Genomic DNA, 56698 nt, shown 5'->3' on the forward strand with positions numbered 1-56698 from the left:
TTCGTAGATGTACTGCGCGATCGGCGTGGAGCCGACGAAGCTGAGCGCCTTCACGTCGGGGTGCGACAGCAGCGTGTCCACCGCCAGCTTGTCGCCCTGCACCACGTTGAACACGCCGTCGGGCAGGCCGGCCTGCTTGAGCAGCTCGGCCATGAAGAGGCTGGGCGACGGGTCGCGCTCGCTGGGCTTCAGCACGAAGCTGTTGCCGCAGGCGATGGCCACCGGGAACATCCAGCACGGCACCATGCACGGGAAGTTGAACGGCGTGATGCCGGCGACCACACCCAGCGGCTGGCGCATCGTCCAGTTGTCGATGCCGGTGGACACCTGCTCGGTGTAGTCGCCCTTGAGCAGCTGCGGAATGCCGCAGGCGAACTCGACGATGTCGATGCCGCGGGTGACCTCGCCCTGCGCGTCGGTGAACACCTTGCCGTGTTCGCTGGTGATCATGGCCGCCAGCGTGTCGCGATGCTGGTTGAGCAGCTCGAGGAACTTGAACAGCACCCGCGCGCGCCGGATCGGCGGCGTGTCGGCCCAGGCCGGGAAGGCCGCCTGCGCGGCGGCCACCGCCGCGTTCACCTCGTCGGCGCTCGCCAGCGCCACCTCGCGCGCCACCGCACCGGTGGCCGGGTTGTACACCGCCTGTGCGCGGCCGCCGGCAGGCGGCACATGGCGACCGCCGATCCAGTGGCCGACGGTGGCTCGCAGATGCTGTTGCAGGTTCGGCAGGTCGGGTGCACCCATGGCGGTCTCCTCTTGTGAATGCGACGAGTCTAGGCGCCGGCCCGCCGCCCCGCCAGAGCACCGGCTTGATCTCATTGTTCACATTGCCGAACAATGCATCTCATGATCGACACACGAAGCACCCATGCGCTGTGGGCGCACCTGCATGCGCTGGGCGTGCTGGCCGAATGCGGCAGCTACACCGCCGCGGCGCAGCGCCTGGGCATCAGCAAGGCGGCGATGAGCCAGCGCATCAGCGAGCTCGAGCGCGCCGCCGGCCTGCCGCTGGTGCGGCGCACCACGCGCAGCGTCCGCCTCACCGAAGCCGGCCAGCAGCTGGTGGACGCCACTCGCGACGCCTACCAGCAGATCGAGCGCAGCTTCGTCGGCGTGAAGGACATGGCCGGCGCGCCGCGCGGCCTGCTGCGCGTGACGGCGCCGGTGGCGCTAGGCCGGCAGCAGGTGGTTCCGCGGCTGGCGGCCTTCCTGCGCGAGTACACCGACATCCGCATCGAGCTCGAACTGAGCGACCGCCTCGTGCCGCTGGCGCAGGAAGGTTTCGACCTGGCGATACGCCATACCGCCACACCGCCCGACACGCATGTGGCCTGGGCGCTGTGCGAAACGCGCAGTGTGCTGGTGGCCAGCCGAGCCTACCTGCGCCGGCGCGGAACGCCCGGGCACCCGTCGGACCTGGCCATGCACGAGTGCCTGCACTACCTGCGCCCTGGTGAGTCACCGGTGTGGCGCTTCGAGCCCGAGCGCACGAGCCGCGAGCGGCCCGAGCCGGTGAGCGTGGCCATCCGCGGCTGCTTCGGCGCCAACAATTCGGAAGTGCTGCGCGAGGCGGTGATGGACGGGCTGGGCCTGGCGATCCTGCCGGACTTCAGTGCACAGGCGGCGCTCAAGGCCGGCCGTGTGGTGCGCGTGCTGCAGGGCTGGCGGCCGGTGGGCCTGTTCGGCGGGCACATCTATGCGCTGCGCCCCTACACGCCCCAGGTGCCTCGCGCGGTGCAGGCCTTCGTGCACTACCTGCGCGACGCCCTGCGTGACGGCTTCCCGGCCTGAGGCGGCGAAAAAAAAGCCCACCCGAATGAATCGGGTGGGCGTCTGGAAGTCCTCAAAAAAAGGACGTCGTTGGGAGCCTGTGAGCCTTGCGATCTTGAGTGTCGTTCGGGCCCTGTCTTTTCGTCGATCTGAGCAGACCCGTGTGACAGCAAACGGGGGCCAGTTTATGAGTCGGGCTGCTGCAGCGACCATCCCTCGAACGAGGGAAGCCCGTGACCATCGACCGTCCGTCAGGCTGCAGCGACCGTCCAAGGCCGCCTGGTTTTCATTTGCTTACCAATGCGTGGCGCCGATGAAGAACTGCTCGGCTTCGGCCAGCGCCTGCGCGTCTGCATCCACCGCACCGGGCGGTCCACCCTTGCCCCACAGTGCCCCGGCAAAGTGCATGGCCATGAAGCCCGCACACAGGCGATAGCTCTCGAGCATGGGCTCTGCCTTGGCGCGGTCGCCGCTGGTGGCCACCACCCACAGCCGCTTGCCGGCCATGCGCGCCTTGAAGTCGACACCGGGCACGCGCATCCAAGCGCTCCAGTGGTCGAAGTAGAGCTTCAGCGAGGCAGGCACCGAGTACCAGTACACCGGCGACACGAGCACGAGATCGGTGGCCTCGAGCGTCGCATCGAGCAGCCTGCGAGCGGCGCCTTCGGGCATGGGATACACGCCCGCCGAATGGCGCAGGTCCACGAAGGGCGGCAGGGGCCAGTCGGCCAGGCGCAGCCAGGACTGGGTCGTGCCTGTGGACAGCCGGGCCGCGGCGCGGCGCGCGAGCGCTTCGGTGTTGCCCGTGATGCCCGGCTCGCGCGTGGCGGCGTTCAGGAAGAGGAAATGGCGGTTCGTCGTCATGCCGCCATTATGGAAACTCAGGCCAGGTGAGGCCGCAGCCGCGAACCCACCGGCTGCGGCAGGTCTCCGTAGAACTCGAAGTTCAGTGCCGGCTGCTTGCCGCTGATGAGCTCGGCCAGAGCCCGGCCGGAGCCTGCGCCGTGGGTCCAGCCGAGCGTGCCGTGGCCCGCGTTCACCCACAGCCGCCCGAGCTTCGTGCGGCCGATGTAGGGGATGTTGGTCGGCGTGCTGGGGCGCAGCCCGGTCCAGAAGTTGGCCTCGGTCGTGTCGGCCACGCCGGGGAACAGCTCTTCATAGCGTCGCACCAGCGCCTCGCAGCGCACCCGCGAGGTGCTGCTGTCGAGCGAGGTGTCGTAGCCGGCCAGCTCCGCCGTGCCGGCGATGCGGATGAAGTCGCCCAGGCGCGAGATCGCGATCTTGCGGGCGTCGTCGATCATGCTGACCACGCTGGCGCGGTCGGGCTGCTTGAGGCGCAGCGTGGCCGAGTAGCCCTTGGCCGGGTAGATGTTGAGCGACACGCCGAGCGGCCGCAGCAGCGGCGCGGTGTACGAGCCCAGCGCTGCGACGTAGGCATCGGCCTTCAGCACCGTCTTCTTGCCGCTGGCCTGTTCGGCCACCGTGACCTGGCTCACTTCGCCGCCGGCCTTTTCGATGGCAACGACGTCGTGCTGGTAGAGGAAGCGCGCGCCCCGGGCGATGCAGCGCCTGGCCAGCTCCTGTGTGAAGACACGCGCATCGCCGGATTCGTCGCTCGGCGTGTAGGTGCCGCCGGCGATGCGAGGCCCCCAGGCGGCCAGCGCCGGCTCGATCTTCAGCACCTCGTCGCGGCTGAGCACGCGCCGGTCGACGCCATGGGTGCGCATGAGTTCGGCACCGGCCGCGCCGGCGTCGAAGTCCTTCTGCGAGCTGAAGAAGTGCAGGATGCCCCGCTCGAGCCGGTTGTATTCGATGCCGGTGGCAGCCACCAGCGACTTGAGCGACTCATGGCTGTAGCGGCCCAGCGCAACGAGCTGTTCGACATTGCGCTCGAAGGCGCCGTCGGTGCACTGGGTGAGGAACGAAAGGCCCCAGCGCCACTGGGCGGGGTCGAGCCGCGGGCGGAACAGCAGCGGCGAGTCGTCGCGCAGGAGCCACTTCAGCACCTTCAGCGGCGCCTCGGCATTGGCCCAGGGCTCGCAGAAGCTCACCGAGATCTGTGCGCCGTTGGCAAAGCTGGTCTCCAGCGCCGCGTCGGCCTGCCGGTCGACCACGGTCACCTCATGCCCTTCTTCGAGCAGGTACCAGGCGGTGGACACGCCGATGATGCCGGCGCCGAGGATGACGACTTTCATGCCCGCTCCTTGTGGGTGCGTTGTGCTCACATCAACGGCCTGGCGAGCAATTGCCAGGCCACGAAAAACATCACGGCTGCCACGACCGCGTCGATGGCACGCCACACCTGCGGGCGCTGCAGCCAGGGCGCGGCGGCGGCCGCGCCATAGCCCAGCGCGGCAAACCAGGCGAGCGACGCCAGCCCGGCGCCGGCCGCGAACGCGGCACGCGCATCGCCGCGGTGCTGTGCGCCCACGCTGCCCAGCAGCACCACGGTGTCGAGGTACACGTGCGGGTTCAGGTAGGTCATCGCGGCGGCGGCCATCAGGGTGTCGCGCAGGCTGGACACCGCACCTGCCGCCTGCAGGCTGCCGTGCACCGGCGCGATCGCGCGCCGGAGCGCCACCACGCCATACCAGGCGAGAAAGGCTGCCCCGCCCCAGCGCAGCCATTCCAGCGCGGTCGGCGAGCCCGAGATCAGCGAGCCCAGGCCGTAGACACCGGCCATGATGAGGAGCCAGTCCGACAGCACGCACAGGAGGACCGTCGGCCCCACGTGCGCACGCGCGAGCCCTTGCCGCAGTACCAGCGCGTTCTGCGCCCCGATCGCCATGATGAGCCCGGCGCCCATGAAGAAGCCCTGCCCCAAGGCAGCACCTGCAGCGGACGCGTCGATGGGAAAGGCGGGCACAGACATGGCCCGGATTGTCGGCAGCCCGGCATCGAACATGAACACTCATTCATATTCTTCCGATTACATTAGCGGCGCTTATGAAGTCACTGGACCCTGCTGCCCTCGACTGCTTGGCCGCGCTGGCCGATGACGGCAGCTTCGAACGGGCGGCCGTGCGCCTGGCCATCACGCAATCGGCCGTGTCGCAGCGCCTGCGTGCGCTTGAGGCCCAGGTCGGCCAGCTGCTGGTGGTTCGCTCTCGCCCCTTGCGGCTCACCGAGCCGGGCAAGGTGCTGCTGCGCCTGGCGAGACAGTGGCACGCCCTGCGCGCCGACGTCTCGCGCGAACTGGGCGCCTCGGGCGGCGACGAGCGCGTCGCGGTGGCGGTCAACGCGGACAGCCTGGCCACCTGGGTGCTGCCTGCACTCGACGCCCTCGTGCAGGAAGGCCACCGCGCCGGATTCGGACTCGAGCTGGTGGTCGACGACCAGGACTTCACCCACGACTGGCTGCGCCAGGGTGCCGTGCTCGGCTGCGTGACCACGGTGAGCCAGGCGCTGCGCGGCTGCAGCGTCACGCCGCTCGGGGTGATGCGCTACGTCGCGGTGGCGAGCCCCGCCTACGTGCACCAGCAGTTGGGTGGCGACGCGAAGCGGGGCTTGCACGAAGGCAACTTCGCCCACGTGCCGTTCCTGGTGTTCAACCGCAAGGACGACATGCAGGCGCAGTGGGTCTCACGCGCCTTCAGGGTGCGCGGCCCGCGGCTGACCGAACGTTTCGTGCCGTCGTCGGAGGCCTATGTGCGAGCCGCCACCATGGGCTGGGGCGTGGGTGTGGTCCCCGAACTGCAGGTGAGGGAGGCACTCGATCGGGGCGAGCTGCTCGCGTTGCGCGATGACACGTCGGTCGACGTGGCCTTGTACTGGCATCAGTGGAAGTTGCTGCCGGACACCACTTCCGCGGGCTTGGCCCCTGCTCGGATGCGTCCCGCCTTGCTCGACCGCATCGGCCAGGCCCTCGCCGAAGGTGCACGCGCCGCGCTGGTGCCCGAAAAGCCTTTGCAACCAGCCAGGAAGGCCTCAGCGACTCGCGGCGGAAGACGCCGCCTGTGATGGGGCGCGGCCCGCGCGGGGCGGCTCGCGTACCAGTTCTGAGCGCAGGTTCTGCAGACGTTGCTCGGCCCGCTGGCCCAGCGTGGGCGGTTCGAGATCGAAGTTGAACGACTCGCCCACCCCCTCGTCGCTCGCAGCAAGCAGCACGGCGCTGGCCACAGCACCAGCGATGGTTCCCCATGTGAGCATTTGCAGCGACAAGTGACTCATGGCCGTTTCCTATCCCTGAGGGAGCTTAGTGTGCGATGTTGCGCAATCCCATCCACCTGTTGGGGGACTCGGCGCGCTGCATCGATCCGGATGTCACGGCGCGTGGGCAGAATGCGTGCCCGATGTCCCACGATGCCGCTGTCGCTGCCCGCCGACACCTGCTGCTGCGCCTTGGCTCCGGCACGGCAGCGCTGGCCTTCGCTGCGCTGTTTTCGCCGCGGTTGAGCGGCGACACGCGCCGCACCGCTGCGGTGGGGTTCGACGAATACCCGTTCAAGCTCGGCGTGGCCAGCGGTCAGCCGCGCCCCGTGAGCATCGTGATCTGGACGCGCCTGGCGCCCGCACCGATGCAACCGCTGGGGGGTCTGCCGCCATCGCCCATTGCAGTGCGCTGGGAAGTGGCGGAGGACCTGGCCTTCGCGAAGCCCGTGCGGCACGGCGTCGTCGAAGCGCTGCCCGAGCATGCCCACAGCGTGCACGTCCACGTCAGCGGCCTGTCTCCGAGCCGCGAATACTTCTATCGCTTCATGAGCGGCGACGCGGTGAGCCCGATCGGACGCACCCGCACTGCGCCGGCCGTCGATGCCGGAGTGGCGCGCGTGCGCCTGGCGCTGGCCTCGTGCCAGCACTACGAATACGGCCACTACGCGGTGCACCGCGAGATCGCAACGCGCGATCTCGACTGCGTGCTGTTCGTCGGCGACTACATCTACGAGAACAACCTCTCGCCGCTGCTGGCCATGCGCCCCCACGAAGGTCCGCCACCGCGGTCGCTCGAGGACTACCGCCGCCGCCACGCACACTACAAGCTCGACGCCGACCTTCGTGCTGCGCATGCCGCACACCCATGGATCCTGACGTGGGACGACCACGAAGTACTGAACGATTACGCGGCCGACCATGGGAGCGAACTCGACCACCCCGGGTTCATCGAGCGGCGCATCGCAGCCTACAAGGCCTACTTCGAGCATCTGCCGTTTTCACCGCTGCAGTTGCCCGAGGGGCAGCACATGCGCCTGCACGATCGCTACAGCTTCGGCAGGTTGATCGACCTGTGGGTCCTCGATGGCCGCCAGTACCGCAGCAACCAGGCCTGCAACGACGCCGCGCACAGTGGCGGCCGCATCCTCTCATCGCAGCAGTGTGCGCAGTTGGGCGACACCGCCCGCTCGGTCTTCGGGGCAGGGCAGGAGCGCTGGCTGACGCAGGGGCTCGCCGCCAGCACGCGGCGCTGGAAGCTGCTGGGCCAGGGCTCTCAGATGAGCCCCAGCGGCCTCGACACGCCGATGGGCCGCACCATCTACACCGACAGCTGGGACGGCTATCCGCAGGCGCGCGAACGCCTGCTGCGTTCGCTTGCCGACGCGCGTCTGGGCAACGTCACCTGCCTGGGCGGCGACGTGCATCGCCATGTGGCCGCGCCGTTGCGCGTGGTGCCCAATGACGAGAGGTCGCCTGCCGTGGCGAGCGAGTTCGTCACCAGTTCGATCACCAGCCGAGGTCTGTCGGAGGCTGCGAACCTGGCCCTGCGCTGGTCCAACCCGGACCTGCTGCACGCGCGCAGCGACGAACGCGGTTATGCGCTGATCGACGTCACGCCCGAGCGCCTGCACTGCGAGTTCCGCGCTGCAGCATTCCCGGTGGCCCACGCGGCCCGCCTTCACTCCCAGGCCAGCTTCGTGGTCGAGTCCGGACACGCCGGCCCCCTGCGTGCGTAAGACTTCACGCGGGCCGCAGATGTGCGGCGTTTGCCCCCTTATTTGTCCCCTCGCCGAGCCGACATCTGTACACACTGGGTAACACATCGCTACCCGTACCCGCTGTTGGAGGTCGACATGAAGCACGCACCGTCTACCGTCTGGTCCCATTGGCTGCAACGCCTGGGTTGGGCGCAGCGTCCGATGCTCGTGGCAGACGACCCCGCGTCACTCGGCACCGCGTTCGGCCTGGAGATGAGCATGCTGCCCGACACCGGCTGCGGCTACGACGAGCTGAGCCATCAGGCAGCGGGCGCGCCTCACACGGCCCCGCTGTTCAAGCGCCGCCACAGCTGAGGTTCGCGAGCCGGGGGCCGCGGCGACACGGCACCTAGAATCCGCGGATCATGGCTCGCGTGTCGTTTCGGGAACAGGTGTTGCGCGTCCGCGAAGACGCGATCGTTGCTTCGGTGAACCGCCTGCTCGCGGAGAAGGGCTTCGAGAGCATGACGGTGGACGAGGTGGCGGCCGACGTGGGCATCGCCAAGGCGAGCCTGTACAAGCACTTCGCCTCCAAGGAAGACCTGGCCGCGGCGGCCATGATCCGCGTGCTCGACCATGCGCTCGCGTTCATTGCGCGCTGCGAGGCCGATGGGGCCCAGTCGCCGCTCGAACGCCTGCGGGCGGTGACGCGCTGGACCATGCAGCAGCAGCTGGCCGGCGAGATGCCGTCGCTGCCTGCGCAGAACTCCACCCTGCGCGCGGCTCTCACCGCCAACAAGATCTATCTCGACCGCCTTTTCGAAGTGAGCGACAAGCTCGGCGCCTGGATCACCGAGGCGCAGCGGCTGGGCCAGATCGACGCCAGGCTGCCGCCGGAGGTGGTGCTCTACACGCTGTTCGCGCGGGCCTGCGATCCGGTCCCGGGCTTTCTCAAGTCTGGCGGGCAGTACAGCGACGAGCAGATCGTCGAGTGGGTGCTGGCCACCTGCTTCGATGGCCTGAGGGGCGGTTAGCCAGCCCCGCTGGGTCAGCGCGTCACCAGCACCGGCACCTTGCATTCGGCCAGCACGCGGCTGCTCACCGAACCCATCACCAGCCCGCCCAGCGCCGAATGGCCGTGCGAGCCAAGCACCACGAGGTCGTATTTGCCGCGGGTGGCCGCCCGGGCGATGTGCTCGGGCGCATGCCCGGTCTCGAACACGAATTCGCCGGTCATGCCGCGTTCGGCGAAGAAGTTGCGCACCGGCTTCAGCACCTTTTCGGCCTCTTCGGTGTAGTAGTCCTTGAGGAGGTCGCGGTCGAGCGCGGAGGCGGCACGCGGCGGCACCGCCGGCACAACCGTCAGCACCGTGTACTGGTGCGGTGGCCCCAGGCTCTGCTTGTGCACGGCCAGGAAATCGAGCGTGCGCTGGGTGAATTCACTGCCATCGACGGCGACGAGGATCTTCATGCTCGGCTCCCATGGTGTGAGGGAGCCGCAGTGTGGCACGCGTGGCGGAGCCTGTCGCCGCGCTCAGACTTCGACCATGAAGGCGCCGTCGTATCCGTCGGTCTCGCCCTTGTGCGTGTGGCCGCGGGCGTTGCTCACCACGCGGGTGCTGCCGCCGCCGGGGTGCTCGACGCGGTAGTCGTGGCGGCAGTGCAGGTGCCCATGGATCCACAGGTCTGCAAGCGGCAGCAGGTCGTCGTCGGCATTGCAGAAGCTCGCGGTGCCCGGCTGGCCGCCATAGCGCGGATCGGCGCTGCGCAGGCTGGGACCGTAGTGCGTGATGGCGACCGTGGCATCCCACGCGCCTTCGGCGGGCCGGGCCAGTTCGTCCTTGAGCCAGCGGCGGCAGGCCAGCGACTCCTCGCGCACGGCAGCCGCGTCGAACAACGCCCCATGACGAGTGGAACGCATCACGTCGACGAAATAGCGCGCCGCACGCATCACGCGGTCGCGCCTCGCTTCGCCGAACAGGTCGAAGTCGCTCCAGCGGATGGTCGCGACAAAGCGGATGCGTCGGCCATCGGCGCCCGTGAGCACCAGGCTCTGGCGCTCGAGCATGGTGATGCCGAGCGTCCGGCACCTGGCGCGCAACGCGGCCCAGACCTGCTCGACGTCGCGGCCGTCGAACTCGTGGTTGCCGGCGACGTAGATCACCGGCACCGGCCAGCCCGCGAATCTTTCGAGACCCGCCCAGGTGCTGTCCACGTCGCCGGCCAGCACCAGTGCCTCGGCGCCCGGCGCCGGCGCCGGGTCGAAGCTTTCGGTTTCGAGATGGAGGTCGGAGAGGACTTGCAGTCGCATGCGGCGGCTGGCTACTGCGCGGAGCCGGCAGCGCCGTGGCAGAGCTTGAACTTCTTGCCGCTGCCGCAAGGGCACGGATCGTTGCGGCCCACCTTCGGCGCCTCGCGCTTGACGGTGGTGACCTTCAGCCGCTCGGCCATGCCGATCTCGTGCAGGTCGACCACGTCGAACACCAGCTGCTCGATGGCTTCGTCGAGCGAGCGCAGCGGGTGTTCCTTGTCGAGCGCCTGGGTCATCGCACGCTGGGTCTCGTCCTGCTCGGGCAGGTGACGCCACAGCGAGTCGAGCAGGTCCGGCACACCGGGCAGCCCGCGTTCCTCGAGCTGGGTGAAGTTGGCCAGGGCCCATTCGAAGCCGGCGACCCAGAAAGCCAGCCCCTCGAGCGCGGCTTTTCCTTCGAGCGACCTGCCCTGCTCGTCTTCAGGCACCGGCACGATCGGGTCGAACCAGCCTTCCTCGAGGATGGCGCGCTGCAGGGCCTCCTTGCGGCGCGTGACCAGCGTCAGCAGGCGCTCGTGCTTCGCATGGTGCCAGCCGGGCACGTCTGGGCCGAACGACGTGCTGCCGTCTGCGGCGCCGAAGATTGGCGGCAGCCACTGCGCAGGTTCCAGCGATGTGGGCTGCACCAGCACGCCGCACAGGTAGCCGTCGAGCATCACCGCATCGACGGCCTCCCAGGGCTCGGGCACAGCGGCCAGCAGGTCGTCGAGTTCGGCGATCTCGGCGTCGGTGAGGTCGCCATGGGGCAGCCTTGCGGGCTGGGCAGGTTTGTTCGGGCGGTTCATCGACGCATTGTCGCCTCTAGGCCTCCGAACCCTCGGCCTGATGAGCCGCGGCGAGCACCTGCGCTCGAAGCCAGCGGTGGGCCGGGTCACGTTCGTGCCGGCGGTGCCACAGCAAGGCGACGTGGATCGGGGACAGCGCCAGCGGCAACGCGCGCAGCACGAGCTGGTCGGCATAACCGGTGGCGGCAACGAAGCGGCGCGGCAGCACGGTCAGCAGGTCGGACTGGGTCACCACCCGGCCGGCGGTGAAGAACTGGTTCACCGTCAACACGACCCGGCGGCTGCGCTGGAGCGCAGTCAGCGCTTGGTCGACGAACCCCTGGGCCCGGCCGGAGAAACTGACCAGCAGGTGATGGGCCGCGCAGAAGTCGTCCAGCGAAAGCTCGTGCAGCTGAGCCAATGGGTGGCCCCGGCGCATGACGCAGACGTATTCGCTGTCGTACAGCCGGGTGTGCGCGATCGCGGCGTCCGACCCCTGCGCAACCAGCGTGGCCATCACGTCGGGGAAATAGCCCAGGGCCATGTCGGCCTCGCCATGCTCGAGCAGCGGGCGCGGATCCCGGGTTGTCAGCGGCAGCACGCGGAGGTTCGCCAGCGACTGCTGGCCTTCGAGCCCCCCGATGAGGGCCGGCATCATCAGCACGGCGGTCGCATCTGCCATGGCCAGCCTGAAGGTATGGGACTGGCGACGCGGATCGTAGGCCTGCGGATCCAGCGCCTCGCGCAGCTGCGCCAGCGCGGCTCTCACCTCAGGCCACAAGGTCTCGGCTCGTGGTGTCGGCTTGACACCGAACGCTGCACGAGTGAGCAGTTCCTCACCCACCGCTTCGCGCAAGCGCTTGAGCGCATTGCTGACGGCCGGCTGGGTCATCGCCAGCTGTTCGGCGGCACGGGTGAGGTTGCGCTCGGCCATCACGGCGTCGAAAACACGCAACAGGTTCAAGTCGAGTGTGCGGAAGTTCATGAAGGGCGTTGATATTCACAACAGTGATATCAATGATTCACAAGATTCATTGGGCGGCATAGGGGTTATCCCTTACATTGGCGGCTCGGAGCAGAAACAAGGCGCTCCGATTGAAAGGAAACACCATGTCGACCATCACCGTGCAAACCCGCCCCCTGCCGACCCAAGCGCCGCGTGGCGCCCGCTGGGCCGCCGCAGCCTTTGCGGCCGTGTGGAATGCGCTGGTCACCGTCGGCCACCGCCGCGCTCAACGCGACTTGCTGGCCACGGCCCGCGCGATGGAGCTGAGCTCCCCTGCACTCGCCCAGGAACTGCGCGCCGCGGCTGCTCGCGCCGGCGAGAACCTGGCCGATGACCTGCGCTTCGGCGCTCGCCTGGCCGGTCGCAGCCAGGACTGAACGAATTTCTTGATAGATCGGATACGAGATGAGCACCCTGACCTTCACCACCATCCCGCGCGGCGCCGCTCCGCTGGCCTCCCTGGTGGCCGCGGTCTACCTGTGGGCGCGCAAGCGCCTGTCGGCGGAAGACCGCCAGCAACGCGCCCAGCGGGCAGCGGAACGGCTGCGCGCCTGGGCCTCGCAGTACGAAGCGAGCCAGCCGAGCTATGCCGCCGACCTGCGCGCCGCGGCTGACATGCACGACCGGCTGATCGAGCGCAGCGTGCGCACCACCCAGTCGTAAGTCGACCGCCGAAGACGAAAAAAGCCCGCAACAGCGGGCTTTTTGTTTTTTGAGCGTTCGCCCCCGGCCGGTCAGGCAGCCAGCCGCTCCTCGATACGGGCCTTGGTGGCGGTCAGGTCGGCCGGCAGGTGGAAAGCCAGTTGCTGGAACAGCTCGGCATGCAGCTTCAGCTCCTGCTGCCAGGCCGCCTTGTCGATGCCGATGACGCTGTCGTACTGCGCAGGCGAGAAGTCCAGGCCGTTCCACTGTAGGTCTTCATAGCGCGGGCTCACGCCGAACACGTGCTCGGCGCCCTGCGCACGACCTTCCACCCGCTCGAGCATCCACTTCAGCACGCGCATGTTTTCGCCGTAACCCGGCCACACGAACTTGCCGTCGGCGCCCTTGCGGAACCAGTTGACGCAGTAGATCTTGGGCAGCCTTGCGCCGCCGGCTTCGAGCTTCTTCCCGAGATCCAGCCAGTGCTGGAAATAGTCGCTCATGTTGTAGCCGGCAAACGGCAACATCGCGAACGGGTCGCGGCGCACCACGCCCTGCTGGCCAGCTGCGGCAGCGGTGGTTTCCGAGCCCATGGTCGCAGCCATGTAGACGCCTTCCACCCAGTTGCGGGCCTCGGTCACCAGCGGCACGGTGGTCGAACGACGGCCGCCGAAGATGAAGGCATCGATCGCCACACCCGCAGGGTTGTCCCACTCGGGATCGAGCACCGGGTTGTTGGTCGCGGCCACGGTGAAGCGGGCGTTCGGATGGGCGGCCTTGGCGCCGGTTTCCTTCGCAATGGCGGGCGTCCAGTCCTTGCCCTGCCAGTCGATGCAGTGGGCCGGCGGCACGTCGGTCATGCCTTCCCACCACACGTCGCCGTCATCGGTGAGCGCCACGTTCGTGAAGATCACGTCGCGCTTCAGGCTGGCCATGCAGTTGGGGTTGGTCTTGTCGTTGGTACCGGGGGCCACGCCGAAGTAGCCTGCCTCGGGGTTGATGGCATACAGGCGACCGTCCTTGCCGGGCTTGATCCAGGCGATGTCGTCGCCGATGGTCGTGACCTTCCAGCCTTCGAAGCCTGAAGGCGGGATCAGCATCGCGAAGTTGGTTTTGCCGCAGGCGCTCGGAAAGGCGGCGGCCACGTGATGTTTCCGGCCGTCGGGGCTCTGCACCCCCAGCACCAGCATGTGCTCGGCCAGCCAACCCTGGTCGCGGCCCATGGTGGAAGCAATGCGCAGGGCGAAGCACTTCTTGCCCAGCAGCGCGTTGCCGCCGTAGCCGGAGCCGTAGCTCCAGATCTCGTGCGTCTCGGGGTAGTGGACGATGTACTTGGTCTTGTTGCAGGGCCAGCTCACGTCCTTCTGGCCGGGCTCGATCGGCGCACCCACGGTGTGAACACAGGGCACGAAGTCGCCGTCCTCCCCCAGCACGTCGAGCACCGCGCGGCCCATGCGGGTCATGATGCGCATGTTCACGGCGACGTAGGGGCTGTCGGAGAGTTCGACGCCGATGTGCGCGATCGGAGAACCGAGCGGCCCCATCGAGAACGGCACCACATACAGCGTGCGGCCGCGCATGCTCCCGCGGAACAGGGCATTCGGCCCGGTCTGCAGCAACGCGCGCATCTCGGCCGGATCCATCCAGTTGTTGGTCGGGCCCGCGTCTTCCTTCTTCTTCGAGCAGATGTAGGTGCGGTCTTCGACGCGAGCGACGTCGCTCGGATCGCTGCAGGCGAGGTAGCTGTTCGGGCGCAGCTCCGGGTTGAGTTTCTTGAAGGTACCGGCCTTCACCAGTTGCGCACACAGGCGGTCGTATTCGGCCTGGCTGCCGTCACACCAGTAGACCTCCTGGGCTTCGGTCAGCGCGGCGACCTCGGCCACCCAGTTGATCAGGCGTGCGTGTTTGACGTAGGCGGGCGTGTTCAGGCGCAGCCCTTCCAGAACGGGTCGGTTCATCGCAAAACTCCAAAGTTGAATCGGGATCTCGGCAACCCGCGGATGGCGTGTTCACGGGTTGTCGGCATCCCGCTCATCAATGAGCGGCGAGGCCTTTGGGGCGATGAGTTTAGGACTGCGGCCCCCAGGTTACCCCCGGGTTACATGCGCCTTTTGCATAGGCTGATGCAAAGAAGCTTTGTGCTGGGGGTGGGACTGAAGATCCAAGGCCCCTGTTTTGCGACGCAGTTCCGGCAAACGCCGTGCGCGGCCGTGGCCAGGTGAGCGAGTCCTCTTAAGATGCACGGCGCCATGTCTGGATTCCTCCCCCCCATCGACCTTCGGCGCCGAAAGCTGCTGGGCGCCGCCGCCTCCTGCCTCGCCTGGGCGGGCAGCGCACAGGCGCAGCAGCGCCGCCCGCAGACCGACCCCTTGCTCGTGGGGGTGGAAGCCGCGCTGATGGCTTCGGGCCTCGCGCCCCGCCTTCGGGAAGCGGTCGCCCGCGACACCGGCATTGCCATCCAGCTGACTGCAGCCGCCAGCGGCGACCTGCTGCCGCGGCTCGAGCGTGGCGACCTGGACGTGGCGATCACCCAGGCACCCGACGCCGAGCTGTCGCTCGACAGGCAGGGCCTCATCCACGACCGGCAACTCATCGCGATCGGCGAGTACGTGCTGGCAGGCCCCGCCGCCTGGGCCCGGCCACCGAAGCCGGTCAAGCCGGTGAAGGGCAAGCCGCCCGAACCGCCGGCTCCCAGCGACCCGGCCGGCATCCGTGGACTCAACGACGCCGCGGCTGCGCTCATCCGCATCGCGGAAGCGGGCGCCCGCGGTGAATGCAGCTTCATCGCCACCGGTGAGGCGAGCGGGACCCGCTATGCGGAAGCGGCCCTGTGGAAGGCCGCAGGTCCCAAGCCCTTCGGCCCCTGGCTGCGCACGGCCGGCCCGGGCCCCCGCGCCGCCCTGGACCTCGCCCGCGAGACCGGCGCTTACGTGCTGGTCGAGCGCGGCCTGCTGGTGGCAGCCGGCACCGGCATGGCCGCGCTGGTAAGCGGCGACGCGCGCATGGCCGCCGAATACCGGGCCATGCGTTCGTTCCGCGTGAACCACCCCGCCGGCAAGCTTTTCATCGGCTGGCTGGCCGGCCCCAACGGCCGCGCTGTCGTGGGCCGCTACGGCAACTACCGCGTGGCGCCCAAGGCATGACGCGCAAGGTTCTGTCCGTCAATGTCGCCACGGCCCGGCCTTTGGCCGCGAAGGGGCGTACGGTGCAAAGCGCCATCGGCAAGCGCGCCGCCGAAGGTCGCGTGGACATGCGCCCGCTCGGCCTGGCTGGCGACGAGCAGGCCGACTTGAGCGTCCATGGCGGGCTGGCCAAGGCGGTGTATGCCTACCCCAGCGAGCACTACGGCTTCTGGCAGACCGTGCGCGGCCAGGCACGGGTGGCCCTGTGGGACGAAGCCCTGCCGTTCGGTTTTGTCGGCGAGAACCTGTCGATCACCGGGCTCACCGAGGACCAGGCCTGGATCGGCGACGTGCTGCGCTTTCCGCACTGCACGCTGGCGGTCAGCGAGCCGCGCTTCCCCTGCTTCAAGTTCGAGGCCGTGATGGGCTTCCCGCAGGCGGCAAAGCTGATGGTGCAGTCCGGCTATTGCGGTTTCTATCTCTCGGTGCGCGAGGCGGGCAGCATCGCCGCGGGCGAAACCTACGAGCTCATTGCCGGCCCGCGTGAAGTGGGCGTGCGCGAGCTGTTCCAGGCGCGCATGAAGCGCTGAGCACACGCTCCTTCGCATCCCGGCTTGACAGGCCTTCGAAGCGGCGTTGATACTGCGCCCCATGTTCCGCCAGCCCCAAGCCCTGCTACTACTAGCGCCGCCCTCTCCGGCCGGCGTGCTTGGGCATGCGCGTCCTTCGCTACGAAGCTGACGACGCAGCGCTGAACTAAACCCCAGCACCAGTTCCCCCCAACGACCCCGGCCGGTCTTCGAGACAGCCGGGGTTTTTGTTTGCCTGTTTCCCTTTCATTGCGCTTTCGACCAAGGACCCGACGATGCTTTCCGACCCGCAACGCAAATACCGCCCGTTTCCCGCCATCGCCTTGCCCGATCGCGAGTGGCCCAGCCGCTCGATCACCGCACCGCCGATATGGATGAGCACCGACCTGCGCGATGGCAACCAGGCGCTGTTCGAGCCGATGGACGCAGCACGCAAGCTGCGCATGTTCCAGATGCTCACCCGCATCGGCCTGAAGCAGATCGAGGTGGCCTTCCCTTCGGCCTCGCAAACCGACTTCGACTTCGTGCGCAAGCTCATCGAAGAAGACCTGATCCCCGGCGACGTGACCATCGAGGTGCTGACGCAGGCACGCGAAGACCTCATCCGCCGCACCTTCGACTCGCTGCAGGGCGCGCCCAAGGCCATCGTTCACCTGTACAACGCCACCGCGCCGGCCTTCCGGCGCATCGTGTTCGGCATGAGCCGCGAGCAGGTGCGCCAGCTCGCGGTCGACATGGCCACGCTGATCCGCGACCTGGCGGCAGAGCGACCCGAGACCGAATGGACGTTCCAGTACAGCCCCGAGGTCTTCAGCGGCACCGAGCTCGAGTTCGCCTGCGAAGTGGTCGATGCGGTGATGGACGTGTGGCAGCCGACCCCCGAGCGCAAGGCCATCGTCAACCTGCCGGCCACGGTGGAGATGAGCACGCCCAACGTGTATGCCGACCAGATCGAATGGATGCACCGCCACCTGAAGCGCCGCGACGCCTTGCTGCTCAGCGTGCACCCGCACAACGACCGCGGCACCGCGGTGGCCGCCGCCGAGCTGGCGGTGATGGCCGGCGCCGATCGCGTCGAAGGCTGCCTGTTCGGCAACGGTGAACGCACCGGCAACGTCGATCTGGTGACACTCGCCCTCAACCTCTACAGCCAGGGCGTCCACCCCGGCCTCGACTTCTCGCACATCAACGAGATCGCTCGCACGGTGGAAGACTGCACCCAGCTGCCCATCCACCCGCGCCACCCGTACGTCGGCGACCTCGTGTTCACCGCCTTCTCCGGCTCCCACCAGGACGCCATCAAGAAGGGCTTGGCGGCGCAGAAGCCTGATGCGGTATGGGAGGTGCCCTACCTGCCCATCGACCCGGCCGACGTGGGCCGCAGCTACGACTCGGTGGTGCGGGTGAACAGCCAGTCCGGCAAGGGCGGCATCGCCTACCTGCTGGAGGCCAACTACGGCGTCGTGATGCCGCGCCGGCTGCAGGTGGAGTTCAGCAGCTCGGTGCAGCAGGTGACCGACACCACCGGCGGCGAACTGACCGCGCAGGCGCTGTGGCAGCTCTTCAGCAGCGAGTACCTGGAGCCCAGGGCGTCGTCGTGGCGCTATGTGGCCCACCAGCTCACCGAACAGGGCGAGCGCACCGGCATCGAGCTCACGGTCGAATTCAACGGCCAGCGCCGGACCTTCGAAGGCGTGGGCAACGGCCCGCTGGATGCCGCGCTCCACGCGCTGGGCGCTCAACACCCGGTGTTGCGGCAGCTGCGCGTGCACGACTACGAAGAGCGCGCCATCGGCCACAGCTCCGACGCGGTCGCCATGGCCTGCGTGGAGCTGGCCCTCGAAGGCGTGGCCGGCAGCCGCTTCGGCGTGGGTCGCCACACCAGCATCGTGACGGCCTCGCTCCAGGCGGTGATCTCGGGGCTCAACCGGCTGCAGGCCCGGCACCCGGAATTGTTCGACTCTCACGAAACTCTGACGGCCTGACCGCCTCGGTTGCATTGCTCACACTCCCTTACGCCAAAACGACGGTTCCGGTCGTTTTGGCGGGTGCGTGAGCCCCGGCACGCAACTTGTTGCTCGAAGCCTCCCTGACGTGGCTTGTCGCCCCGTTGGTAACCGGGGGCTCTCGATGAACACGCTGCAACGCGCCGCCACGCTGGGCGCACTGGCTCTTTCTGCACTGCTGGGCAGCGGCTGCACCACCACAGCCATCGTGCTCTACGCCTACGACAAGCTCACCGAAGGCGACCCCAAGCCCTGCTACCAGGTCAGTTCGGTCGAGCGGGCGCTGACGGCCCGCTGCGGCAGCTACCGGCCCGGCAGCCTGCTGGCGAAGGACGTCACGGCCCATGGGCTCGAGCAATGTCCGCTGACGATGGCCGCGCGCGAGCCGCGCTACTGGCCGGTGCTGCCCGAACTGGTGGCCAAGGGCGCGCAGCCGGAAACCTGCACCGTGGCGCCGCTGGTCGCCTTGGCACAAGCCTCTGCGGCGCAAGGCCACTGCCCTGACTTCACCCGGGCCTCCACCGCCGAGCGCGACGCCCTGCGCTGGCTGGCCGAAGCCGACTCGCGTTCGATCGACCAGGAGGTGACCCACATGCTGAGCTGCCCCAGCGCGCGGGCGGCCGGGCTCGACAAGGTGCTCGACAACTGGCTTGCGCAAGGCGTGCTGCCGGCCAAGGGCCTGTGGTTCAGCCCGCTGGCCGCGGTGCATCCCGACTACCTCGACTCCGACTTCGTGCGGCGCGCGGAGGCGCAGGGCCATAGCGCCCGTGCCGGCGCAGCCGCCGGCGGCTACGAAGAGGCACTGCGCCTGGGTCACCTGCAGGCGCTCGACTGGTGGCATGCGCGTGTGCCCGAGCTGGTGAACCAGGTGCCTTCGCCGGGCGCCGGCCGCACCGCCTGGGTGCCGCTCGCCCGCGTCGCCAACCCCCAGTTCATGGCCGATGCGGGCGCGCAGGCCCGCGTCACCGACTACCTGCTCGCCCACGGCGCGGATCCTGCGCGCCGGCTGCCGCATGACCCGACCCAGTCGGTGCTGAGCTACGCGGTCGCCATCAAGAGCCCGATGGCGCCGCGGCTGCAGGAAGCGGCCACCCTGGTCGCCCGGGCACCGGGCCGGACCGCCCGCACCGCCGCCGCAGCGCTCGCGCCGGTGGCCGTGGTCGAGGTCGGCACCGTTCGTTAAGCGCGCTCCCTCGCCCTTTCTCTTCCCAGGCACGGCCCGCTGCCCCAAGGCAGCCGGGCCGTGCGTCCTTTTCGCTCGACAGCTCGACCCGATGATCGAAGAATGGTCTTGCTAACGAGAACGATTCGTAATTACACTCCGGGTTTCCCTGACTTCCCTGGCCGCTGCTGCGCGGCCTGGCGCCATGTCGTCCAAGGCCCTAGCCCTCCCACCGCTGCCGTCACACGACACCGACGGCCTGCCGCCGCTGGCGCGGCGCGCCTTGCTGGTGGGCGTGCTCGGCGCGCACGTGGCCGGCGCCTGGGCGCTGATGCAGGTGGACGCCGTGCGCGAAGCGGTGGGCGAGGTGGCGCCGATCATGGTCGAGATGCTGGCGCCGCCGGCCCCGCCCAAGCTGCTGCCGCCGCCTCCACCCCCACCGCCGAAGGTGGTGCAGAAGACCCCGCCACCGCCCAAGCCGCTCATCACCAGTGAGCCGGCAACCCCGGCCCCTGCCCCCTTCGTGGCGCCGCCTGAGCCGGTGGAGCCCGCGCCGCCGGCCCCGCCCGTTGCCGTCGAAGCGCCGCCCGCCCCACCGGCACCCCCGCCGCAGATCAAGACGCTGCCGGCCACCGCGGTGCGCTACACGCGCCAATGCCCGCTCGAGTACCCGGCCGCATCGCGGCGGCTGGGCGAGTCCGGCAAGGTGGTGCTGCGCATCCTCGTCGACGAAAAAGGCATGCCGCGCGAGGTGACGCTGCAGAAGTCATCGGGCTTCGCCCGCCTCGACGCGGCCGCCATGCGCTGCGCGCCGCAGTCGCGCTTCCAACCCTATTCCGAGAACGGCATCGCTCAGGCGGTGTACGTGCCGGCACCGTTCACGTTCGATCTGGAGGAATGAATCATGGAACCCACACAAGCCTTGGGCTTCGGCCACTTTCTCGGCCAGGCCGATGCGGTGGGCAAGACGCTGCTGGGCATCCTCGTGGTGATGTCGGCGCTGTCGTGGTACCTCATCGCGATGAAGGGCCTCACCCAGTTCATCCGCAAGCGCCGCAGCGAGAAGTTCCTGTCGTTCTTCTGGAACGCGACGTCGCTCGACGCGGTGCACAACGAGATCGCCACCCATGGGGTCAACGAGCCGTTCTCGCACCTCACCGCGCATGCCATGCACGCGCAGGCTCACCACGCCAAGTACGGCGCAGCCAAGCTTGAAGAAGCCGGCACGGCCAACGACTTCCTCACCCGCACCATCAAGAAGGTGCTGGACGAAGAGAACATGAAGCTCGAGAACGGCCTGACCGTGCTGGCCACCGTGGGTGCCACCGCCCCGTTCGTCGGCCTGTTCGGCACGGTGTGGGGCGTGTATCACGCGCTGGTGGCCATCGGCATGAGCGGCGCGGGCACCCTCGACAAGGTGGCCGGCCCGGTGGGCGAGGCGCTCATCATGACCGGCATCGGCCTGGCCGTCGCCATTCCGGCGGTGATTGCCTACAACTGGCTCACCCGCGCCAACCGGGTGCTCACCGCCAAGCTCGACGCCTTTGCCTACGAGCTCTACACCTTCCTGTCCACCGGCGAGCAGCTCGGTTCGGGCCAGGCCAGCCGCCCGGAAAACGTGCGCCCCCTCAAGGGCGCGGTCCAGCAGCAGCGCCCCGCCACGGCCTGACGAGGAACGCGAACCATGGCCTTCGCCAGCTTCGACAACAAGTCCTCCGGCGCGCCGGTGGCCGAGATCAACATGGTGCCGCTCATCGACGTGATGCTGGTGCTGCTGGTGATCTTCATCGTCACCGCGCCGCTGCTCACCCATGCGGTGAAGCTCGACCTGCCCAAGGTCAGCTCGCAGGCCAACGAACTCAAGCCCGACAAGATCGAGCTCGCCATCGACGCGGCCGGCACCCTGTTCTGGAACGGCGAAGTCGTGACCCGCGAAACGGCGGCGCAGCGCTTTGCCGAAGAAGGCAGGAAGCAGCCCCAGCCCGAGGTGCACCTGCGGGCCGACGAATCGGTGGCCTACAAGTTCGTGGCACAGACGCTGGCCGACGCATCGAAGGCCGGCCTCTCCAAGGTCGGCTTCGTCAGCGAGCCCGAGCGCAACTGACCCACCCAGACCACCCTGTCACCACCCAGGCCGCGGGCGCGGCCCAGGCATGACGCCACCGCCCATGCGCAGAAGTTCGCCCATGTCTCGACGACTCATGCCCAAACCGACCCTCATTGCCGCCGCCCTGCTGGGCTGCACGACGCTGGCTGCCGCACAAGGCACCCCCGCCGCTCCCGATGCCGCCACCTCGGAGCCCGCCACGGCCGCTGCGCTGCCCGAGGTGAAGGCCCGTGCCGCGCGCGAGGCGGCCACCGGACCGGTGTCCGGCTACCGCGCCATCCGCAGCGCCACCGCCACCAAGACCGACACGCCGCTCAACGAGGTGCCGCAGTCGATCTCGGTCATCAGCGCCGACCAGATCACCGACCAGGCCTCGCAGAACCTGCAGGAGGTGCTGCGCTACACCGCCGGGGTGCGCGCCGACATGTATGGCGTGGACAACCGCGGCGACTGGTTCACCATGCGCGGCGGCAGCGAAGGCTCCACGCTGCTCGACGGCCTGCGCCTGCCCCTTTCGGGCTGGTGGGGCGTGGTGCGCAGCGAGCCTTATGCCTTCGAGCGCATCGAGGTGCTGCGCGGGCCGGCTTCGGTGGTGGCCGGCCAGAACGGCCCCGGCGGTGTGGTCAACCTCGTGTCCAAGCGCCCGCAGGCCACGCCGCAGCGCGAGGTGGCGGTGCAGCTCGGCAGCTACGACCACAAGCAGGTGAGCGCCGACCTCACCGGCCCGCTCAACGAGGACGGATCGCTGCTCTATCGCGTGGTGGCCCTGGCCAAGGACAGCGGCACGCAAGTGAACCATGCGTTCGACGAACGCAGCTTCTTCGCGCCGTCGCTGAGCTGGAAGCCGAACGCCGACACCACGTTCACCGCGTTCGCGGAGTACCAGCGTGACGAGAGCGGCAACGTCAACGCGTTCTTTCCGTTCAAGGGCACGATCGAGCCCGCGCCGAACGGGCCGCTGCCGTTCGATACCTTCATCGGCGAACCGGACTGGGACACCTACGGCGGCACGCGCACCCGCGCGGGCTACCACTTCGAGCACAAGCTCGGCGGCGACTGGCGCCTCCGCCACAACCTGCGGCACGACCGCGTCGACGGCAAGATGCGCACGATGTATGCCGACTGGTCTGCCGGCTTTCGCGACGCGAACGGCAATGCCGACCCGAACGGCACCTACCTCAACCGCGAGTGGTACGCCAACGACGACGAGGTCCGCATCACGAATGCCGACCTGCTGCTGGAAGGCCGCCTGCGTTTAGGCAGCACGCAGCACACGCTGCTGGCCGGCGTGGACGGCATGTCTCAGCGAGCCGACCAGTGGAGCTGGGGCGGCGCCGCCACGCCGCTGGACGTCTACAACCCGGTCTATGGCAGCTTTGCACTGCCAGTGCTTTCACGCGATGACGTGCCGGTCGCCCGCACCAGGACCCGCCGCGTCGGCGTGCTGGTGCAAGACCAGGTGAAGTTCGGCGAGCGCTGGGTGCTGGTGGCCGCGCTGCGGCACGACAAGGCTCGCGTCGAGGGCGACGCAGCACCGCAGGAGGACTCGGCCACCACCAGGAATCTGGGCGCCGTGTACCTCGCCGAAGGCGGCCTGTCGCCCTATGCGAGCTACTCCGAATCCTTCGAGCCGGTCGCACCCGAGCAAGGCACCCTCTACAAGCCGCAGCGCGGCAGGCAGTTCGAGGTGGGCATCAAGTGGCAGCCCGCCAGCCCGCGCCTGACCGCCAGCGCCGCCGCCTACCAGCTGCGCGAACGCAACCGCAAGGCACCCGGCGCCACGCCGGCCGACCCGAGCGTGCAGCGCGGCGAGGTCACGGTGACCGGGCTGGAACTCGAGGCCGCCGGCCACCTGCCCGCCTGGGACCTGCTGGCCAGCTACACCTATGCCAATGCACGCGTCACCCGCGGAGCAGACAACGAGCTCGATCAGCAGCTGTATGGCATTCCCAGGCACAGCGCGGCGCTGTGGGCGCTTCACAGGTTCGGATCGCTGGGCCTGCCCGGGCTGCGGGCCGGCCTGGGCGTGCGTCACATCGGCAAGACCGGTACCGGCGACGCGGGCGTGCCCGTCACCGTGCCGGCCATCACCCTGCTCGACGCGCTGATCGCCTACGACCGCGGCGACTGGCGCTTCGCCCTCAATGCCAACAACCTGAGCGACAAGACCTACATCGCCGCCTGCCTGTCGCGCGGCGACTGCTGGTTCGGCGCCAAGCGCAAGGTCATCGCCACGGTGGCCTATCGCTTCTGATTTCCTTCCTCGTTCCCCTCGCAGTACCCCATGACTGAACAAAACAAGAACCTCTCCTTGCCCCTCCAACAACAGCAGCGCGGCCGTGTCTTCACGCTGCGGCCCGCCGCACTCGCCGTGGCCGGCCTGCTCGCCGCAGGCGGTGCGCACGCGCAGGCCGCAGCCGACGCGGCTGATCCGGCCAAGGAAGACAAGGACGCCGCCCAGCTCGAGCAGGTGGTGGTGACCGCCACGCGCGCCAGCAAGGCCATCGAAAAGATCCCCGGCGCGGTGAGCGTGGTGACGCGCCGCGAAATGGACGAGCAGCTGCTGGTGGCCGAAGACCCGTCCCAGCTGCTGGCGGCCCAGGTGCCGGGCTATGCACCGTCGCGCCAGAAGATGACCAGCCAGGGCGAGTCGCTGCGCGGCCGCGCAGCACTGATCCTGTTCGACGGCATCCCGCAGACGAACCCGTTGCGCGCCGGCGCGCGCGAGGGCTACTTCGCCGACCCGACGGTGATCGAGCGCATCGAGGTGGTGAGCGGCGCCTCTGCAGTGCAGGGCCTGGGCGCCACCGGCGGCATCATCAACTACATCTCGCGCACGCCGCGCCGCGAGGGCACCTTCCACACACTCGACCTGAAGTACAGCTCGTCGTTCAGCGCCGGTGACGAGGCCACCTGGAAGACGGGCTACATGCTCGAGCACAAGCAGGATGCCTTCGACGCCCTCTTCTACGTGGGCGGCACCCAGCGCGGCGTGGGCGTGGACGGCGACGGCCGCCGCCTGGGCATCGAGTCCACGCAGGGCGACACGCAGGACTCCAAGGCGCTGGACGTCTTCGGCAAGGTGGGCCTTGCCCTCACGCCGCAGCAGCGCCTGCAGCTGTCGTTCAACCAGTTCCGCCTCGCCGGCGATGGCGACTGGCGGCAGGTGCCGGGCGACCGCAACACCGGCTTGCCGACCTCGTCCGAACGCGGCGAGCCGCCCGGCACGCCGCCGCGCAACAAGGTGCGCACCACCTCGCTCGAATGGAGCCATGAAGACCTGGCCGGCGGGCGCGCGCTCGCCCAGCTCTACAAGCAGGACTTCTCCGCGCTCTATGGCGCCGGCATCTTCGTCAACTTCCAGGACGAGGACATCGCCCCGCGAGACACGCTGGTCGACCAGTCGGAGATCGTGGCCGACAAGACCGGCCTGCGGCTGTCATGGGTGCGCCCCGACCTCGGCTTCCAGGGCCTGGAGCTCACCACCGGGCTCGACTGGCTGTCCGACACCTCCGAGCAGCGCCTGGCCATCACCGGCCGCACCTGGGTGCCGCCGCTGAAGTTCAACAGCACCGCCCCGTTCTCCCAGCTCGAATACGAGTTCGGCAACTTCACCGTGCGCGGCGGGCTGCGCTACGAAAACGCGCGCCTGCGGGTCGACACCTACCGCACGCTGGCCGCCTACAACCGCACCGAGGTGGCCGGTGGCGAGCGTTCGTTCGACAAGTTCGTCAAGAACCTGGGCGCGGTGTGGCGCGTCGGCGGCGGCTGGTCGACCTTCGTGTCGTACAGCGAAGGTTTCGGCCTGCCGGACGTCGGGCTGGTGCTGCGCGGCGTCAACGTGAGCGGCCGCTCGATCGCCAACCTGATCGACTTGCAGCCGGTGGTCACCGACAACCGGGAGGTCGGCGTCACCTGGCGCGGCGAGCGCGGCAGCTTCACCGCCTCGGTCTACGACTCGCGCTCCAAGCTCGGCAGCCAGGTGCGCGTGGACAACGCCACCGGCATCGGCAGCGTGCAGCGCCTGCCGGTGCACGTGAAAGGCTTCGAGTTCACCGGTGAATTCAAGCCGCAACGCGACTGGACGCTGTCGACCACCTATGCGCTCACCCGCGGCAAGACCGCGCGCACCACCGGCGAACCGCTGGACGTCGAGCTTTCCGCGCGCAACCAGGGCCCGGACAAGCTGGTGCTGGCGGCGCGCTGGGCCTTCATGCCCGGTGCAAGCGCGCGACTGCAGGCGGCGCACTACGCGTCGCGTCACATCAACGAAGGCGTGACGCCCGTGGGCAGCACGCAACTGGCCGAGCGCTTCGACGGCTACACCGTGGCCGACCTGGGCGTCAACTGGGCCTCGCCGTGGGGCGAACTCGGCCTGGGCATCGAGAACCTGCTCGACCGCCAGTACATCGGCTACTACGCCCAGGCCAACCCGGCCGGCACCAGCGACGACTACTACGCCGGCCGCGGCCGCACCTACACGCTGAGCTGGCGCCGCACCTTCTGAGGCAGCCATGAGCGAGCACCGCCTGCTCCCCTTTGCGCGCGCCGCCAGCCGCACGCTGGCCGCCGTGCTGGGCGGCTATGCGCTGGCGCTCAGCTTCACCGCGGCCGCCTCGCTGGGGTTGCTGCGCGGCTTCGGACTGGCGCGCAGCGAGGCGCTGCTGGCCGCCGCGATGTCGAGCCTGCTGGTCTTCCTGCTGGCCCTGGTGCGGGCCTTCGCGCTGCGTTCCATCGCGCGCGCATGGATAGAGCTGCTGGGCGCGGCCAGCCTCTGCGCGGCGCTCGCCGCATGGTGGCGGACATGAGCGCCCCCGCACGGCCGCTCCGAAGGGGGCGCGTTGTCCCTCTCGGAGGGACCTCGCGAAGCGAGAGGGTGCGCCGATGAGCCGCCGGCACACGACCGGCGAGCCCCCGGCCCCAGGTTTTCGCGCCGCCATGGACGCGGTGCACACCTGGGCCGGCGTGCTGTTCGCCGCCTTGCTGTTCGCCATCTTCCTGATGGGCACGCTGTCGGTGTTCGACCGCGAGATCGACCGCTGGGCCCAGCCGCCGACGCGGCAGATGCACACCGGTACCGACGGCCCGGCCGTCTCGCTCGATGCAGCCGTGCAGCAGCTGCAGGCCCTGGCGCCGCCGGCCGCGACCACCTGGCTGCTCTACCCGCCCAGCGATCGGGTCCCGACCTTGCGCATCGGCTGGTCCGGCGGCGGCGTCGAGCAGCGGCTGCGCGACCTCGACGCTTCCACCGGCCGGCTGCTGCCGGAAGCCGGCGCACCGGTGGGCACGCGGCTGTTCTTCCCGTTCCACTACAGCCTGCTGTGGAAGTGGAAGGACGTCGGCCAGTGGATCGCCGGCGCCGCGGCAACGGCGATGCTGCTGGCGGTGGTGTCGGGCGTGGCCACGCACCGCCGGCTGTTCAAGGACTTCTTCACCTTTCGCCCGGCCAAGCGGCTGCAGCGCGCCAGCCTCGACCTGCACAACGTGACCGCGGTGTTCGGGCTGCCCTTCCATGTGCTGATCGCGCTGTCCGGCCTGATCGTCTTCGCGAGCCTGTACCTGCAGCCCGCCGTCGAGTGGGTCTACGGCGGCAAGCGCGAAGCCTTCAACCAGCAGGCGCTGTCGCGCTACACGCGACCGCCGGCCAGGCAGCCGCTCGCCACGCGGCATTCGATCGACGCGCTGGCCGCGCAGGCGCAAGCCGCCTGGTCTGCGGCCGGCGAGAACGGACGCGTCGGCGTGGTCATCGTGCGGCAGCCGCATGACGCCAGTGCGGTGGTCGAGGTGCGCCGCAACTACGACGGCCGCATCACGCTGGCCACCGACACCCGCTACTTCGATGCCGCCAGCGGCGCGCTGCTGCATGCCGAGCAGCTGCAGCCGGTGGCGCGCACCCAGCGTTTCATCATCGGCCTGCACCTGATCCAGTTCGACCACTGGACGCTGCGCTGGCTCTACTTCGTGATGGGCGCCGCCGGCTGCGTGATGATCGCCGCCGGCAGCATCGCCTGGGTCGAGAAGCGCCGCGAGCGCCATGCGCGGCTCGGACGTCGCGGCGCCGCACTGGTGGAAGCGCTCACCGCCGCGGCCGTCTGCGGGCTGCCGATCGCGGCCGTGTCGGCCCTGTGCGGCAGCCTGCTGCTGCCATGGTCGGCGGCGGATGCGATGCCGCCGCTGGCGTCGGCCACGCGCGTGTTCTTCGCCGCCTGGCTGGCCTGCCTGGCCCATGCCCTGCTGCAGGCGCTCGTGCTGCCGGCGCGGCGCGCGCCCTGGCGGGAGCAGTCGGCCGTGCTGGCTGCGCTCGCGCTGACGGCGGTGGGGTTGAACTGGTGGTCCAGCGGCGATCACCTGCTGCGTACGCTGGCGCGCGGCGACTGGGCGACCGCCTGCGTGGACCTCGGCCTGCTGGCAGTGGCGGCACTCGCGGCGCGCGCGGGCTGGCGCCTGCGCCATGCGAGCACGGCCGCCGCCGCAAGGCCGGCTGCCGGCTGGCCCCGTGCCGCCGGCGAGGAACCGCTGCGATGACCGCCTTCGCCTGGAGCCTGGCCGCCTGGGCCGCGCTGGCCCTCGCGATGGACCGCCACCATGAGACGGTGCTGGCCCGCGTACTGCCGCCTGCGCGCGGCCGACGCCTGCGCTGGCTGGCCGGAGGGTTGCTCCTCGCGGCCCTGGCCCACGCCGTAGCGATGCAGGGCGTGTCGTTCGGGCCGCTGCTGTGGAGCGCGAGTGTCGTGACCTCCGGCCTGGCCACCGTGCTGCTGCTGACCTGGTGGCCCGAGCGGCTGCCGGCACTGGCCGCGCTGGCCTGGCTGGCCGGCACGGCGGCCGCCCTCGTTTCGTGAACCCCTCGCTGTCCGGAAGGAAGCCCGTCATGCGCTCCCTGCTCGTCCTGCTGCATCGCTGGTTCGGCCTCGCCGCGGCCGCATTCCTGTTCATCGCCGGCGCCACCGGGGCGGTGATCTCCTGGGATCACGAGCTCGACGAATGGCTCAACCCGCAGCTGTTCCATGCCCACGGCGAAGGCACGCCGCGCCATCCCCTGGAGCTGGCCGCGCGCGTGGAAGCGGCCGACCCCCGGGTGCGGGTGAGCTACCTGCCGCTGGCCATCGAACCGGGCCATGCGCTCACCCTGTCGGTGGCGCCGCGTCGCGATCCGGCCAGCGGGCGGCTGTTCGAGCCGGGCTACAACCAGGTCGCGGTGGACCCGGTGACCGGCGCGGTGCAGGGGCAGCGCATGTGGGGCGAGGTGTCGCTTTCGCGCGAGAACCTGCTGCCTTTCCTCTACAAGCTGCACTACAGCATGCACCTGCCCGAAGGCGGCGGCATCGAATTGGGCATCTGGCTGATGGGCCTCATCGCCATCGGCTGGGTGCTCGACTGCGCGATCGCGCTGGTGCTGTCGTTCCCCAGCCGGCGCGCCTGGCGCAAGTCGTTCGCCTTCCGCTGGAAGAAGGGCGGCTTTGCGCTCAACTTCGACCTGCACCGCTCGGGCGGCGTGTGGCTGTGGCTGTTCGTGCTGCTGCTGGCGGTCACGTCGGTGTCGATGAACCTCAACGCCCAGGTCGCGCGGCCGGTGGTCGAGTGGTTCTCGCCGCTGTCGGAGTCGCCGTTTGCGAGCCGCACCCCGGCGCCGCTGAACGAACCCGTCGAGCCGCAGGTGACAGTGCAGCAGGTGCTGGCCCGGGCGCGGGCCGACGCGGCGAAGCGCGGCTGGCTGGCGCCGGCCGGCGGGGTGTTCTATTCGCAGACCTTCGGCGTTTGGGGCGTGGGCTTCTTCGAGCCCGGCAAGGATCACGGCGACGGCGGCCTGGGCAACCCGTGGCTCTACTACGACGCGAAGACCGGTGCCCCGGCCGGCGAGGTGGTGCCCGGCGAGGGATCGGCCGGCGACATCTTCATGCAGGTGCAGTTCCCGCTGCATTCCGGCCGCATCATCGGCCTCCCGGGCCGCATCTTCATGTCCTTCATGGGCGTGGCCATCGCCACCCTCAGCGTCACCGGCGTGGTGATCTGGCTGCGCAAGCGCCGCGGCCGCTCGGCCGCGCAGGCGGCGCCTGCATCCGCCGAGCCGGTGGTCGCGCCGCGCCCGGACCCGGAACCCGGCTACTGACGCAGCCGCGGCTTACGATGCGGCGATGAAGTCCTGTAGGCGCCGATGGAGTTGCGGGCTGCTGGCAGCGCTCGCCGTGGCGACCGTTGCCCAGGCGCAGACCGCCTGGCTGTTCGGCGAGCAGCACGACCAGCCCGATCACCAGCGCCAGGCCGCCGCCGCGGTGCAAGAGCTCGCGGCCGATGGCCGGCTGCATGCCGTGGTGCTCGAGATGGCTGCGCGCGGCCGCGATACCCGCGGCCTGCCGCGCGATGCCAGCGAAACACAGGTGCGTGAAGCCCTGCACTGGAGCGAAAGCTGGCCCTGGACACGCTACCGGCAGGTCGTGATGAACGCCGTGCGCGCCGGAGTGCCGGTGCTCGGCGGCAACCTGCCGCGTGAACGGGTGCGCCAGGTGATGGCCGAGCCCGAATGGGACCGGCAGGTACCGGAAGGCGCCCGGCAGCGGCTGCTCGACGCAGTGCGCGAAGGCCACTGCGGGCTGCTGCCGCCGTCGCAGCTGGCGCCCATGGCGCGGGTGCAGATCGCGCGGGATCGCAGCCTGGCCGAGACCCTCGCCGGCGCAGCCCGTGACGCACCAGGCGACGGCGTGCTGCTGATGCTCAGCGGCGCAGTTCATGCGTCGCACACGATGGGCGTACCGCTGCACCTGAGCCAGGTCGCGCCGGGCCTGCTCACCCGTAGCATCGGCTTCCGGGCCACGGCCTCGCCCGCCGCAGACGGGTTCGACGAGTCGCGCCCCGCCGCCGTGGAACCCGCGCCGGACCATTGCGCCGAGCTCGCGAAGCGAGGAATGCCGTCACCAGGCGCCACCGAACCCCGGCCCCAAGCCCCTAGATAGCCCGGCCCCGCGGACCCGTTCACGGCGCATCCATACACGGCCGGCACAGATCTGGCTATCGCCGTGTTCCGGAGTGACGCGCACGTCACACCCACGCAACATGGGCTTGCGCATGGACGCGGCAGATCGCCACGCCTTTCGCTCTCCACGTCTAGGAGACAAGGTAACCCCTTGTCACCGTTTTCTTTTTTTGGGCCGGACGATCCTGGCCACTCAAACCAAGAGGTCACTCATGTTTCGCTTAAAACAAGTCAGCCGGGCCACCCTGGCCCTGTTTGCCAGCGGCGTCGCGCTCTCCGCCGTTGCACAACAACAACAAGGCACCCAGCTCCAGCGCGTCGAAGTCACCGGCACGAACATCAAGCGCATTGACGCGGAAACGGTGGCGCCCGTCGAGGTGATCACGCGCGAGCAGATCGCGCGCACGGGGCAGCCCACGGTGGCCGACGTGCTGCGCAACCTGCCGGCCAACAGCGGCGGCAGCTTCGGCGAGAGCTTCGGCAACAGCTTTGCGCCTGGCGCCTCCGGCATCTCGCTGCGCGGCCTGGGGCAAAAGACGACGCTGGTGCTGCTCAACGGCCGCCGCGTCGCCGGCTACGGCTTCGCGCAGAACCTGCAGGACAGCTTCGTCGACCTCAACGCGATCCCGAGCAGCGCCGTGGAGCGCGTCGAAATCCTGAAGGACGGTGCCTCGGCGATCTACGGCTCCGATGCCATCGCCGGCGTGGTGAACATCATCCTGCGGCGCGACTTCAGCGGCGTGGAAGCCTCGCTGAGCGGCGGCACCGCCGAAGGCAAGAAGGACTATGGCTTCAACCTGACCGGCGGCGTCGGCGACCTGGGCTCGGACCGCTACAACTTCTTCGGCGTGTTCGACTACTACAAGCGCGATGAGCTGCTGCTGTCGGACACCAAGTTCGGCGCCACGCGCGACTACCGCAGCTATGCGGGCGGACGCAACCACCAGTCGCTCACCGGCGGCGGCACGTGGGCGCCTGTGGTACCTACCGCGACCAACCCGAACGCCCTCAGCCCCTCGGTGCGCCAGGCGATCGCGGGCTGCGCCAACACCATCAATGCGCAACAGGCCATCGCGATGGGCCTGCTCACCGCTTCGTCCCCGCTGAACACGCCGACCAATACGTTCTGCATGTTCGACGTCAACAAGCAGATCAGCGCGCTGCCCGGCACCGAGCGCCTCGGCTTCCTCGGCCGCGGCACCTTCGAGTTCTCCGCGACGACCTCGGTCTATGCCGAGCTGGGCCTGAGCAAGAACAAGACGGAGCAGACCTTCACCAGCCCGTTCTTCTCGGGCACGACCGGCCTGGAGAGGGTCGGTAACAACCTGCGCCCCTGGACCTACAACATCCAGTTCGCACCGAACGTGGCCGGCAACCCGTTCTCGACCAACGCCATCTTCCAGGGCAGCCTGATCGACCTGGGCACGCGCAACAACGAGATCACGTCCGACAGCGTTCGCGGCCTGGTGGGCAGCAAGTACACGCTGGGCACCTGGGACCTGGACACCGGCCTCGGCTTCTCGAAGAACGTGGCGGAGTCGATGAACTTCAACCGCCTGTCGCTGGCCGGCACCAGCGCGGTCTTCGGCGTGCCAACCACGCCACCGACGGGCAGCCCGCCTCCCTTCCCGACCTCCAACTCGTCGAGCTACGACCTCAACAACCCGGCCAACAACCCGGCATCGGTGCGCAACCAGATGCTGGCCAGCTTCCCGCGCAAGTCGACGTCGGAGCTGGTGTTCTTCGACACCAAGGCAACCACCGAACTTTCGTCGCTGCGGTTGCCCGGCGGTGCGGTCGGGCTGGCCGTCGGTTTCGAGTACCGCAGCGAAAAGCTGAAGGACGAACCCGATCCGCTCGCTAGAGACGGTGGGATCCTGGGACAGGGCATCACGGCCACCGACGGCAAGCGCAACAACACTGCGCTGTATGCCGAGCTCGCGCTGCCGATCACCAAGCAGCTCGAGGCTCAGCTGGCAGGCCGCCACGACCGCTACAGCGACTACGGCAGCTCGACCACGCCGAAGGTCGGCCTGAAGTACACGCCGGTGGACATCCTCGCGCTGCGCGCGAACTGGGGCAAAGGCTTCCGGGCGCCCACGCTGCCTGAAATCTCGAAGTCGTCTGCCAGCTTCTTCACCACGGTGACCGATCCGCAAGGCGATGTGATCCGCCAGATCTCGGGTGTGTTCGCCGGCAACCCGAACCTGAAGGCCGAGAAGTCGGAGAGCTTCAACGTCGGCATGGTGATCGAGCCGGTGAAGGACTTCAGCGTCTCGCTGGACGCCTACAAGATCCACTGGACCAACGTCGTTGCATCGCCATCGTTCCAGGACATCATCGACGCGTCTTGCCCCAACCCGCCGGACGACGTCGATGTAGATCCGCCCTGCCCGAGCACGCCGCAGGTCATCCGTGAAAACAACGAGGTGGTCACGATCCTGAGCGAGTACCAGAACCTCAACTCGCGCAAGATCAGCGGCGCCGACATCGACGTCCGCTGGGGCATCCCGACCACCGAGTGGGGCAAGTTCACGCTGCGTGCCGGCGGCACCTACGTGCACACGTTCAAGGAGGACGGTGTGGAAGTCGCGGGCCGCAACGACGGCTCCAACACCATCCCGCGCATCAAGGCGGCCGGCTCCGTGGACTGGGACATCGGCGCATGGAAGTTCACGGGCCGGCTGAACTACATCCACCACTACCGTCAGGCCCTCCTGCCGGCATCGTTCTTCTCGCCGACCACGGCGAACCAGAATGGGGCCTATCCGATCTACGTGCAGTCCTACACCACGCTCGACCTGTTCACCAGCTGGAAGGTCACCAAGAACTTCACGGTGAGCGCTGCGGTCATCAATGCGCTGGACAAAACCCCGCCGTACGACCCGGGCTTCAGCTCCACGTACCTGTACGACTTCAGCCAGTACGACGTGCGTGGCCGCCAGATCCGCATGGCACTGAACTACAAGATGTGATGTGTCTCGAGGCGTCCGCCACGGCGATCGCCTCCCAAGACGAAGGGCCCGCCTGCGAACGCAGGCGGGCCCTTTTTTCCTGCCGGTCCGTCAGGGCCGCTGCGACTTCGGGCCGATCTGCTCGTCGAGGAACTGCAGCATCTTCTCGTACAGCTCGATGCGGTTCTCCACCTTGCCGTAGCCGTGCCCTTCCTGCTTCTTGATGAGCACCACCTTGGGCGGGTTGCCGGCAGCTTCCAGCGCCTTCACCATCGCCGTGGTCTGCTCCAGCGGCGTGCGAATGTCTTCCGAGCCGGCATACATGAACAGCGCGCCCTTGATCTTCGCGGCCATGTGGACCGGCGAGTTGTCCTTGAGGGCCGTCCGGTTCTTTTCGCCCTGCCCCACCAGCTTGTGCCAGAACGCCACGCCCGCCGGGCTGTAGGTCGTGTCGCCCGCGGTGGAAGTGAGCTGCATCTCGAGATCGCTCACCACGAGCCCGGCCACGCCGCACTTGAAAAGCCCAGGCGTCTTGGCCAGCGCACGCAAGGTGGCATAGCCGCCATAGCTCGCCCCCGACATGCACAGGCGCGCGGGGTCTGCAAAGCCTTCCTTGACGGCCCAGTGCGCTGCGTCCTCGTGGTCCTCGGACATCTGGCGCCCCACGGTGCCGAAACCGGCGTAGTAGACCTTGGACCCCAGCCCCGGCGTGATGCGGAAGTTCGGCAGCACCACGGCATACCCGCGCGAGGCGAGGATCTGCGCCTCGGCATAGCCGAAGCCGCTCGCCCAGCCGTCGGCCCGCACATGCGGCCCGCCATGGATGTGCACGATGGTGGGCAGGCGCTCGCCGGCCTTGTGGCCTTTGGGCAGGAAGTAGTAGGAGGGGATCTCCAGGCCGTCGCGCGTCTTGAGCATGAAGGAGCGCATAGGCACCAGGTCGTCGCTCGCAAGCCACGGTCGGCTGGAGAACAGCTCTTCCAGCGTGCGCTTGTCCTCGTCCAGCAGGTACCACTTCGAGGGCTGCTGATCGGAGTACGAGGTGATCAACACGCGCTTGGAGCCCGGGAAGCGTGCAAAGCTGTTGTAGGCACCCGGCAAGGCCGCGTCGATGGCCGCCTGCGTGCGCGCCTCCGTTTCGTCCAGCCACACGGTCTGCGGGCGCTCAGCGTCGACCCGATAGCCGGTGACGCGGTCCGACTCGGGTTCGGTGATCACGCCGGGCACGCTCTCGCCCAGGGCGTCTGCGCCCATGTCATAGCGCGGGTGCTGTGCCAGCAGGTCACCGAGCTTGCGGGTTTCGGGGTCGAACTTGAAGACGGCCATGGTTTCTCGCCCCGCGTTGGAGGCGACCATGAGCGTCTTGTCGTCGGAAAGGAAGCCGAGCACCGAGAAGCCGGGGCCCTCGGCCGAGTCGTGGCGGGCGATTTCCTCCCAGGCGGACTCGGCAGTCTTGCGGTAGTAGACGATGTACTGCGATGTGTCCTTGACCCAGGATGTCACGACCCGCGGCACACGCTTGCTGTCGAGCACCCAGTCCGAAGTGCGCGGCGGTCGCTCCGAGGTCACCAGCACGGTGCGCCCGTTGCGCAGGTCGAGGCGGTACACGTCCTCGGCGTCGGCCGTGCGCAGCCGGCCTCTCACCAGCACTTCGTCCGAGGTGCCAGGCAGCCGCGCCAGGAAGGACATGCCGCGATAGACGAACTGCCAGGAGTTGCGCATCTCCCTCACGGTGGGAGACAGCTTGCGCGACTCCTTCCCGTCGCGCGACACGACGAACAAGCCGCCGCCGTCGAACTGCCCGGGGCCGGTGGGCGTGTTCTGCTGGCCGAGCGTGAACACCAGGCGTTCGTCGCCGACCCAGCGCACGTTGAGCACGTCGAACGAGTCGAAGCTCGTGAGGGCGGTGCCCTTTCTCGTCTCGAGATCCACGACCGCCAGGTTGAGCCGTCCGTTGATGGGCGTCACGGCAGCCAGGTACTTGCCGCTCGGCGACAGCCGAGGACTGCCGAACTGCGGAAGCTTGAGGTAGTCGGCCACCGCCCGCGGTGCGGCCTTGGGGTCCGTGTTGCTCTGGGCTGAGACAGCCGTCGCCACTGCAGCCAGGACGGCAGCAGACAACAACATCCTGAGTCGCGAAAGGTGCACGTGGAATCCTGCTCGGTCATTGGAGGCCGGCAGGATATCCGGCGAGGCCGACTTCACGACACCTTGATCTTGAGGGTCTTCACCAATCCGCGGAACGTCGATGTGGCAAGCGCCCCGTTCAAGTGCCGGCTGGCACCTGGTTCGTGCAGCAGGGCTGCTTGTCTATACACGCAGGCCACGGTGGCAAGTAGGGGCTTGAACCTGATGACTGGCATCGTGCGTGCTAGCAAGATGGCCGCTGCGGTCGGGGGCCAACGCATACAGCCAACTCCCCTCGCTCTCAGCGGAGACAAAGTAACCCTTTGTCGCCATTCAACTTTTTATGCCGGCTCGATCCTGGCATCCAAAACGAAGAGGTGCTCATGTTCCGTCTCAAGCATGTCAGCTGGGCCGTAATGGCCGTCTGCACAGGGGGTCTCGCGACAGTGGCTGTTGCCCAGCAGCAACAACTGGAGCGAGTGGAGATCACGGGCTCGTCGATCCGGCGAGTCGATGCTGAAACGGCGCTGCCGGTCACGGTCATCAAGACCGAGGACCTCGTGAAGCAGGGTGTGACGAACGTGGAGCAGGCGGTGCTGCGCATCTCTGCCAACCAGTCGAACTTCGGCGCCAGCTCCGCCATCGGCGGCACGACGGGCGGCAAGGCCGAGGCAGACCTGCGCGGCCTGAGCGGCCCGACCGGCACGAACTCGAACAAGACCCTCGTGCTGCTCAACGGCCGCCGCATCGCGAACCATTCGTTCGACGCCGCCGCAGTCGACCTCAACGCGATTCCGCTGATCGCGGTCGACCGCATCGAAGTGCTCCGCGACGGCGCATCGGCCCTGTACGGCACCGACGCCATCGGTGGCGTCATCAACTTCATCCTGAAGCGCGACTTCACGGGCGTCGAGCTGAGCGGCTCATGGCAGCGGCCCCAGAAGGGCTCGGGCGGCGAGATTCAGCGCGCCAGTGTTGTCGCGGGTTTCGGCACCTTGGCCGAGAACCGCTTCAACCTGTTGTTCGCGTTGGACGCGCGCAAGCAGAAGGCGCTGATGGCCACCGAGCGTGCGTTTGGCTCGACCGGCATCATGGGCACGAGCGGCTCCGCGATCCGGGCCGGCACCAGCGGCACCGCCTTCCCTGGCGACCTGAACGGCTTCGAGCCGACGGCCCCCGGCTGCGCCCCGCCCGCTTCGGTGCCCGTCACCAACTCCGACGGAAGCATCTCCTGCCGCTATGACTTCTCGCGCGACGTCGACCTGCTGACCGAAAACGAGCAGCTCACGGGGCTGCTGCGCGGCACGCTCGCCATCACGCCGGATCACAAGATCAGCGCCGAGTACATGCGCGCGAACAACAAGTCCACCGCGCGCGTGGCGGCGGCGCCGACTTCGCACCTGATGCTGGCGTCCAGCCCGTTCTTCCCGGCGGGCGCCACCCCGGTCGATATCGACCCCTTGATTCCGTTCTTCGATCTGACGGACCCGAACCCCGGCGGCCCGACGATGGGCGGCACCGCCAACTGGCGACAGATTCCCGCCGGCAAGCGCACCAGCGGTGACGACACGACCACCGAGCGCATGGTGGTCGATGCCGAAGGCACGATCGGACGCTTCGACTACCGCGCCGGCGTCGGCCGCTCGCAGAACAAGAGCGTGGCGTCGGTCAAGCGCGGCTACGTGAACGACGGGATGATGCAGCAGGGCGTGTGGGACGGGATCATCAACCCGTTCGGCCCGCAGACCGCCGCAGGCCAGGCCGCGATCGACGCCGCGCAGGTGGTGGCCGACACGGTGATCGGCAAGAACACCCTCGACTTCGCGGACTTCCGCGTCAGCGGGGAGCTGTTCAAGCTGGGCGACCACATGGTGGGCGCCGCATTCGGCGCCGAGCATCGCCGTGAGAAGTCGTCGTTCGAGAACACCGACATCACCGCCCAGCTCGGCAGCCTGGGCCTCGACCCCAACGGCGACACCACCGGCAAGCGTGACGTGAATGCGGTGTTCGCGGAGTTCAACATCCCCGTGATGAAGAACCTCGAGCTGACACTGGCCGGCCGGTACGACAAGTACAGCGACTTCGGCAACACCTTCAACCCGAAGGTCGGCATTCGCTTCCAGCCGACGCCGCAGCTGGTGATCCGCGGCTCGGCGAACAAGGGCTTCCGTGCGCCGACGCTGTATGAGATCTACCAGCCGCAAGCGCTCACCTTCACCACCGACAACTACGACGATCCGGTCCTGTGCCCGGGCGGCAACGCGGTTGCCGGCACGTCGCCTGGCGTGGTTTGCGGCCAGCAGGTGATGCAGCGCCTGCTCGGCCCGGTGGCCAACGGGCAGTCCGCCAGCGCGCTGTCTCCCGAGAAGTCGATGTCCTATTCGCTCGGCCTCGTGTTCGAGCCGATGCGCAACGTCAGCGTGTCGGTGGACTACTGGCAGGTGCAGATCAAGAACATGATCAGCCCGCTGCCCGAACAGGAAGTCTTCGCCAGTGCCGGCCGCTATGCGTCGCGATTCGTGCGCTGCAGCCAGGTGGCCGCGGGTCAGGTGCCCGGCATCTCGCTGTCCGACATCGACGCCTGCGCAAACCTGACCGCGACTCAGGATCCGATCGCGTTCATCGACACGCCCAACGAAAACCTGGGCGAGCTGCACACGCGCGGCGTTGACGTGTCGGCCAACTGGCGTTCGGGCGCATCCGAGTACGGCGTGTTCGGCCTGGGCATCGACGGCACCTACATCACCCGGTACAAGTACCAGCGTGAAAAGGGCGGTGCGTTCATCGACGCAGCCGGCGCCTATTCCGACAACGCGCCGGTGTTCCGCTGGCAGCACACCCTCACCGCCACCTGGAACCAGGGTCCCTGGGGCGCCACGCTGAGCCAGCGCCACAAGTCTCACTACGATGACCAGGGCGGTGCAGGCAAGGTCGGCGTCTATGCCATCTGGGATGCCTCGGTGTCCTGGACCGGCATCAAGAACATGGTCCTGACCGCGGGTGTGAACAACCTGATGGACAAGGACCCGCCGCGCTCGCTGCAGGTCACGACCTTCCAGCGCGGCTATGACCCGCGCTTCACCGACCCGCTCGGACGCACCTTCCTGGTTCGCGCAGCCTACAAGTTCTGAACTGCGCCGGCCTGCGAAGGACCGTCCCCAAGCCCGCCGTCTGCCCGACGGCGGGCTTTTTCATTGGTGCTCAGGCCGCCGCCGGCTCCCGCTTCAGGTCCCTGAACGCCGCGAACAGCCAGGACCGCATGCCCACCACCAGCGTGTAGGGCGTGCGTTGCGACGCCGGCAGCCGCTGGTCGGCCAGGTGCTGCTGCGCGAAGTCCTGCCCGATGCGCTGCAGACGCTCGACGAAGCCCGCGGCCAGGCTCTTGCCGATGGAGCCGTGCACCAGCAGCAGCAGCTCGCCCTCGCCGTCGAAGCCGCCGGCGTAGTAGTCCTGCACGACCTCGGCACGGAAGTACTGCATCACCGGGCCGTTGGGGCGCCAGCGGAAGCCCTTGGCCACATTGAGGCGGTAGCGGTTCATCGGGCGCAGCTCGATGAACCCGAGCTTGTCCAGCTGCACCAGGTACTTCACGCATTCGGCTTCGGTGAAGTCGTAGGTGGCGATCATCTGCTCGAAGGTCCACTGGCTCACGCAGCAGATCGCCAGCAGCAGCAGCCGGCGATCGGCCACCACCGCCTTCTCCTGCTCGAGCGTCAGCTCGCGACTCTGCGGCTTGTTCGCCGCCACCTGCCGTGCCAGCTCGGCGAAGTCGGTCTTCAGCACACGGCAGATCTCGTCCACCCGGGTGAGCGGCATGTCGCCCTTGGCGAACATGCGCTTGATGCTCGACTCGGCCATGCCCAGCTCGCGCGCCAGGTCGGCATAGGTGAGGCCCGCAGCCTTGAGTTCGGCCTTCAGGGTGGTGATGAGGTCGAGGGTGGTGCTCATCGGCAAATCGTATCGTTTGGCGATACCTTCCGTCCAGCTCAGATGGACAACGTCGCGCCTCGTTGACCCCGACCCGGCGGGTGAAGAACATGCGCCCCCATGTTCAACCACCCGCGAGGGTTTATGCAAAGCGCCTCTCCCATCGTCGTCGTGCGCCGTGACACCAAGGCCTGGAAGGCCCAGGTGTGGATCTCGTTCGGCGTGGCCGTGTCCCTGTGCGGCATCGGCCTCGCCTGGCTGCCGGGTGAAGACCTCGACCGCGCATTCATGGTGATGGGCTACGTGTTCTGTCTGTCGGCCGCCTTCGCCCTGGCCAAGTTCGTGCGCGACAACGAGACACGCCCCGCCGACACGCCGCTGTGGAAGCTGGTGGTGTGGGGCGGCTTTGCATTCGCCATGGCGCTCACCGGCTGGGGCCTGTGGCGCATGGCCATCAATCCGACCTACAAGGCCTTCCTGCTGGTGAGCTGGCTGTTCCTGATCTCCAGCGCCTTCACGCTCGCCAAGACCCTGCGCGACGCCTACGAGGCCGACCTCGCCGAGGCCCGCGCGCAGCGCCACGCTGCCCGCGACACGCAGTAACCCCTGCCCCTGGAGCTCACCCACCATGAACCAGCACCCGCTGTTCTCCTTCTCCCTGCCTGCGCTCGTCCTGTCCGTTTCTCTCGCCCTGGCGGCCACGCCCGCGGCACGCGCGCAGTCCACCCTCTCCGACGCCAGCGCGCTGTCGATGCTGCCGGTGGCCGTGTCCGTCACGGCGCCGGTGATGATCCTGTCGGCAGGCGCCACCCTCACCGTCGTGGCGGTCGAGGCATCGGCCACCGGCACCGTGTGGGTGCTCGAGCGGGCGTCCGACGGCGCGCGGGCCAGCGTGCGCTGGGCCGGGCAGGCGGCAGGCGCCGCCTCGGTGGTGGTGGGCACCGGCGTGCTCGTCACCGCAGTGAGCGCGGGCTGGGTGCTGTCGGCCGCGGGCCAGGCGCTGGCCTTCATTCCCAACGAACTCGGCGCCTCGTTGCTCTACAACGAGCGGATCACACGATGAGCGCGGCCTCGTCCCTGCGGGCCGCCGCCTGCGCCGCAGCGCTGCTGGCCGCGACCGCCGCCCAGGCGGGCCGGCCCTGCGAGACGCAACCGCTGGACGTGCGCAGCGTCGAGAGCGCCATGGAGCTGGCCGCCGCCACCGCCAGGCGGCTCGACGGCACCGGCGCGCAGGTGGTGGTGATCGCCCGCGCCGGGCAGGACCTCGGCCGCTACGGCTTGCGCTACTCGCACCTGGGCTTCGCCTACCGGGAGCCGGGTGCCGGCTGGCGCGTGGTGCACAAGCTCAACCACTGCGGCACCGCCGAGGCGGCCGTCTACCGGCAGGGGCTGGGCGAGTTCTTCCTGGACCGGCTGCACCGCTACGAAGCGGGGGTCGTCGTGCTGGCGCCCGAGGTGCAGCAGCAGTTGCTGCCGCTGCTGCGCGACAACCAGCGCGTGGCCTCCTGGCATTCGCCCCGCTACAACATGGTGGCCTACCCCTGGGCACAGCGCTACCAGCAGTCCAACCAGTGGGCCATCGAGACGCTGGCCGGCGCGGTGGAGCCGCGGGCCGCCAGCCGCGCCCAGGCGCAGGCCTGGCTGCAGTTGCGCGACTATCAGCCCACCACCTTGCGGCTGGGCGCCCTCACCCGCCTGGGCGCACGGGTCACCGCGGCCAACGTGGCCTTCGACGACCATCCGAACAGCAAGCGCTTTGCCGATCGCATCGAGACAGTCACGGTCGACTCGGTGTTTGCCTGGCTGCAGCGCAGCGGCCTGGGCGGTGCAGAGTTCGTGGTGCGATGAAGACCCGCCTCGACCGCCGCCACGCGCTGTGCTGCACCGCCGCCCTGGGCGCCGGCCTGTTCACCTCGCTGCAGGCCGAAGCCGCCGCCCTGCGCAACCCTTGCCGCGAGCCGCTGCCGGCATCGCTGCGCACCCACCCGCTGGTGGCCCAGGCCTTCGACGGCATCGACCCTGCCGCACTGTGGGACGTGCACACCCACCTGCTCGGCAACGGCGACGCCGGCTCGGGCTGCACCATTCACCCGTCGATGTACCAGTGGTGGCATCCGGTGGAGGTGCTGCGCCGCCGCGTCATCCTCAATGCCGCCTGCGTGCCCCAGGGCGTCGCCTCGGTCGACCGTGCCTATGTCGAGCGCCTGCAGCGGCTGGCGAGCGACTTCCCGGCGGGCGCCCGCTGGCTGCTGTTCGCCTTCGACACCGCCTGCGACGACCGCGGCCGCGAACACGCCGACTGGACCACCCTCCACGTGCCGAACCGCTACGCGCAGGAAGTGGCCGCCGCCTTGCCGCAGCGTTTCGGCTGGGTCGCCTCGGTGCACCCTTACCGCCCGGATGCCATTGAACGGCTCGACGCAGCCTTGCAGCAGGGCGCTCTGGCGGTGAAATGGCTGCCCAGCGCGATGAACATCGACCTCGCCGACGCGCGCTGCCGGCCCTTCTACGACCGGCTGCGCCGAGCCGGCATGCCGCTCATCGTGCATTGCGGTGAAGAGCTCGCAGTGCGCGGCGCCGACCGCGCGGCCTACGGCAACCCGCTGCACCTGCGCGTGCCGCTGGCCGCCGGCGTGCGGGTGATCGCAGCCCATGCCGCGTCGCTCGGCCATGCCATCGACCTGGACACGCCCTCCAGGCCGCGCCGCAACGCCTTCGACCTGTGGGCCCGGCTGATGGACGAGCCGGCCTGGCGCGGCCTGCTGTTCGCCGACATCTCGGCGCTCTTCCAGACCAACCGCAGCCCGCAGGCCTGGCACACGCTGCTGCAACGCCAGGACTGGCATGCACGCCTGCTGCACGGCTCCGACCACCCGCTGCCGGGCGTGATGCCGCTGTACAGCCCGGCCCGGCTGGCCGCCGCAGGCCTGCTGCCGCGCGATGCGGTCGAGCCGCTGGCGGCGCTGCGCGAACACAACCCGCTGATGTTCGACTTCGTGCAGAAACGCCTGCTGCGCAGCGGCAGCGCCCGGCTGCTCCCCGAGGTGTTCGACACCCGGCGCCTCTGGCGCGCACCGCCGGCGCAGGGATACAGTGCCCCACCCGTGCCCGCACCCGCGCCGCACGGGCGGACAAGCGCCTGAAAGGGCCACGACGACAGGAGGAGAGACCTTGAGCCACGACCCGCATCCCAACCAGTTCGCGCTGCTCGGCCAGCGCCGCTTTGCGCCCTTCTTCTGGACGCAGTTCCTCGGCGCGGCCAACGACAACCTGTTCAAGTTCGCGTTCACCGTGCTGGTGACCTACCAGCTGCGGGTGCAGTGGCTGGAGCCGGCCATGGCGGGCCTGGTCATCGGCGCGCTGTTCATCCTGCCCTTCCTGCTGTTCTCGGCCACCAGCGGGCAGCTGGCCGACAAGTACGACAAGGCGGTGCTGATCCGCTTCGTCAAGTGGCTCGAGATCGCGATCATGGTGGTGGCTGCCTGGGGCTTCTACACCACCAGCGTCGCAGCGCTGCTGGGCTGCGTGTTCCTGCTCGGCCTGCATTCCACCCTGTTCGGCCCGGTCAAGTTCGCCTACCTGCCTCAGCACCTCAACGAGCGCGAGCTCACCGGCGGCAACGGCATGGTCGAGATGGGCACCTTCGTGGCCATCCTGCTCGGCAACGTGGTGGGCGGGCTGCTGATCGCCGTGCCGCAGGCCGGCGCGCAGTACGTGGCCCTCACCTGCCTGGCGCTGGCCGTGCTGGGCCGCGCCACCTCGCAGTTCGTGCCGGCCTCGCCGGCCACCGATGCGCAGCTGCGCATCAACTGGAACCCGGTCACCGAAACCTGGCGCAACCTGCGGCTGGCGCATGGCAACACGGTGGTGTTCCGCTCGCTGCTGGGCATCTCGTGGATGTGGTTCTTCGGCGCCGTGTTCCTGTCGCAGTTCCCGTCGTTCGCCAAGGAGGTGCTGCACGGCAACGAGCAGGTCGCCTCGCTGCTGCTGGTGGTGTTCTCGGTGGGCATCGGCATCGGCTCGCTGCTGTGCGAGACGCTGTCGCGCCGGCATGTCGAGATCGGCCTGGTGCCGCTGGGCGCCATCGGCATGAGCGTGTTCGCCATCGACCTGTACTTCGCCTCGCGCGGCCTGCCTGCGGCGGCCACCATGGGCGTGCGCGAGTTCGTCTCGCAGGCCGGGCACTGGCGGGTGATGGCCGACCTGGCCCTGCTGTCGCTCTTTGCCGGGCTGTACAGCGTGCCGATGTATGCGCTCATCCAGCTGCGCGCCCAGCCCAGCCACCGGGCGCGCATCATCGCGGCCAACAACATCCTGAACGCGCTGTTCATGATCGCGAGCTCGGTGATCGCCGGCCTGCTGCTGAAGGCGGGCTTCTCGATCCCGCAGGTGTTCCTGGCGGTGGGCATCGCCAACGCGGTGGTCGCCTTCTACATCTTCATGCTGGTGCCCGAGTACCTGCTGCGCTTCGTGGCCTTCATCGCCTCGCGCTGCGTCTATCGCTTCAAGGTGCGCGGCGACGAGCACATCCCGGTGGAGGGCCCGGCCATCCTGGTGTGCAACCACGTGAGCTTCGTCGACGCGGTGCTGCTCATGGCAGCGAGCCCGCGGCCGATCCGCTTCATCATGGACCACAAGATCTTCCGCATCCCGGTGCTGGGCGCCATGTTCAGGCTGGCCAAGGCGATCCCGATCGCACCGCAGAAGGACGACCCGCAGACCTACGAACGCGCCTTCGCCGAGGCCCGGCGCGTCCTCGACGAGGGCGAGCTGCTGTGCATCTTTCCGGAAGGCGCGATCACCCGCGACGGCCGGCTGCAGCCCTTCAGGGGCGGCATCATGAAGATCCTGGAAACCCACCCGGTGCCGGTGGTGCCGATCGCGCTGCAGAACCTGTGGGGCTCGTTCTTCTCGCGCGTCGAAGAGGGCCAGGCGATGGTGCGGCCGTTCCGCCGCGGCTTCTTCAGCCGCGTGGGGCTGGCCGCCGGCGCGCCGGTGGCGGCGCCGGAGGTCACCCTCGAAACCCTGCAGCAGCGGGTGGCCGAGCTGCTGGCGGACGGCGGCGCACCGCCGGCGCAAAGCCCGCAGGGCGCCGGCGCCTAAAATCCGCGCTTTCCCCAAGCCTCCAGCGAGCATTGCCGTGGCCGCCACCATCCTGCAGAAACTCCCCGCCGGCGAACGTGTCGGCATCGCCTTTTCGGGCGGCCTGGACACCAGTGCCGCCGTCCACTGGATGCGCGCCAAGGGCGCGGTCCCCTGCGCCTACACCGCCAACCTGGGCCAGCCGGACGAAAGCGACTACGAAGACATCCCGCGCAAGGCCAAGGCCTACGGCGCCGACATCGCCCGCCTGATCGACTGCCGCGCGCAGCTGGTGGCCGAAGGCATTGCCGCCATCCAGTGCGGCGCCTTCCACATCCGCAGCGGCGGCAACACCTACTTCAACACCACGCCGCTGGGCCGTGCCGTCACCGGCACCGCGCTGGTGGTGGCCATGAAGGAGGACGGCGTCAACATCTGGGGCGACGGCTCCACCTTCAAGGGCAACGACATCGAGCGCTTCTACCGCTACGGCCTGCTGGCCAACCCGGCGCTGAAGATCTACAAGCCCTGGCTCGACCAGACCTTCATCGACGAGCTGGGCGGCCGCAAGGAGATGAGCGAATACCTCATCGCCAACGGCTTCGACTACAAGATGAGCGTCGAGAAGGCCTACTCCACCGACTCCAACATGCTGGGCGCCACTCACGAGGCGAAGGACCTGGAGTTCCTGAACAAGGGCATGCACATCGTCAACCCGATCATGGGGGTGGCCTTCTGGAAGGAAGACGTCGCCATCAAGCCCGAGACGGTGTCGGTGCGCTTCGAGGACGGCGTGCCGGTGGCCCTGAACGGCCGCAGCTTCGCCAACGCGGTTGAGCTGTTCGCCGAGGCCAACGCCATCGGCGGCCGCCATGGCCTGGGCATGAGCGACCAGATCGAGAACCGCATCATCGAGGCCAAGAGCCGCGGCATCTACGAGGCCCCGGGCATGGCGCTGCTGCACATCGCCTACGAGCGCCTGGTCACCGGCATCCACAACGAAGACACCATCGAGCAGTACCGCATGAACGGCATGAAGCTCGGCCGCCTGCTCTACCAGGGCCGCTGGTTCGACCCGCAGTGCCTGATGCTGCGCGAGACCGCACAGCGCTGGGTGGCGCGCGCCATCACCGGCGAGGTGACCCTGGAGCTGCGCCGCGGCAACGACTATTCGATCCTCGACACCGCGAGCCCCAACCTCACCTACGCGCCCGAGCGCCTGTCGATGGAAAAGGTGGAGGACGCGCCGTTCACGCCGGCCGACCGCATCGGCCAGCTCACGATGCGCAACCTCGACATCGCCGACACCCGCGAGAAGCTGGGCGTCTACACCCGCACCGGCCTGCTGGGCGGCCAGTCGGACGGCAGCATCCCGCTGCTGACTTCGGGCCAGGGGGAATAGGCGCCGTCACGGCCACACGCCCGGCCGCGCCAGCAGCAGCGCGTTCCACTGCTCCGCCGGCGCCGGGCGGTGGAACAGGAAGCCCTGGAAGCCGTTGACCCCCAGCGCATGCAGGAAGCGCAGCTGCGCCGCATGCTCCACCCCTTCGGCCACCACCCCCAGCTGGAGCCCGTTGGCCAGCGTGACGATGGAGCGCACGATCCGCTCGCGGCGCGCATTGCCCGGCAGACCCACGAGGAAACTGCGGTCGATCTTGAGCACGTCGATCGGCAGGTCCGCCAGCTTGGCGAGTGACGAATAGCCGGTGCCGAAATCGTCGATCGCGATCTTGATGCCGCGTTCGCGCAGCTGGCCCAGCTGCTGCGCCGCACGCTCGGGGCGTTCGGCGAGATAGGTTTCGGTGACCTCCAGCTGCAGCGCGCGCGGCTCGATGCCGTGCCGCTCGAGGGCGCCGAACACCGCAGCCTGCAGGTCGTCGCGGTCGAGGTCGCGCGCCGACAGGTTCACCGCCACTTGCGGCTCGGCCATGCCGGCGGCCCGCCAGCGCGCGATCTGCCGGCACACCTCGTCGAGCACGAGGTCGGTGATGCGGGTGACCCAGCCCATCTGCTCGGCCACCTGCACGAACTCGGCAGGCGCGAGGTGACCCAGCTGCGGGCTGTGCCAGCGCACCAGCGCCTCGAAGCCCAGCAACACGCCATCGGCGTTCAGCTTGGGCTGGTATTCCACCCTCAGCTCGCGGGCGTCGATGGCCCGGGCCAGCCCCGCCTCCAGCGTGATGCGCCGGCTGACCGCCTGGGCGTCGCTCAGCTCGGCGCCGGGGCGGCCCTGGCGCGCCAGCTCCATGGCGACTTCGCTGCGGTGCATCGCCTCGGCTGCCTCGTCGGCATCGGCCGGGTAGAAGGCTGCACCGAAGGCGAGCTCGGGCGCCACCATGCCCGCCTCGCCCAGCTGCCACTGCACCGGCGTGGCGGAGCGCAGCCGAGCGATGGCCACCGACGCGTCGGCCGGCTTCATGGGCGGCAGCGCGATGCACAGCACCGAGCCGCGCGTGCGGGCCACGAGCCCCTGCCCGCCGGCCGCCTGGCGCAGGGTATCGGCCACGCTCTTGATGAAGCGGTTGCCCTGGGTGAGGCCGAAGCGCGCGTTGATCTGCCTCAGCCCGCCCAGGCGACACGACACCACCGGCAGCACCTCGCCCTCCTCCAGGTCGGCGCGGCGGCGCTCGAGCCATTGCCACAGCCGCTGCGGCTTGGGCAGGCCGGTCACCTCGTCGTGCGATGCCAGGTACTCGGCTTGCGCCTGGCTGCGGATCAGCTCGTGCTGCAGGCTGCGCAGGTCGGTCACGTCGTGGAAGGTGAGCGCGATGTGCTGCTCGCCGCAATCGCGCCGGCTGCGCACCACCAGCAGCCGCTGCTGCTGCGGCGAGGACCCGGCCTTCCAGTGAGTGCCGGGTGCGAAGGCATCGAGCGGGCCGCCCGCCGCGTCGGCCTGCGTGGCATGCAGCAGCCCTGCCAGCGGAACGCCCTGCAGCTCGCCACTGGCCCCCACCAGCTGCGCGAACTGCCGGTTGGCGCGCTGGATGCGGCCATCGGCGGCGCACACCGCGGTGGGCACGCCGTGATGCTGGAACAGGTCTTCATACAGCTGCTGGGCCCGCTGCAGCCGCTGCTGCGAGCTGCGCAAGGCGCCCAGCACGCGAAATGCCGCCAGCGGCAGGCACACGTTGAAGAACACGAACAGCAGCGCCTGCACGTAGATGGGCGCCGCCGCCAGCGAGTTCTCGATGCCGAACAGCGTGGGCGGCAGCAGCCCGGCGGCCGCCATCCAGAACGGCACCACGTTGAGCAGCATCAGCGCGGTGGCGAGCCGGTAGCCGTGCAGCAGGCCGGCCAGCAGCGGCGCGGTGTAGCAGAACAGGTAGCCCAGCCGCGCCACTTCGGGCACGCGCACGAAGGCGGCGATGGTGAAGCCGCCGGCGTAGATGGTGGCGATGAGCGCGATGGTGCTGCCGCGATGCCGGTGCGAAGCCGACACGCGCATGGCGCCGATCAGCGCCACGAAGAACAGCGCGACGATGACCACGATGTGGTACATGCCGCGCTGCATCGCCTGCCAGCTGCTGTGCAGCCCGATGGCGAGCTCCAGCAGCAGGCCGCTGAACAGCACGATGCGCAGCGCGCTCAGCTGCACCCGTTCGTGGTGATCGTCGCCGCCCTGCGTGGGCAGGTGGAGAAAGTGTTGCAGCGGCTCCCAGATGCGTGCGCCCGCTGCATGCAGGCTCGCCAGCATTGTTGTTATTGGCTGTGGCTGAAACCGCGAGTGTGCCTGCCGGCCGCAGCCCGGGGCTGCGCTGTCTCGTGAATTCGTTCACGCCGAGCCGGACGGCGCCGGGGGAGCGGCGTGAAATGTGTCGTGTTGCGTCAGAGAAGGCGTCACACCTTCTCAGGCCTTCTCAGGCCTTCTCAGACGCCACGGCCCCGGTCGGCCGCGAACTGGCGGGCGAAGGCCGCAAAGCGGCCGGCATCGAGCGCCTCGCGCACCTCGCGCATCAGGTTCAGGTAGTAGTGCAGGTTGTGGATGCTGGTGAGCATGGGGCCCAGCATCTCGCCGCAGCGGTCGAGGTGGTGCAGGTAGGCGCGGCTGAAGTTGGCGCAGGTGTGGCAGCCGCAGCTTTCGTCGATGGGCCGCTCGTCGGTCTTGTAGCGCGCGTTGCGCAGCCGCAGGTCGCCATAGCGGGTGAACAGGTGGCCGTTGCGCGCGTTGCGGGTGGGCATCACGCAGTCGAACATGTCGATGCCCTGCGCCACGCCTTCGACCAGGTCTTCGGGCGTGCCCACGCCCATGAGGTAGTGCGGCTTGTGCGCCGGAAGCCTCGGGCCGATGTGCGCGAGCACGCGGCGCATGTCTTCCTTCGGTTCTCCCACGCTCAGGCCGCCCACTGCCAGGCCGGGCAGGTCGAGCTGCTCGAGCCCGGCCAGCGATTCGTCGCGCAGGTGTTCGAACATGCCGCCCTGCACGATGCCGAACAGCGCGTTCGGATTCTGCAGCCGCGCGAACTCGTCCTGGCAGCGCTTCGCCCAGCGCAGGCTGAGCTCCATCGACGAGCGCGCCTCGCGCTCGGTGGTGATGCGGCCCTTGGTCTCGTAGGGCGTGCACTCGTCGAACTGCATGACGACGTCGGAATTGAGCACACGCTGGATCTGCATGCTGACCTCGGGCGTGAGAAACAGCTTGTCGCCGTTGACCGGCGAGGCGAAGCGCACGCCTTCCTCGCTGATCTTGCGCATCTCGCCCAGGCTCCACACCTGGAAGCCGCCGCTGTCGGTCAGGATGGGCTTGCTCCAGCCCTCGAAGCGGTGCAGCCCGCCGAACTGCTGCATCACGTCCAGGCCCGGACGCAGCCAAAGGTGGAAGGTGTTGCCGAGGATGATCTGCGCGCCCATCGCCTCGAGCGAGCTGGGCATCACGCCCTTGACGGTGCCGTAGGTGCCCACCGGCATGAAGATCGGCGTCTCGACGACGCCGTGGTTGAGGGTGAGGCGGCCGCGGCGGGCCTGGCCTTCGGTCTTGAGCAGTTCGAACTTCAGCATGGTGGCGCGATTGTCTCAGCCGCGTCTTCGACGGCGAGCAGCGCCTCCAGCAAGGCATCGCGCAGCGCTTCCGGCCGGAAGGGCTTGTGCAACACCCGCAATCCGGCATCGTGAAGGCGTGCGAGGTCGTGCGGCGCGATGTCGCCGGTCACCAGCAGTGCCGGCAGCGCGCCGAAGCGGCGGCGCGCTGCCGCGATGGCCTGCAACCCGTCGCCATGCGGCAGCCGGTAGTCCGACACCATCAGGTCCGGCGCGGACTGCTGCGGATCGGCCAGCCAGGCTTCGAGCGACGGCACGTCGACATGCGCGGCGACCACCTGCGCTCCCCAGGCCTGGAGGCGCTCGATCATGGCGGCACGCACACTCGCGTCGTCCTCCATCAGCAGCACGCGGCGGCCCTGCAGCGGCACCGGCTCGCCCGGCGTGTCGACGGCCGCGGCGTCGGAGAACACCGCCTGCGGCGCCTCGGCCGGCGGCAGCTCGACCCAGAACCTCGAGCCGCGGCCGAGCGCCGACTCGAGCCCGATGCGGTGGCCCAGCATCGCCGCCGAGCGCTGCACGATCGCGAGGCCCAGGCCCATGCCCTTGGTGCCGTCGCGCGCCGGGTTGTCGACCTGCACGAACTCCTGAAAGATCGCCTGCTGGTGCTCGGGCGCAATGCCGATGCCGCTGTCGCGCACTTCGATCACCACGCGACCACCCCGGCGCCGCGCGGCCACCAGCACGCCGCCGCGCTCGGTGTAGCGCACCGCGTTGGCCACCAGGTTGCGCAGGATGCGCTCGAGCATCACCGCATCGCTCCACACCACCGCATCGGTGGCCCGGAAACGCAGGCGCAGGCCCTTGAGCGAAGCAGCGGCATGCTCGTGGGCATCGATGGCATCGAACACCGCCGCCAGGCGCACCGGCCCCGGGTCGGGCTTCACCGCGCCGGCCTCCAGGCGAGAAAGATCCAGCAGGCCGGTGAGCAGCCCCTCCATCGAGCCGACGGCCTCGTCGACCCGGTTCATCAGCTGGCGCGTCTGCGGCGAATCGCTGCGGTCCTTGGCCAGGCCGACGAGCAGGCCGATGGTGACCAGCGGCTGGCGCAGGTCGTGGCTGGCCGACGCCAGGAAGCGCGTCTTCGCGGCGTTCGCCAGCTCGAGCTCGCGGGTGCGCGCGGCCACGCGGGCCTCCAGCTCGGTGTTGAGCGCTTCCACTTCCGACAGCGCATGCACCATGCGCCGCACCAGGGCGAGCGAGATGATGCCCAGCGTCACCGGCATCACATAGGGCATCCAGAAGGTCTCGGTCATCGGCAGCCAGTAGGCCGTCTGGAACATGTAGTCGTGCACGCCCGCACCCACCATCGCCCCCATGCCGAGCGCAGGGCCGACCGCCCCCCAGGGCCGCTTGGCCCGCGCACCGGCCAGGCACAGCCACAAGCCCGGCAGGCAGGTGCCGATGAGCACCGGGTAGGCATAGCCGCGCAGCTCCTGCAGGCGGTCCAGCCCGGTCGCCACCAGGCCGAGCGCCGGCACCACGATGGCCAGCCCCAGCAGCCAGCGCCGGTAGCGCGGCCAGCGCTGCCCCGCGAAGGCCTGTGCGAACACGCCGAACAGCGCCACGATCCACACGTTGATCGCGAAGAAGAACCAGTCGGCCCACAACGCCGTGCCGGTGACCGAGGTGTCGAGGAAGTAGCTGTAGTTGCGCACCGAGCCCACCAGCGCGATGACGCCGAAGCTGCCCAGCGCCACCTCGCTCGGGCGGCGGCGCCAGATCAGCACCAGCAGCAGCGCCAGCCCGCCGCAGGCCATGTTGAGCGCCTGCGGCAGCTCCACCGACACGAGCAGGTGGCGCAGGTAGCGGGCGCGCAGGGTCACCATCGGGCCCACGTCCACGCTCGACAGGCCGGCGCGCTGGGCGTGGACCACCTCGATGACCACCGTGTTGTGGCCGGCCTGCAGCAGGGCGGGCGACAGCTCGAGCAGGGCCGGGCGCGGGAAGCCGGGGTTGCCGAAGGCGTCGTCCATCGCCTGGTTGGCCAGGGGGCGTCCATTGATCCAGAGGCGATGCCGGGTGCTCAGCCGCGTGAACATCAGCGCCATCGACTCGGCTGGCACGCTGGTGAGGTCGAAGCCGACCGTGTAGCGACCGACCGCACGGCCTTCGCGCACGCCGCGCAGGGCCCAGGTGTCGGGCAGCTGCACCCGCTCAGGCTCGCCCGCAGGCAGCAGCTCGAACTGGGCCTCGGTCAGCGTCTGGCCCGGCGGCGGAGGCGGCTCGTCGGCACGGGCACCGGGGGCCCACAGGGCTGACAACAGGGCGATGAACAGCGGGAGGAGGCGGCACAGCCGCAAGACAGCGGTAACTCGAGGCATGGGCCGCAGCCTAGCGGCAAATCGGCCTGGTTACGTCCATAGGAAAGTATCCAGAGCCTTTCGGGCGTGCATTTGCAACGTTCGGATGTTGGGGCTTGTGAGGCGCCGCCGGCGCGGGTAGTATAACTTTCGTTATAACCAACGGAGTCGCCACCATGCACGCACTCAAGCTCACCCAGATCGGCAATTCGGTCGGGGTCATCCTGCCCAAGGAGTTGCTGGCGAAGCTGAAGCTAGAGAAAGGGGACACCCTCTATGTGACCGACAGCCCCGATGGCGTGCGGCTGACGCCGCACGACCCTGCCTTCGAGTCTCAGATGGAAGCGGCGCGCGAGATCATGAAGCGTCGCCGTGCGGTGCTTCGCGAGCTGGCCAAGTGAGCGCGGCCAACGACCGTTGGGTGTGGCTGGAGACGTCGGTCATCCTCGGCGTGCACGATGAGCAGCTCGCCGAGCATGGCGGCGCTGCCGGAGTGCGCGACGCGGGGCTGATGGAGTCGGCATTGGCTCGCCCGCAAAACCTGGCCTTGTACGGCTCGCCCGACCACGCTGATCTGGCGGCGGCCTATGGCTTCGGCTTGGCACGCAACCACCCGTTCGCCGATGGCAACAAGCGAACGGCGTTCGTCGCCGTCGAACTGTTCCTGATGCTCAACGGCTGGTTGCTGCAGGCCAGTGACACGGATTGCGTACTGACCATGCTCGCGCTCGCAGCCGGCGAGTTGGCCGAAGCCGACTTCGCCGCCTGGCTGCGCGCCAACACCTCGGCGCGCGCCTGAGCTCTTTCAGAACACCCAGCCGCCTCCCAGCGCCAGCTCCCGCGAACGCTGCTGCGAACCCAGCCGGTCGGCGCCGGCCCGCAGCCACCAGCCCTGCCAGCCCAGCGACACGGTGGCACGGCGCTCATGCACATGCCACTGCAGCCCGGCGTCCACGGCACCGAGGCGCTGGCGCCACGCAATGGCGGGCAGCACGCCGAAGTCATGCACCCAGTCGCCGCCCAGCTCCAGGGTGCCGGTGGTGCCGGCACGCCAGGCGGTGCGGGCCGACCACACGCCCCGCAACCGGTGGGTATAGCCCTCCTGGCTGTTGCGGCCCATGACGAGCGGCCGGTAGATCACGAAACCGTCGGCGTCGTAGCTCTGCGTCTGCGTGGACAGCGTGGCGTACTGCTGCGGCAGCTGGCGCCAGCGCAGCCAGCCGAGGTCGCGCACGCCCAGGCTCGCGCTCCAGGCCTCGCCGCGCCAGCCCACTTCACCGCCCAGCAGCGCCCCGGCGCCCGTGTCGCCCTTGACCCCCTGGAACGGGAAGCGCAGGCGGTCATCGGCATGGGCGGACTGCAGGTCGAACGCGTAGGTGGCACTGGCCGCCTCGAAGCTCACCGGCCCCTCCAGGCGGCGCTGGCGCCAGTGGCGCAGCTGCAGCACCTGGGCGGACAGGCTGGCCTGCCACTGCGCCGCCGGCTCGAACCGGTAGCCGACTTCCAGCCCGCCGCCCTGGAAGGACTCGTAGCGCAGCCGGGTCTGCCATTGCCGGTCGGTCACCGGGGTCGCGTCGCTGTTGATCTGCTTCACCAGCTCCAGGGTGTCGCGGGTGGTCACCAGCACGGCGCTGCCGCGCGCCAGCACGCTCCAGCGCCAGGCGCCGGTGTCGAGGCTCATGCGGACTTCGTCGTCCACGTAGGCTATGTTGCGGCCGCTGCGGGGGTCGAGGCGCCGCAGCGCCTCGTCCTCGTCATCGATCGCCGCCAGCGGCACGGCCTCGCCGTGATGCACCGAACGGGCCGAGACGCTCCAGGCCGGCGAAGCCGCCGCGGCCGTCGCCAGGGTGGCGACGGCCGCAGCCGCTGCGGCTGCGGCTGCACTCCTCCTGCCGGTCACAGGCCGAAGTCGAGCGACATGAACTGGCCGTCGCTGAAGGTCAGCATCTTGGTGTTCTCGTCGATCGTGCCCACCAGCGAGGTGCCTTGCATCAGGTTGCCGCTGGTGGCGCCGTCCACCCAGTTCAGCGACAGGTTCGACGCCGCCTCGTTGAGCGCGAAGCTCATCACGCCGTTGCCGCCGCGGGTGCCGGTCACGGTGATCACGTTGCGCGCGGTGCCGGAGACGATGCTGCGGTACTGCAGGTTCACCGCCGACGGCTCGTCCTCGTGGCTGCGCAGCGACGAGCTGGCCGAAAGCTCCAGCACCGGGCGTCCGGGCGCGGTGACCTGGCCGACGAAGGTGAACGCCACCGTGTGGAAGTTGCTCGTCGAGTCGGGCTGGGTGTTGTCGTAGCCGTCGAAGCCGGTGACGGTGGCATCGATGCGCCCGTTCAGGAACTCCTGCGTCTGGCCGGCATTGATGTTGCGCAGCGAACCGGCCAGCGTCACCTTGGTGGGCGACAGGCTGGTGCCGCTGGCATCCCACACCGAGTCGGTGGCCGAGAAGGTGCCCTCGAACTCGGCCGACGGCGTGGTCCAGGTGAGGGTCAGCGTACCGCCCGAGAACGTGCCGCCGAACGGCGACACCGCAGTGGGCGAGCCGGGCTCGACTTCGTTGCCGGACGCGTCGCGCCAGACCGGCGTCTCGCTGGTGCTGCCATTGCTCACCTTCAGCGTGCTGGCGGTGCTGCCGTCGCCGTTGATGGCGGCGACCTGCCCCGAGAAGGTCGTGGTCGACATGTTGTTGGCCGCGATGGTGCGCGTGCCGGTGAGCGACCAGGTGTGGTGGCCGTTCACGTCGACCAGCTGGTTGGTGCCTTCCACGAATGCGGCCGGCAGTTCACCGGCGATCGAGAAGCCGGTGATGCGCCCGAAGGTCCCGGTCAGGGTGGGCGTCACGGTGCCGGCGTAGAAGTTCGCCTGCAGGCTGTTGTTGGCCACCAGCGTGCAGGGTGAGCCGGTGGTGCAGCTGCGCACGCGCTCGCGGGCCCGCGTGGTGTAGCCGAAGCTGCCGTTCGCGTTGGGCGTGATGGTGAAGCCGTGGCGCCATTCGGTGATGGTGGTCGTGTCCCCCGACACCGTGCGGCTCACGTAGTAGCGCGCGCCGCAGCCGATGAAGTTGGCGTTGGCCGGCGCCGTGGCGAGCACCGAGACGTTGGCGTCCTGGTACAGCGAGCAGGCGACCGCGGCGAAGTTCGAGAAGTCGCTCATGCCGTCGTTGGCGGTGAGGTCCTCGGCGCGCACGCGGTCGGGCACCGTCTCGCGGCCGGCCTTGTAGTCGTTGTACAGGTCCACCGCCATCAGCAGCGTGCCTGCGTCCTTGAGGAGCATCTCCGCGGGCGCCTGCACATCGGTCATGGCTTCACGAAACTTCCATGCCTCGGCATTCGCCGCGCCGGTGGCAATGGAGGTGGCACCGCCGCGGCTGAACAAAGCGGTCCAGTCGGACTTGATCTGGGTGAACAGGGTCTTCGCCGCCTCGATGGCGCTTGCCTGCGTGGGGGTCACCGCGTTGCAGGCCGCGCCCTGGCAGGCCAGGTTGGCCCTGATCCCGTCGAGCGCCGCGGGCGGCACCGAGCCGACGAGGGCAGGATCGTTGACAACCGTGGCGACGGCGGTGCCCAGGGCGGCCGACACGTCGGTGCCGCCGGTCTCGAGCTTGATCGACGGCAGAGAGGCCGCATCGGCCAGCGTGTTCACCACGCACTGCGTCTTTTCGCCGGCGCTGCCGGTGTTGCAGCCCAGCGCGCCACTGGCCGCCAGCTGGGACACCGCCGTCAGCATCACCGCCAGCTTCTGCTGGTTGGGCGTGGCGTTGGCGTCGCCGGCGGTGGTGGGCACCACGTTGCTCGGATTGAAGCTGAGCAGTTGGGTCACCGTGGTGACGGCCTGGGTGGCATTGGCCGTGGTCACCCCGCCGGGGGCTTCGGCCGCCGCGGCCACCGCCATTTCGCTGAACGGCGTCACGCTGGCGCTGGTGGTCACCGTGTCGCTGGTGGCCGCCGGCAGCAGCGAGCGCATGGCAAAGCCGACCGGCAGCGGCTGGGCCTGGCCGCTCACCTCGTCGAGATGGGTGGTGTTGGCATTGGCGGTGACCTTCACCACATAGGGCTGCCCCTTGGTCGCGGTGAAGCTGAGGGTGTAGAGGCCCTGGGCGTTGGTGGTGGTCGTGGCCAGCGCAGCGGTGGCAATGCTGCCGTCGCTGTTGATCGCGTGCGCGGTCACGGTGGCATTGGCCATCAGGCCCTTGGCCGCGGTGCCGGTGAGCGAGACGCTCGCGTTGGGGTTGGGGGGCGGGGTCGGGGCATCACCGCCGCCACCGCCGCCGCATGCGGCCAACAGGCCAGCGCTCAGCATGGCGGCCCAGAGTACACGTTGCTGCATGGTTCACTCCTGATTCTTGATCTGCGATGGAACACGACCCGCCGACTGCGCGTGCTGGGACTCGTGCATCGATTGTTCGGAGCCGACCGGCGCGCTGCCATCGACCGAACGGATGAAAAGGCGGTCGGCTCACGTGGCGTAGTTCACGCACGCGGCTTCGGTGTTGTGCGCAACGCGTCTTTCGACGCCGTGACCGCGCGAAGCCATGTGCTGTAATCCACGCGGTTTTTTCGCTGTTGCGCGGTGTCCCGTCTGCCCATGAAAGTCCTGCTGATCGACGACCATGCGCTGTTTCGCGACGCGCTTGCGCTGCTGATCACGCAAAAGCTGCCGGGCCTCTCGCTGCTGCAGGCCGGCTCGATGGCGGAGGCCCTGCAGGCGCTGCAGGCCGACCCCGACGTCACCCTGGCGCTGCTCGACCTGGGCCTCCCGGACAGCCAGGGACTCGACTCGCTCGCCCGCATGCACGATGCCGCGCCGCTGGTGACGGTGGTGGTGCTGTCGGCCGACGAGCGACGCGAGACCATCATCGCGGCCATCGAGGCAGGCGCGGCCGGCTTCATTCCCAAGACGGCGCAAGGTTCGGTGCTCGACAACGCGTTGCGCGTGGTGCTCGACGGCGGCGTGTACGTGCCACGCGAGGCC

General features: G+C 69.0%; 49 protein-coding genes (2 of these 49 cut by a window edge). 32 read left to right on the forward strand and 17 right to left on the reverse strand.

All coding sequences use genetic code 11. The annotated features are described in order from the left end of the window. Positions 1–744, reverse strand: the beginning of a protein-coding gene (locus E8D38_RS05740; protein ID WP_140626786.1) for a CoA-acylating methylmalonate-semialdehyde dehydrogenase. The gene continues 789 nt to the left of window position 1, outside the view; only the first 744 of its 1533 coding nucleotides appear in the window; it begins with the start codon at positions 742–744; its stop codon lies beyond the left edge, outside the window. Positions 745–846: 102 nt separating this feature from the next. Between E8D38_RS05740 and E8D38_RS05745 the strand changes: the two genes are divergently transcribed. After that, entirely contained in the window at positions 847–1791 is a 945-nt protein-coding gene (locus tag E8D38_RS05745) for a LysR family transcriptional regulator (RefSeq protein ID WP_425462752.1), read from the forward strand. 273 nt (positions 1792–2064) lie between these two features. On the opposite strand, the gene E8D38_RS05750 is transcribed toward E8D38_RS05745, so the two are convergent. Genes E8D38_RS05750 through E8D38_RS05760 form a run of 3 tightly spaced genes read right to left on the reverse strand, consistent with a single transcriptional unit; the run spans position 2065 to position 4642 of the window. Then, positions 2065–2634 carry a flavodoxin family protein gene (locus E8D38_RS05750; protein WP_140626787.1) on the reverse strand — a complete coding sequence of 190 codons (570 nt, stop codon included), beginning with the start codon at positions 2632–2634 and terminating at the stop codon, positions 2065–2067. Positions 2635–2651: 17 nt separating this feature from the next. Next, complete coding sequence (locus E8D38_RS05755; protein WP_140626788.1) at positions 2652–3965, reverse strand: D-amino acid dehydrogenase; 1314 nt, start codon at positions 3963–3965, stop codon at positions 2652–2654. 26 nt (positions 3966–3991) lie between these two features. Further along, positions 3992–4642, reverse strand: coding sequence for a LysE/ArgO family amino acid transporter (locus E8D38_RS05760; RefSeq protein ID WP_140626789.1), 651 nt, complete (start codon positions 4640–4642; stop codon positions 3992–3994). Positions 4643–4716: 74 nt separating this feature from the next. On the opposite strand from E8D38_RS05760, the gene E8D38_RS05765 reads away from it, so the two are divergent. After that, positions 4717–5730 (forward strand): LysR family transcriptional regulator ArgP, encoded by a 1014-nt coding sequence (locus tag E8D38_RS05765; RefSeq protein ID WP_140626790.1) that lies wholly within the window; start codon positions 4717–4719, stop codon positions 5728–5730. On the opposite strand, the gene E8D38_RS05770 is transcribed toward E8D38_RS05765, so the two are convergent. Continuing rightward, entirely contained in the window at positions 5698–5940 is a 243-nt protein-coding gene (locus tag E8D38_RS05770) for a hypothetical protein (protein WP_140626791.1), read from the reverse strand. The genes E8D38_RS05765 and E8D38_RS05770 overlap by 33 nt on opposite strands. A 122-nt stretch (positions 5941–6062) precedes the next feature. Here E8D38_RS05770 and E8D38_RS05775 point away from each other — a divergent pair, with 122 nt between their 5' ends. The 3 genes from E8D38_RS05775 (at position 6063) to E8D38_RS05785 (ending at position 8653) form a co-directional block, all read left to right on the forward strand. Next, on the forward strand, positions 6063–7658 hold the full coding sequence (locus E8D38_RS05775) for an alkaline phosphatase D family protein (RefSeq protein ID WP_140626792.1): 1596 nt from the start codon (positions 6063–6065) through the stop codon (positions 7656–7658). A 117-nt stretch (positions 7659–7775) separates the two neighbouring features. After that, positions 7776–7994: a hypothetical protein gene (locus tag E8D38_RS05780; protein ID WP_140626793.1), complete on the forward strand. Its 219-nt coding sequence runs from the start codon at positions 7776–7778 to the stop codon at positions 7992–7994. 50 nt (positions 7995–8044) lie between these two features. Then, the gene (locus E8D38_RS05785; protein WP_140626794.1) at positions 8045–8653 is read left to right on the forward strand and encodes a TetR/AcrR family transcriptional regulator; all 609 of its coding nucleotides are present in this window, start codon (positions 8045–8047) and stop codon (positions 8651–8653) included. A gap of 14 nt (positions 8654–8667) precedes the next feature. Here the strand turns inward: E8D38_RS05785 and E8D38_RS05790 are convergent, their stop codons facing one another. From E8D38_RS05790 to E8D38_RS05805, 4 genes are all read right to left on the reverse strand, one after another. Then, positions 8668–9090: a universal stress protein gene (locus E8D38_RS05790; RefSeq protein WP_140626795.1), complete on the reverse strand. Its 423-nt coding sequence runs from the start codon at positions 9088–9090 to the stop codon at positions 8668–8670. 63 nt (positions 9091–9153) lie between these two features. Next, positions 9154–9930 (reverse strand): metallophosphoesterase, encoded by a 777-nt coding sequence (locus tag E8D38_RS05795; protein WP_140626796.1) that lies wholly within the window; start codon positions 9928–9930, stop codon positions 9154–9156. 11 nt (positions 9931–9941) lie between these two features. Then, a complete protein-coding gene (locus E8D38_RS05800; RefSeq protein WP_140626797.1) occupies positions 9942–10715 on the reverse strand; it encodes a UPF0149 family protein in 774 nt (257 codons plus the stop codon). Positions 10716–10731: 16 nt separating this feature from the next. Beyond that, a complete protein-coding gene (locus tag E8D38_RS05805; RefSeq protein ID WP_140626798.1) occupies positions 10732–11679 on the reverse strand; it encodes a LysR family transcriptional regulator in 948 nt (315 codons plus the stop codon). 125 nt (positions 11680–11804) lie between these two features. Between E8D38_RS05805 and E8D38_RS05810 the strand changes: the two genes are divergently transcribed. Together E8D38_RS05810 and E8D38_RS05815 are read left to right on the forward strand one after the other, a co-directional pair. Next, positions 11805–12077, forward strand: coding sequence for a hypothetical protein (locus E8D38_RS05810; RefSeq protein ID WP_140626799.1), 273 nt, complete (start codon positions 11805–11807; stop codon positions 12075–12077). A 28-nt stretch (positions 12078–12105) separates the two neighbouring features. Then, positions 12106–12363: a hypothetical protein gene (locus E8D38_RS05815; protein WP_140626800.1), complete on the forward strand. Its 258-nt coding sequence runs from the start codon at positions 12106–12108 to the stop codon at positions 12361–12363. 71 nt (positions 12364–12434) lie between these two features. On the opposite strand, the gene E8D38_RS05820 is transcribed toward E8D38_RS05815, so the two are convergent. Then, positions 12435–14300: a phosphoenolpyruvate carboxykinase (GTP) gene (locus tag E8D38_RS05820; protein ID WP_140626801.1), complete on the reverse strand. Its 1866-nt coding sequence runs from the start codon at positions 14298–14300 to the stop codon at positions 12435–12437. A 291-nt stretch (positions 14301–14591) separates the two neighbouring features. Between E8D38_RS05820 and E8D38_RS05825 the strand changes: the two genes are divergently transcribed. From E8D38_RS05825 to E8D38_RS05895, 15 genes are all read left to right on the forward strand, one after another. Next, positions 14592–15485, forward strand: coding sequence for a substrate-binding domain-containing protein (locus tag E8D38_RS05825; RefSeq protein WP_181178942.1), 894 nt, complete (start codon positions 14592–14594; stop codon positions 15483–15485). After that, a complete protein-coding gene (locus E8D38_RS05830) occupies positions 15482–16054 on the forward strand; it encodes an MOSC domain-containing protein (protein ID WP_140626803.1) in 573 nt (190 codons plus the stop codon). The genes E8D38_RS05825 and E8D38_RS05830 overlap by 4 nt, the downstream gene beginning before the upstream one ends. A gap of 275 nt (positions 16055–16329) precedes the next feature. Beyond that, a complete protein-coding gene (leuA, locus tag E8D38_RS05835; protein ID WP_140626804.1) occupies positions 16330–18039 on the forward strand; it encodes a 2-isopropylmalate synthase in 1710 nt (569 codons plus the stop codon). 145 nt (positions 18040–18184) lie between these two features. Beyond that, positions 18185–19243 (forward strand): hypothetical protein, encoded by a 1059-nt coding sequence (locus E8D38_RS05840; protein ID WP_140626805.1) that lies wholly within the window; start codon positions 18185–18187, stop codon positions 19241–19243. A gap of 184 nt (positions 19244–19427) precedes the next feature. Further along, a complete protein-coding gene (locus E8D38_RS05845; RefSeq protein WP_140626806.1) occupies positions 19428–20123 on the forward strand; it encodes an energy transducer TonB in 696 nt (231 codons plus the stop codon). A 3-nt stretch (positions 20124–20126) separates the two neighbouring features. Next, positions 20127–20891, forward strand: coding sequence for a MotA/TolQ/ExbB proton channel family protein (locus E8D38_RS05850; RefSeq protein ID WP_140626807.1), 765 nt, complete (start codon positions 20127–20129; stop codon positions 20889–20891). A gap of 15 nt (positions 20892–20906) precedes the next feature. Further along, positions 20907–21326, forward strand: coding sequence for an ExbD/TolR family protein (locus E8D38_RS05855; protein ID WP_140626808.1), 420 nt, complete (start codon positions 20907–20909; stop codon positions 21324–21326). A gap of 82 nt (positions 21327–21408) precedes the next feature. Further along, complete coding sequence (locus tag E8D38_RS05860) at positions 21409–23583, forward strand: TonB-dependent siderophore receptor (RefSeq protein WP_246099365.1); 2175 nt, start codon at positions 21409–21411, stop codon at positions 23581–23583. A 57-nt stretch (positions 23584–23640) separates the two neighbouring features. Next, the gene (locus tag E8D38_RS05865; RefSeq protein ID WP_246099366.1) at positions 23641–25836 is read left to right on the forward strand and encodes a TonB-dependent receptor; all 2196 of its coding nucleotides are present in this window, start codon (positions 23641–23643) and stop codon (positions 25834–25836) included. Between the two features lie 7 nt (positions 25837–25843). Then, positions 25844–26137: an iron transporter gene (locus tag E8D38_RS05870; RefSeq protein ID WP_140626810.1), complete on the forward strand. Its 294-nt coding sequence runs from the start codon at positions 25844–25846 to the stop codon at positions 26135–26137. A gap of 76 nt (positions 26138–26213) precedes the next feature. Then, the gene (locus E8D38_RS05875) at positions 26214–27854 is read left to right on the forward strand and encodes a PepSY-associated TM helix domain-containing protein (RefSeq protein ID WP_140626811.1); all 1641 of its coding nucleotides are present in this window, start codon (positions 26214–26216) and stop codon (positions 27852–27854) included. Further along, a complete protein-coding gene (locus E8D38_RS28200; protein WP_181178943.1) occupies positions 27851–28171 on the forward strand; it encodes a DUF3325 domain-containing protein in 321 nt (106 codons plus the stop codon). The genes E8D38_RS05875 and E8D38_RS28200 overlap by 4 nt, the downstream gene beginning before the upstream one ends. Positions 28172–28200: 29 nt before the next feature. Continuing rightward, positions 28201–29439 carry a PepSY-associated TM helix domain-containing protein gene (locus E8D38_RS05885; RefSeq protein WP_140626812.1) on the forward strand — a complete coding sequence of 413 codons (1239 nt, stop codon included), beginning with the start codon at positions 28201–28203 and terminating at the stop codon, positions 29437–29439. A gap of 76 nt (positions 29440–29515) precedes the next feature. Further along, positions 29516–30280, forward strand: a complete 765-nt coding sequence (locus E8D38_RS05890) for a ChaN family lipoprotein (RefSeq protein WP_246099367.1) — start codon at positions 29516–29518, stop codon at positions 30278–30280. Between the two features lie 232 nt (positions 30281–30512). Beyond that, a complete protein-coding gene (locus E8D38_RS05895) occupies positions 30513–33275 on the forward strand; it encodes a TonB-dependent receptor (protein ID WP_181178944.1) in 2763 nt (920 codons plus the stop codon). A gap of 90 nt (positions 33276–33365) precedes the next feature. Here the strand turns inward: E8D38_RS05895 and E8D38_RS05900 are convergent, their stop codons facing one another. After that, a complete protein-coding gene (locus E8D38_RS05900; protein WP_181178945.1) occupies positions 33366–35375 on the reverse strand; it encodes a S9 family peptidase in 2010 nt (669 codons plus the stop codon). A gap of 485 nt (positions 35376–35860) precedes the next feature. Here E8D38_RS05900 and E8D38_RS05905 point away from each other — a divergent pair, with 485 nt between their 5' ends. Beyond that, complete coding sequence (locus E8D38_RS05905; protein WP_181178946.1) at positions 35861–38512, forward strand: TonB-dependent receptor; 2652 nt, start codon at positions 35861–35863, stop codon at positions 38510–38512. Between the two features lie 70 nt (positions 38513–38582). On the opposite strand, the gene E8D38_RS05910 is transcribed toward E8D38_RS05905, so the two are convergent. Continuing rightward, positions 38583–39329, reverse strand: coding sequence for a helix-turn-helix domain-containing protein (locus tag E8D38_RS05910; protein ID WP_140626820.1), 747 nt, complete (start codon positions 39327–39329; stop codon positions 38583–38585). A 123-nt stretch (positions 39330–39452) separates the two neighbouring features. Between E8D38_RS05910 and E8D38_RS05915 the strand changes: the two genes are divergently transcribed. The 6 genes from E8D38_RS05915 to argG are packed head-to-tail and all read left to right on the forward strand — an operon-like array spanning position 39453 to position 45792. Further along, the gene (locus E8D38_RS05915; RefSeq protein ID WP_140626822.1) at positions 39453–39911 is read left to right on the forward strand and encodes a YiaA/YiaB family inner membrane protein; all 459 of its coding nucleotides are present in this window, start codon (positions 39453–39455) and stop codon (positions 39909–39911) included. Between the two features lie 25 nt (positions 39912–39936). Next, complete coding sequence (locus E8D38_RS05920; protein ID WP_140626824.1) at positions 39937–40371, forward strand: hypothetical protein; 435 nt, start codon at positions 39937–39939, stop codon at positions 40369–40371. After that, positions 40368–41156 carry a DUF2145 domain-containing protein gene (locus E8D38_RS05925; RefSeq protein WP_140626826.1) on the forward strand — a complete coding sequence of 263 codons (789 nt, stop codon included), beginning with the start codon at positions 40368–40370 and terminating at the stop codon, positions 41154–41156. Before E8D38_RS05920 ends, E8D38_RS05925 begins: the two co-directional genes overlap by 4 nt. Then, on the forward strand, positions 41153–42451 hold the full coding sequence (locus E8D38_RS05930) for an amidohydrolase family protein (RefSeq protein ID WP_181178947.1): 1299 nt from the start codon (positions 41153–41155) through the stop codon (positions 42449–42451). The genes E8D38_RS05925 and E8D38_RS05930 overlap by 4 nt, the downstream gene beginning before the upstream one ends. Before the next feature lie 28 nt (positions 42452–42479). Further along, positions 42480–44411, forward strand: a complete 1932-nt coding sequence (locus tag E8D38_RS05935) for an MFS transporter (RefSeq protein ID WP_140626828.1) — start codon at positions 42480–42482, stop codon at positions 44409–44411. 37 nt (positions 44412–44448) lie between these two features. Further along, positions 44449–45792, forward strand: a complete 1344-nt coding sequence (argG, locus tag E8D38_RS05940) for an argininosuccinate synthase (protein WP_140626831.1) — start codon at positions 44449–44451, stop codon at positions 45790–45792. A gap of 6 nt (positions 45793–45798) precedes the next feature. Here argG and E8D38_RS05945 read toward each other — a convergent pair whose 3' ends face one another. From E8D38_RS05945 to E8D38_RS05955, 3 genes are all read right to left on the reverse strand, one after another. Next, positions 45799–48084 (reverse strand): putative bifunctional diguanylate cyclase/phosphodiesterase, encoded by a 2286-nt coding sequence (locus E8D38_RS05945; protein WP_140626833.1) that lies wholly within the window; start codon positions 48082–48084, stop codon positions 45799–45801. Between the two features lie 173 nt (positions 48085–48257). Continuing rightward, a complete protein-coding gene (gene tgt, locus E8D38_RS05950; RefSeq protein WP_140626834.1) occupies positions 48258–49385 on the reverse strand; it encodes a tRNA guanosine(34) transglycosylase Tgt in 1128 nt (375 codons plus the stop codon). Continuing rightward, positions 49379–51475 (reverse strand): hybrid sensor histidine kinase/response regulator, encoded by a 2097-nt coding sequence (locus E8D38_RS05955; protein WP_425462755.1) that lies wholly within the window; start codon positions 51473–51475, stop codon positions 49379–49381. The genes tgt and E8D38_RS05955 overlap by 7 nt, the downstream gene beginning before the upstream one ends. A gap of 428 nt (positions 51476–51903) precedes the next feature. Here E8D38_RS05955 and E8D38_RS05960 point away from each other — a divergent pair, with 428 nt between their 5' ends. Both E8D38_RS05960 and E8D38_RS05965 read left to right on the forward strand, forming a co-directional pair. Further along, positions 51904–52128: an AbrB/MazE/SpoVT family DNA-binding domain-containing protein gene (locus E8D38_RS05960; protein ID WP_140626839.1), complete on the forward strand. Its 225-nt coding sequence runs from the start codon at positions 51904–51906 to the stop codon at positions 52126–52128. Next, a complete protein-coding gene (locus tag E8D38_RS05965) occupies positions 52125–52526 on the forward strand; it encodes a type II toxin-antitoxin system death-on-curing family toxin (RefSeq protein ID WP_140626841.1) in 402 nt (133 codons plus the stop codon). The genes E8D38_RS05960 and E8D38_RS05965 overlap by 4 nt, the downstream gene beginning before the upstream one ends. A gap of 6 nt (positions 52527–52532) precedes the next feature. Here the strand turns inward: E8D38_RS05965 and E8D38_RS05970 are convergent, their stop codons facing one another. Together E8D38_RS05970 and E8D38_RS05975 are read right to left on the reverse strand one after the other, a co-directional pair. Then, positions 52533–53627 carry a hypothetical protein gene (locus E8D38_RS05970; protein ID WP_140626843.1) on the reverse strand — a complete coding sequence of 365 codons (1095 nt, stop codon included), beginning with the start codon at positions 53625–53627 and terminating at the stop codon, positions 52533–52535. Next, positions 53624–56053 (reverse strand): hypothetical protein, encoded by a 2430-nt coding sequence (locus tag E8D38_RS05975; RefSeq protein ID WP_140626846.1) that lies wholly within the window; start codon positions 56051–56053, stop codon positions 53624–53626. Before E8D38_RS05975 ends, E8D38_RS05970 begins: the two co-directional genes overlap by 4 nt. Positions 56054–56311: 258 nt before the next feature. Here E8D38_RS05975 and E8D38_RS05980 point away from each other — a divergent pair, with 258 nt between their 5' ends. Continuing rightward, positions 56312–56698: the 5' portion of a response regulator transcription factor gene (locus tag E8D38_RS05980; protein ID WP_140626848.1), read on the forward strand. 270 nt of this gene lie beyond the right edge of the window; the window shows 387 of its 657 coding nt (coding positions 1–387); it begins with the start codon at positions 56312–56314; its stop codon lies off the right edge, out of view.

It is taken from the genome of Methylibium rhizosphaerae, assembly GCF_006386545.1.
Classification (GTDB): domain Bacteria; phylum Pseudomonadota; class Gammaproteobacteria; order Burkholderiales; family Burkholderiaceae_C; genus Pseudorivibacter; species Pseudorivibacter rhizosphaerae.

What these genes read in the sequence shown, in the direction of transcription:
- E8D38_RS05745 (WP_425462752.1), top strand. Translation starts at nt 847, where the DNA reads ATGATCGACACACGAAGCACCCATGCGCTGTGGGCGCACCTGCATGCG.
- E8D38_RS05750 (WP_140626787.1), bottom strand. Translation starts at nt 2,634, where the DNA reads ATGACGACGAACCGCCATTTCCTCTTCCTGAACGCCGCCACGCGCGAG.
- E8D38_RS05755 (WP_140626788.1), bottom strand. Translation starts at nt 3,965, where the DNA reads ATGAAAGTCGTCATCCTCGGCGCCGGCATCATCGGCGTGTCCACCGCC.
- E8D38_RS05760 (WP_140626789.1), bottom strand. Translation starts at nt 4,642, where the DNA reads ATGTCTGTGCCCGCCTTTCCCATCGACGCGTCCGCTGCAGGTGCTGCC.
- E8D38_RS05765 (WP_140626790.1), top strand. Translation starts at nt 4,717, where the DNA reads ATGAAGTCACTGGACCCTGCTGCCCTCGACTGCTTGGCCGCGCTGGCC.
- E8D38_RS05770 (WP_140626791.1), bottom strand. Translation starts at nt 5,940, where the DNA reads ATGAGTCACTTGTCGCTGCAAATGCTCACATGGGGAACCATCGCTGGT.
- E8D38_RS05775 (WP_140626792.1), top strand. Translation starts at nt 6,063, where the DNA reads ATGTCCCACGATGCCGCTGTCGCTGCCCGCCGACACCTGCTGCTGCGC.
- E8D38_RS05780 (WP_140626793.1), top strand. Translation starts at nt 7,776, where the DNA reads ATGAAGCACGCACCGTCTACCGTCTGGTCCCATTGGCTGCAACGCCTG.
- E8D38_RS05785 (WP_140626794.1), top strand. Translation starts at nt 8,045, where the DNA reads ATGGCTCGCGTGTCGTTTCGGGAACAGGTGTTGCGCGTCCGCGAAGAC.
- E8D38_RS05790 (WP_140626795.1), bottom strand. Translation starts at nt 9,090, where the DNA reads ATGAAGATCCTCGTCGCCGTCGATGGCAGTGAATTCACCCAGCGCACG.
- E8D38_RS05795 (WP_140626796.1), bottom strand. Translation starts at nt 9,930, where the DNA reads ATGCGACTGCAAGTCCTCTCCGACCTCCATCTCGAAACCGAAAGCTTC.
- E8D38_RS05800 (WP_140626797.1), bottom strand. Translation starts at nt 10,715, where the DNA reads ATGAACCGCCCGAACAAACCTGCCCAGCCCGCAAGGCTGCCCCATGGC.
- E8D38_RS05805 (WP_140626798.1), bottom strand. Translation starts at nt 11,679, where the DNA reads ATGAACTTCCGCACACTCGACTTGAACCTGTTGCGTGTTTTCGACGCC.
- E8D38_RS05810 (WP_140626799.1), top strand. Translation starts at nt 11,805, where the DNA reads ATGTCGACCATCACCGTGCAAACCCGCCCCCTGCCGACCCAAGCGCCG.
- E8D38_RS05815 (WP_140626800.1), top strand. Translation starts at nt 12,106, where the DNA reads ATGAGCACCCTGACCTTCACCACCATCCCGCGCGGCGCCGCTCCGCTG.
- E8D38_RS05820 (WP_140626801.1), bottom strand. Translation starts at nt 14,300, where the DNA reads ATGAACCGACCCGTTCTGGAAGGGCTGCGCCTGAACACGCCCGCCTAC.
- E8D38_RS05825 (WP_181178942.1), top strand. Translation starts at nt 14,592, where the DNA reads ATGTCTGGATTCCTCCCCCCCATCGACCTTCGGCGCCGAAAGCTGCTG.
- E8D38_RS05830 (WP_140626803.1), top strand. Translation starts at nt 15,482, where the DNA reads ATGACGCGCAAGGTTCTGTCCGTCAATGTCGCCACGGCCCGGCCTTTG.
- leuA (WP_140626804.1), top strand. Translation starts at nt 16,330, where the DNA reads ATGCTTTCCGACCCGCAACGCAAATACCGCCCGTTTCCCGCCATCGCC.
- E8D38_RS05840 (WP_140626805.1), top strand. Translation starts at nt 18,185, where the DNA reads ATGAACACGCTGCAACGCGCCGCCACGCTGGGCGCACTGGCTCTTTCT.
- E8D38_RS05845 (WP_140626806.1), top strand. Translation starts at nt 19,428, where the DNA reads ATGTCGTCCAAGGCCCTAGCCCTCCCACCGCTGCCGTCACACGACACC.
- E8D38_RS05850 (WP_140626807.1), top strand. Translation starts at nt 20,127, where the DNA reads ATGGAACCCACACAAGCCTTGGGCTTCGGCCACTTTCTCGGCCAGGCC.
- E8D38_RS05855 (WP_140626808.1), top strand. Translation starts at nt 20,907, where the DNA reads ATGGCCTTCGCCAGCTTCGACAACAAGTCCTCCGGCGCGCCGGTGGCC.
- E8D38_RS05860 (WP_246099365.1), top strand. Translation starts at nt 21,409, where the DNA reads ATGTCTCGACGACTCATGCCCAAACCGACCCTCATTGCCGCCGCCCTG.
- E8D38_RS05870 (WP_140626810.1), top strand. Translation starts at nt 25,844, where the DNA reads ATGAGCGAGCACCGCCTGCTCCCCTTTGCGCGCGCCGCCAGCCGCACG.
- E8D38_RS05875 (WP_140626811.1), top strand. Translation starts at nt 26,214, where the DNA reads ATGAGCCGCCGGCACACGACCGGCGAGCCCCCGGCCCCAGGTTTTCGC.
- E8D38_RS28200 (WP_181178943.1), top strand. Translation starts at nt 27,851, where the DNA reads ATGACCGCCTTCGCCTGGAGCCTGGCCGCCTGGGCCGCGCTGGCCCTC.
- E8D38_RS05885 (WP_140626812.1), top strand. Translation starts at nt 28,201, where the DNA reads ATGCGCTCCCTGCTCGTCCTGCTGCATCGCTGGTTCGGCCTCGCCGCG.
- E8D38_RS05895 (WP_181178944.1), top strand. Translation starts at nt 30,513, where the DNA reads ATGTTTCGCTTAAAACAAGTCAGCCGGGCCACCCTGGCCCTGTTTGCC.
- E8D38_RS05910 (WP_140626820.1), bottom strand. Translation starts at nt 39,329, where the DNA reads ATGAGCACCACCCTCGACCTCATCACCACCCTGAAGGCCGAACTCAAG.
- E8D38_RS05915 (WP_140626822.1), top strand. Translation starts at nt 39,453, where the DNA reads ATGCAAAGCGCCTCTCCCATCGTCGTCGTGCGCCGTGACACCAAGGCC.
- E8D38_RS05920 (WP_140626824.1), top strand. Translation starts at nt 39,937, where the DNA reads ATGAACCAGCACCCGCTGTTCTCCTTCTCCCTGCCTGCGCTCGTCCTG.
- E8D38_RS05925 (WP_140626826.1), top strand. Translation starts at nt 40,368, where the DNA reads ATGAGCGCGGCCTCGTCCCTGCGGGCCGCCGCCTGCGCCGCAGCGCTG.
- E8D38_RS05930 (WP_181178947.1), top strand. Translation starts at nt 41,153, where the DNA reads ATGAAGACCCGCCTCGACCGCCGCCACGCGCTGTGCTGCACCGCCGCC.
- E8D38_RS05945 (WP_140626833.1), bottom strand. Translation starts at nt 48,084, where the DNA reads ATGCTGGCGAGCCTGCATGCAGCGGGCGCACGCATCTGGGAGCCGCTG.
- tgt (WP_140626834.1), bottom strand. Translation starts at nt 49,385, where the DNA reads ATGCTGAAGTTCGAACTGCTCAAGACCGAAGGCCAGGCCCGCCGCGGC.
- E8D38_RS05955 (WP_425462755.1), bottom strand. Translation starts at nt 51,475, where the DNA reads ATGGCGCTGATGTTCACGCGGCTGAGCACCCGGCATCGCCTCTGGATC.
- E8D38_RS05960 (WP_140626839.1), top strand. Translation starts at nt 51,904, where the DNA reads ATGCACGCACTCAAGCTCACCCAGATCGGCAATTCGGTCGGGGTCATC.
- E8D38_RS05975 (WP_140626846.1), bottom strand. Translation starts at nt 56,053, where the DNA reads ATGCAGCAACGTGTACTCTGGGCCGCCATGCTGAGCGCTGGCCTGTTG.